Raw genomic sequence first — 57,459 nt, forward strand, 5'->3', positions numbered from 1 at the left:
TCCTCAAGGCCCTCGCAGAAGCTGCGGATGCCTTCGGGTTCCAGCGGCCAGGTCATGCCGACCTTGTAGACGCGGATGCCGATGTCCTCGCAGGTGCGGCGGTCGAGGCCCAGGTATTCCAGCGCCTGCAGCACGTCGAGGTAGCTCTTGCCGGTGGTGACGATGCCCAGACGTGCCTTGGGCGAATCGATGACGACCTTGTCGATGTGGTTGGCGCGGGCGAAGGCCTGCGCCGCGGCCACCGCGTAGCGGTGCAGGCGCATTTCCTGGTCGAGCGGTGGATCCGGCCAGCGGATGTTGAGTCCACCGGCGGGCAGCTCGAAATCGCTCGGAATCACGATGTCGAGCTGGTGCGGGTTGACGTTGACCGAGGCCGAGCTTTCGACCGTTTCGGCAATCGTCTTGAAGCCCACCCAGCGGCCGGTGAAGCGCGACATCGCCCAGCCGAGCAGGCCCATGTCGAGGATGTCCTGCACGCCGGCCGGGTTCAGCACCGGCATCATCGCCGACACAAATTCCAGCTCTGAACCATGCGGCAGGGTCGAGCTGCGGCAGGCATGGTCATCGGCGGCCAGCGCCAGCACGCCGCCGAACTTCGAGGTGCCGGCCGCATTGCCGTGCTTGAACACATCGCCGCAGCGGTCCACGCCCGGGCCCTTGCCGTACCACATCGAGAACACGCCGTCGTACTTCGCGCCCTCGAACAGGTTGGTCTGCTGGCTGCCCCAGACCATGGTCGCACCGAGGTCTTCGTTCAAGCCCGGGGTGAAGTGGATGGCCGAGGCGGCAAGGTGCTTCTTGGCCTTCCACAGTTCGAGGTCGAAGCCGCCCAGCGGGCTGCCACGGTAGCCCGAAATGAAGCCGGCGGTATGCAGGTTCTGCGCACGATCGCGCATCTGCTGCATCAGCGGCAGGCGCACCAGGGCCTGCACGCCGGAGAGGTAGATGCGCCCCGATTCGCGGGTGTACTTGTGCTCGAGGCTGTAGTCGAGGTCGATCCGCGGCGCGTCGAGCAAGACGGCCGGAATGGCGTTGGCAGTGGCGGACATCGGCTGTGACCGGGGCTGAGGAGACCACAAATTCTAACATTCGACCTTTGTCTGGCCCCGTATGCTCGACGCCAGTTGCCGAGGTCCGAGGGTTCTGGCACCCGGGCCGGCGACCTCATTCCAGTGATCAGGGACACTCTCGATGTTTGTGAAGACATACTGCGTGCCGCTCGCTTGGGCGCTGTGCCTGGGACTCGTGTTCGGCCTCCCGCAGGCCAGAGCGCAGGAACTGCCGCCGACCGATGCCAGCTACGTGGAGGTCGACCCGGCCGCGCAGCGAGTAGCGGCGATCAATGCCGAGGACAATGGCGCGCGCAGCGCGCTGGAGAGCCTGGTGCGCCGCGAGCCGCGCAACGCGCTGGCGCGCCTGCAGTACGCGCAGATGCTGCTCGATCGCGGCCTGCGCGCACGGGTGGCGCGCGAGCTCGACAGCGCGGAGCGCTTCAGCGAAGCCGGCAGCCCGCTGCGTCGCAGCGTGCACTTCAACGCCGGCTGGATCCTGTTCCGCATGGGCGACTTCGACGGCGCCCGCAGTCAGTGGCTGCAGGCCTGGCAGCAGCACGGCGGCCACCCCGACTGGGTGCCGGTCGCTTTCGCACTGGCGCTGTGGAGCCAGGGCGACCGCGACACCGCGCTGGCCTTCTTCAAGGCCGAGCTGGCGGCACGACCCGATCAATGGCAGAGCGCCGAAGCGTTCGACGCCCGCACCCGCGACATGAGCCCAGGCGAGCGCTTCGCCCTGCAGTCGATGCAGCAGGCCCTGGCTTCCGCGCGCTGAAATCCGACGATCCCTCGGCCCGGCGCGCGGCCTTGGTCGAATCGGTTCACCCCTTGGGCACCGCTATGCTGTTTGCCCCTAGCCTGCCTGCGCCGACATGGCCTTCGATGCCTTCCTGCTGATCGTGGTGATGCTGGTGGTCGGCATGCTGGCCGCCCGCAGCGGACTGTTCGCCGACAACGCGGCGGAAGTGCTGAACCGCTTCGTGCTCTACGTCTGCCTGCCGGCGGCGATCCTGCGCGCCGCGCCCAAGCTCGAGTTCAGCCCGGCCCTGCTCGGCCTCGTCGCCGTGCCCTGGATCGTGTTGCTGCTGAGCATCGCGCTGGTCCTGCTGGCCGCGCGCCTGCTGCGCTTCGGCGAAGCCGAGCGCGCCGTGCTGCTGCTGTGCGTGCCGCTAGGCAACACCAGCTATCTTGGCTACCCGCTGATCGAAGCCATGCTCGGCGAGTACGCGCTGCGCTACGCCGTGGTCTACGACCAGTTCGGCAGCTTCATGATCCTCTCGACCTGGGGCCTGTGGGTGCTGGCGCGCTACGGCGGCGATGCCAAGCCGCGACTGCGCGACATGGGCCTGCGGGTGCTGAAGTTCCCGCCCTTCATCGCCCTGGTGCTGGCGCTGACCCTGATGCCCGCGCAGCCGCCGCAGGCGATCGACGCCATCCTGCAGCGCTTGGCCGACGCCCTGCTGCCGGTGGTGGCGATGGCGGTCGGCCTGCAGGTGCGGCTGGCCCTGCCGCGTAATGAAGCCGTGCCGCTGGTGGTGGGCATCGCCTACAAGCTGGCGCTGATGCCCCTGCTGGTCTGGCTGCTGCTGCCGCTGCTGGGCTTGTCCGGCGACATGGCGCGGGCCGCCGTGCTCGAAACCGCGATGCCGCCGATGATCACCGCCGGCGCCCTGGCCATCTCGCACGGGCTGGCGCCGCGCCTGGCGGCCGCCTTCGTCGGCTATGGCATCGTGCTGTCGCTGCTTTCGCTGCCGCTCTGGCATAGGCTGCTCACCTGAGCGCATGCGAGGGGCTGGCCCGCCGGCAGTGGTCGATGCGGGTCCATCGAGCTTCCGATCCGCTTCGAGTCCCCTGCCCTTTGCCGGAGTCACTCCATGGCCATCGATCCGCAGCGTCTCTCTTCGCTCTATCCGCTGGACAGCCTTCGCCGCGACACGCTTGAACACCTCGCCGGCGAGGCCAGCCTCCTGCACTACGGCCCCGGCGAGCCGCTGTTCCGCGCCGGCGAGGTCGACGAGGACCTGGTTTACCTACTGAGCGGCGCGGTCGACGGCCAATACCCTGACGGCCGCAACAAACGCATCGAAGCCGACAGCCTGCAGGGTCGCTACCCGGTCGGCGAGGCACAGCCGCGCCGCTTCACCGCGGTCGCAGGCCACGAAGGCGCGGAAGTCGTGCGTCTGGAGCGCCGCGCCACCGAGAAGCTGCTGGCCTGGGACCAGCTCTGCCGGCACCGCAACGAGCAGGCGGACAGCGCGGAGGACAACGCCTGGGTCTATCGCCTGCTCGGCAGCCGCGCCTTCCAGAAGCTGCCAACCGGCAACATCGAACGCATGTTCGCGGCCTTTCGCGAAATCCGGGTGCCGGCCGGCGAGAACGTGATCGAGGAAGGCGCGCAGCCCGACTATTTCTACGTGATCAAGCACGGCAGCCTTTCGGTCGCGAAGACGCTCGACGGCCCAGCGGTGGTGGTCGCCTATCTGGTGCGCGGCGACTGCTTCGGCGAGGACGCCCTGCTGTCGAACTCACCGCGCAACGCCACCGTGCGAACGCTCGAGGACTGCCGCCTGATGCGACTGGCGCGCGCGGAATTCGAGGCCGTGCTGAAGCCACCGGCGGTCGACTGGGCGACGGTTGAAGAAGCCGCTGCGCTGACCCGCGCCGGCGCCAGCGTGGTCGACGTGCGTCTGCCCAGCGAATACCGTCAGCGCGCGCTGCGCGACGCCATCAACCTGCCGCTGGCCATGCTCCGCGAGGGCGCGGTCGAACGGCTGGATCGGCGCCGACCGGTGCTGGTCTACTGCAACACCGGCGAGCGCAGCGCGGCGGCGTGTTTCATCCTGACCCGCTTGGGCTATGACGTGCGTGCCCTGCAGGGCGGCTTGTCACGGGTGATGAAGAAGTCGGGCGCGTAAAGCCACAACGCTCCTGCCGGCAGCCGGCAGCCCAGCCAAGCGCAGGGAATTGTGGGCCAGCGACCGCCCTCCGCCCCGGCGCGCCCGGACGCGATCAGCGCCCGACGATAACTTCATCCGCCGGGCGTGCGGCGAACAGGCCGCAGCAGACCACGCCGACGATCTGGTTGATCTCGCGCTCCAGCCCGACCGGATCGACGATGCGCAGGTTGTGTACGTCGAGAATCCAGTTGCCGTTGTCGGTCACCACGCCCTCGCGCCAGACCGGTTGCCCACCGAGCGCCACCAGCTTGCGGCCGACGTGGCTGCGCGCCATCGGGATCACCTCGACCGGCAGCGGGAAGCGGCCGAGCACATCGACCTGCTTGCTGGAATCGATCACGCAGACGAATTTGGCGCTGGCCGCGGCGATGATCTTCTCGCGGGTGAGGGCGGCACCGCCGCCCTTGATGAGGCGCTTGTGCGGATCGCACTCGTCGGCGCCATCGACGTACAGCGACAGCGGGCCGACCGCGTTGAGATCCATCACCTCGATGCCCTGCGCGCGCAGCAGGGCGCTGCTCTGCTCCGAGCTCGACACCGCGCCGCGGATGCGCGACTTCATGCGGCCCAGACCTTCGATGAAGTAGCGCACGGTGGAGCCGGTGCCAACGCCGACGATGCTGTCGTCTTCGACGTGTTCAAGCGCGAGTTCAGCGGCCTTGCGTTTCTGTTCTTCGAGGGACATGGGTGGGAGTCCGGGATTGGGGATTCGGGATTGGGGATTCGCAGAAACGGGTTGCCGCAGGATTCGAGACCACGGCGCTGCAGATTGGCGAGCGGCAGCTCAGGCCTCGCCGGCGAGCTGCAGGATATGCGCCCACTGGGCGTCGGTGACCGGCAGGATCGACAGCCGGTTGCCGCGGCGAAGCAGGGCGAAGTCGCCCAGGGCTTCGGCCTCGCCGCGCAGCTGGTCGAGCGAGACCACGCGCTTGAATTTGCGCTCAAAAGCGACGTGGCGCAGCCACCAGCGCGGGTTGTCGGGCGCGCTCTTCGGATCGTGGTAGTCGCTGCCGGGCTGGAACTGGGTGGGGTCGGGCTCGGGTTCGCCAACGACCCTGGCGAGGCCGACCACGCCGGGCACCGGGCAGTTGGAGTGGTAGAACAGCACGCCATCACCCGGCTGCATGTCCTTCCACATGAAGTTGCGCGCCTGGTAGTTGCGCACGCCGGTCCAGGGTTCGCTCTTGACCTTCTTCAGGTCGTCGATCGAGAACTCTTCGGGTTCGGACTTCATCAGCCAATAGGCCATGCGCTGCATTCTCCGTCGAAAGGCTCAGGCCGCGGCGCGGCAGTCGATCAGCTCACGCTCGGTGGCGACGTAATCCAGCGCCACGTCCCACGGCTCGGCCGTGAAATCCTGCAGCTGCTGGAAGCTGTAGCCGACCCCGACCAGCTGCGGCGACGCCGGCCGCGGTTGGGCGTTGAGGAAGGCGAAGCTGCGGTCGTAGTAGCCGCCGCCCGCGCCCAGCCGCCCACCGCGGCGGTCGAAGCCGACCAGCGGCACCAGCACGCAGTGCATCTGCTCGGGCTCGAGCTGCGAAGCTCGCTCGAGATCAGGTTCGGGAATGCCATAGCGGTTGCTGCGCAGGGGATCCCCCGTTCGCCAGGGGGCGAAGCCGAGCGAGCCGTCCTCGCGCAGGCAGGGCAGGCAGTACACGAACGCGGGTTGCCCCATCAGCAGCGCATGCAGCGAGAGTTCGCCGTCCACCGCCCAGTAGCCGGCGACGTAGCCGGGCTGCGACAGCGCCGGCAGCTCGCGCAGGCGCTGCGGCAGGGCGAGTGCAGCGGCCATGCGCTCGGGCGCACCGAGCGCACGACGGCGCGCTCTCAGGTCGCGGCGCTGCGGGTCGCGGGTGTCGGGGCTGGTCATGCGCGTGGATGCGAGGCTGGCGCGTCGAAGGCAACGCTTGGGAGAGCGAAGCGCGCCGGTTCCGGGGAACGCGCGCATCAGGAAGGGAGATCCTCCACCGTGCCGTTGCGAAAACGAACGACCTTGATCCCAGGGATCAGGTGGGATTGCTCACAGGCCCTTGGGCTTTCCGCTGCGTGGCGGACTTGCACGCTGGGCCCGGTGTCGCGCTCCCGGGGTCGTTATTTAGGGTCAAGGCAATATGTAAGTTTCCGCTGGCGGCACGGCAGAGGACGCCGCGAGTGTAGCGCGCTGGCGCCGGGTCGGCGACGCTGCAGATGCGGCGGATACGTGAAAGCGGGCGGCAAGGCGAGTCGGCGTGACCGCTGACTGTGCCGGCGGCGCGCTCGGCTACGTCGATGGCTTCGGCGGCAGGCCGAGGGCGGCGCCCTGCATCAGCGCGTCGAGCCGGTGGTTGAGGTCGGTCAGGCTGCGCTCGAGTCGCGCGTCGCGTTCGCGCTGCGACTGGCGCAGCGCGTTCAGCTCGTGGGTGAGGTTCAGGGCCATCAGCACGGCGAGGCGGTCGACGGTCGCACTCGGGTGGCTGCGCCGCAGCTCGCGCAGCTGGCGATCGACCTGCTCGGCCGAGGCTACCAGGCCCGCGCGCTCCTCGGGCTTGCAGGCCACCAGAAATTCGCGGTCGAGCACACGCAGGTTGACGGGATCAGTCATCGGGCGATGCCTAGGCGCTCTGTTCCAGGGACTTCAGGCGCTGGATCATCGCCTCCACCCGCGCACGCGCCTGCTCGTTCTTCGACAGCAGGCTGGCCCGCTCTCCCAGCAGCTGCTGCTGCGACTGGCGCAGGTTCGCGTTCTCGCCGGACAGCTGCTGGACCAGCGCGGCCAGGCGCTCGACGCGCTCGGCCAGGGCCGCGAGCTGTTCGACGGGATCGGGGATGCTCATGGCCGGCGACGATAGGCGCGCGCAGGCTCAGCGGTCAATAGACAGGCGCAGGCCCGCGCTGGCGAGCAGCAGGGCCGGATCGTGGTGGTCGAGGAAGTTCGCGCAGTCGCTTTCCTCGATCGGTCGCGACAGCCAGTAGCCCTGGATCTCGTCGCAGCCCTGCTCGTGCAGGTACTGCAGCTGTTCGACGGTCTCGACGCCTTCGGCCACCACGTTCAGGCCCAGCGAGTGCGCCATGGTGATGATGGTGGCGGTAATCGCCTCGTCGTCGGGGTCGGTGGTGAGGTCGCCGACGAACTCCTTGTCGATCTTGAGCGTATCGATCGGCAGGCGCTTCAGATAGACCAGCGAAGAGTAGCCGGTGCCGAAATCGTCGATCGCCAGCAGCACGCCGAGCTTCTTCAGCTCATGCAGCACCGCGGTGGCCTGGGCGGCATTGGCCATGACCATGCTCTCGGTCACCTCCAGCTCGATCGAGGCCGGCGGCAGCGGATACTCGCGCAGCAGCTCGCGGATCAGCTCGACCACGTTGCCGCGCAGCAGCTGCAGCACCGAGACGTTGATCGACATGGCAAGCCCCTCGCGGCCGGTGGCACGCCAGCCGGACAGCACGCTGAAGGCCTCCCGCAGCACCCATTCGCCGATCGGCAGGATCAGGCCGGTTTCTTCGGCGACCGGGATGAATTCACCCGGGCTCATCTCGCCGAGCTCCTCGCTGCGCCAGCGCAGCAGGGCTTCGAAGCCGGCGACGCCACCGGAACCGAGGTCGAGCCGCGGCTGGAACACCAGGTAGAACTCGCGGCGGTCCAGCGCGCGCCGCAAGGCCGCCACCAGCGAAGCGCGGCGGCGGGCCTCGGCGTCCATCGCCTCGTTGTAGAAGCTGTAGGTATTGCGGCCGCGGTCCTTGGCCGCGTACATCGCGGTGTCGGCGAACTTCAGCAGGTCGGTGGGCACCAAGGCGTGGTCCGGGTACAGGCTGATGCCGATCGATGGGGTGATGATGACCTCGCTGCGGCCCTCGACCTCGAGCGGGGCCTCGAAGGCACCGATCACCCTCTCCGCGACGTCCTCGGCCGCGCCGCGATCCTCAAGGTCTTCGAGGATCACGGTGAACTCGTCACCGCCGAGGCGGGCGACGGTGTCCTGCGGCCGCACGGTGGCGAGCAGGCGCGCCGCCGCCGATTTCAGGATGCGGTCGCCGGCGGCGTGACCCATCGAGTCGTTGATGTCCTTGAAGCGGTCGAGATCCAGAAACAGCACCGCCACCCGCGTGCCCTGCCGGCGCGCGCGCACCACCGCCCGGGCCAGGCGTTCGGACAGCAGGCTGCGGTTGGGCAGGCCGGTCAGGGTGTCGTAATTGGCGAGGTAGCGGAGTTCCTGCTCGGCGCGCTTGCGGTCGGTGATGTCGCTGACCACCCAGACGTAATGGCTGCGCTCCCCCTGCGCATCGGTGACCGCGTTCACCTGCACCGCGGCGAGATACTCCTCGCCGTCGCGGCGGCGCTGCCACATCTCCCCGCTCCATTGCCCCGCTGCGGTGACCGTGCCGTTGACCTGTCGATAGAAGGCCTCGTCGTGCTGGCTGCTGTGCAGGAGGTCCACCGAGCGGCCGTTGACCTCGTCGGGGCCGTAGCCGGTGATTCGGCAGAAGGCCGGATTGACGCTGACGAAGTGCAGGTCGAGATCGCAGACAGCCACCGCCTCGCCCATGCTGCGGAGCACTTCCGAGGCAATGCGCCGCTCGTACTCGGCGGCGCGGCTCTCGGTGATGTCGCGCGCGGTGCCGGCCATTCGAACCGGAGTCCCGTTGGGATCGCGCTCGACCACCTTGCCACGCGAGCGCACCCAGACCCAGTCGCCATCGCCGCGGCGCACGCGGTGCTCGGACTCGAAGAACGCGGTGCGGCCGGCGATGTGCGCCTGCATGGTCTGCTGCAGGCGACGGATGTCTTCGGGATGCACCGCACGGGCGCGGAAATCCTCGGTGTCTAGCTCATTGTCGGCGCCCGGCCCGAGCAGCTGCTCGGCGCCGACGCGGTACAGCCGGTTGCCGCGGATGTCCCAGTCCCAGAACTCGTCGCCCGAGCCCCACAGGGACAGCTTCAGGCGCTCCTCGCGCTCGCGCAGCTCGCCCAGCAACTGGCGCTCGCGCGCCCGCTCCTGGCGCTGGGCGCGCAGCCACAGCGCCAGCAGGGCGATCGCCAGCAGCGCGTAGGCGATGAAGGCCGGCTGGCTGGCCCAGACCGGCGGCACGACCTCGATCTGCAGCACGGCCTCTTCGCGGCTGACCCGTCCGTCGCGGTTGCTGCCCTGCACCCGCAGGGTGTAGTGGCCTGCGGCGAGATTGGTGTAGGTCGCGGAGTTGAGGGTGCCGGCATCGGCCCAGTCCTCGTCGAAGCCCTCCAGCCGATAGCGGAAGTGGTTGCGCTCCGGGAAGCTGAAATCGAGCGCGGCGAACTCCACCCGCAGCACCTGTTCGGTCTGGGCAAGGCGCAGCTCGGCCGGCATGTCGAGCCCGGCCACCGGCTGCAGGCGGCGGCCGACGCCGATCGAGGTGAGGCGTACCGGCGCGTCATAGTTGCTCGGCGCGAAGCGCCGCGGATCGAGCAGGTTCAGGCCGCGCACGCCGCCGAAAGCCAGCCGGCCGTCACGCAGGGCGAGCGCGGCGGCGCCGTTGAACTCGAGGTCCTGCAGGCCGTCCTGCAGCTCGTAGCGGACCACATCGCCGGCATCCGGATCGAGCCGGGCCAGGCCGCTGTTGCCGCTCAGCCAGACCCGGCCCCTGGCATCCATCAGCGCGGCGTAGACGGTCGGCGTAGCGAGACCGCGCGCGGTTCCGTAGCGGGTCACCTGCAGCCCACCCTCCGGCAGCCAACGCAGCCGATTCAGGCCGCTGTGGGTGGACACCCACAGCAGGCCCTCGGGGTCCTGGAAGAGATGCCTGACCAGGTTGCCACTCAGGGTATTGGGGTCGGCCGGGTCGTGCAGCAGCCGCTGCACCTTGCCGCTGACGGGGTCGATGCGGTTCAGGCCTTCCAGGCTGCCCGCCCAGATCGCGCCTTCGCGGTCTTCCAGCACATAGGTGATCAGCGGATGGCTGAGGGTGGCGAGGTCGTCGGCAGCGTGGCGGTACCAGCGGTGTTCGCCGCTGTCGACGTCCCAGGCCAGCAGGCCGTCGCCGAAGGTGGCGATCCACAGGCGGCCATCGCGGGCCCGCAGCAGGTGGCGCAGGTCGGTGACCGCGCTGTCCTTGCCGGGTGGACGGGGCAGTTCGCGCAGCCGCGCGCTGCGCTTGACGGGGTCGTATTCGAAAAGCCCGCGGTCGGAGGACACCCAGAGCCCGCCTGCGCCGGCATCGGCGATTCCGAATACCCGGATCGAGCCGTCCTCGCCATTGCGCGGCAGGGCCGCGCGCAGGGCCGGGTAGTGGCTCTCGAACTCCATCCCCGGCGCAACCAGCCGGATCAGGCCACGGCCTTCGCTGCCGAGCCAGAGCTGGCCCTCGATGTCCTCGTGCAGGGTGCGGATGTTGTTGGCCAGCACCGGATCGAGCGCGCTGCGGGTCTCGCTGATCCGCGTGAACAGCGCCCCTTCCGGCCGGGTCGTGGCGACCCCGCGGGCTTCTCCGCCCACCCACAGCAGACCGGAACGAGAAATCATCAGTCGCGCAACGCGATCTTCGTGCAGGCTCTGCTCCAGATCGGGATCGTGGCGCAGGCTGAGGGTGTCTCCGCTGGCCGGGTCCAGCCGCAGCAGGCCGCTGTTGTGCAGGGCCAGCCAGAGCTGCTGCTCGGCATCGACCACGATCGCCCGTACGGGCATGCCGCGTCCCTGCAATGGCCAGACGCGCTGCGGCTCGCGCTCACCTCGGCGCCAGCGATACAGCCCGTCATCGCCCCCCACCCAGGCCCCGTCGGCGCCTTGCAGAGCCAGCGCATGCAGGCGCTGTCGCGGGCCGAGGCGACGCGGCAGGGTCGCGCCGGGTGCGAACAGGAACAGCCCCTCATGGGTCGCCGCCAGCACGCTGCCATCGGTCTGCAGGGCCAGACCGGCGAGGCGCAGGCTGCCTTCGATCTCACCCTCGAAGCTCAGCCGACGCTCGCGCTGGCCGGTGTCAGGATGGAACAGCTCCACGCCCTGGCCGGTACTGACCCAGAGGCCCACGCCGGGTTGGTGCAGCAGCCCGGTGACGCGGTCGCGGTGGCCCGTGCCGCCCTCGGAGCGGACCAGCAGGTGGCGCTCGATACGGCCGCTGGCGAGGTCGATGGAAGCGAGGAAGCGGGTGTTGGTGCCCACCCAGAGGCGCCCGGCATCGTCTTCGGCGAGCGCGGTGATGAAGCTTTCCGGCAGGCTGGTCGGATCGTCCGGGTCGTGCAGGAACAGCCGCAGGCTGTAGCCGTCGTAGCGGTGCAAGCCGCCTTCGGTGCCGATCCAGACGAAGCCGCGGCTGTCCTGCAGAAGGGCGTTGACGGTGTTCTGGGCCAGCCCGCTGCGGCTGTCGAGCACCCGGAAGTGGTAGTCCTGGCGCGCGGCCTGCGCAAACAGGGGAAACAGCAGGCACAGCAGAGCGACGAGGAGGCTCGGACTCCTGACCACGCTGCGTTTGGCGCTGTGCTCGCCCCGGCCCATGTCCGTCCCGTTCCTGGTTGCCGCCCCCTCGTCCCGCCCACCGCGACGATCCGGCCGCGGCGGCCGCCGGACCAGAGCGTCGGAGTGTAGGCAGCGGCGGCACGACCAACAAGCAAACGTGATGGCTTGCGCAGTCTGCGGCGCCAGTGTCGACCCGACATGCAGGGCCGATGCCAGACACAGCCGGCTGCGGCCCCGGCGAGGCCCCGCGCTACACTGCGGGGCCTTTTGCGTTGGTGCCTCGCCCCGTGCCCGAACCGTCCCTGCCCTCACTGCCCGAAGTGGATCGCGCCCTGTCGGAGGCCGCGATCGGTATCGACGCGGCCGAACTGCACGGTTCGATCTGCGGCCTGCTCTCCGCCGGTGGTCGTCTGGCTGGCGCCGACTGGCTTGATGCGCTGGCCGTGGAAGGCCCGCGTCAAGCGCCCGGCGGCGTGCTCGATCGGCTCCGCACGAGCACCCTGGCCCAGCTGGCCGACAGCGAGTACGGCTTCGAGCTGCTGCTGCCCGACGAGGACGCCGCGCTCGGCGACCGCATCGAAGCCCTTGGCGCCTGGTGCCGCGGCTTCCTCGGCGGCTTCGGGCTCGGCACCGCCTCGGCCGCGCGGCTGTCGGACGACGGCCGCGAGGCGCTGGAGGACCTCGCCCGGATCGCCCAGGCCGAACTCAGCTTCGAGGACGACGAGGACGACGCCAGCGCGCTGGAGGAGATCATCGAGTTCGTCCGCGTCGCCGTCCTGCTGCTGCACAGCGAGAACGGCGCCGATTCCGCCCAGTCCACCCTGCACTGAGCCCGCATCGACTCGCCATGGCCCCCCTGCGCGCCCCTGCCCCGATCCGCACCGCCGAGTACGTGCGCCGCCGCCGTCAGCTGATGCGGCTGGCCGGTGACGACGCCATTCTGATCCTGCCGGCCGCGGCCGAGCGCGTCCGCAACCGCGACAGCACCTATCCCTACCGGCAGGACAGCGACTTCTGGTACCTGACCGGCTTCAACGAGCCGGAGGCCGTGCTGGTGCTGATCCCCGGCCGCAGCCATGGGGAAGCCCTGCTGTTCTGCCGCGAGCGCGACGCCGAGCGCGAAGCCTGGGACGGGCCGCGCGCGGGGCCGGAGGGCGCGGTCGAGCAGTTCGGCTTCGACGATGCCTACCCCATCGGCGACATCGACGACATCCTGCCGGGCCTGATCGAAGGCCGCTCGCGGGTTTTCTACCACTTCGGCCGCGAGGTCGAGTTCGATCTCAAGCTGATCGGCTGGGTGAACCGCGTGCGCGCGCAGATCCGCCACGGCGCCGAGTCGCCGCACGAGTTCATGGAGCTGGGCCACCTGCTGCACGAGCAGCGGCTGTTCAAAAGCCCTGCCGAGCTGAAACTGATGCGACACAGCGCGGCGATCGCCGCTGAAGCGCACGTGCTCGCCATCCAGGCAACGCGGCCCGGCCTGTACGAATACGCGATCGAGGCCGAGCTGCTGCGCGGATTCCGTCGCCACGGCGCGGTGCCGAGCTACGAGCCCATCGTCGGCGGCGGGGCCAATGCCTGCGTGCTGCATTACCGGGCGAACAAGGCCGCGCTCAAGCCCGGCGAGCTGCTGCTGATCGACGCCGGCGCCGAGTACGAGGGCTATGCCTCGGACATCACCCGCACCTTCCCGATCTCGGAGACCTACAGCCGCGAGCAGCGGGCGCTGTACGAGCTCGTGCTCGCCGCCCAGCAGGCGGCGATCGCGGCGGTGAAGCCGGGCCAGCGCTGGATCGATCCGCACGAGGCCGCCGTCGAGGTGCTGACGGAGGGCCTGCTCTCGCTGGGCCTGCTGCGCGGCACGCTGAAACAGTGCATCGCCGACGAGAGCTACCGCCGCTTCTACATGCACAAGACCGGCCACTGGCTGGGCCTCGACGTGCACGATGTCGGCGACTACCGGATCGGCGGTGAATACCGCCTGCTCGAAGCCGGCATGGTGCTGACCATCGAGCCTGGCCTGTACATCGCGCCCGGCACGAAGGGCGTGGCGGCCAAATGGCAGGGCATCGGCATCCGCATCGAGGACGATGTGGTCGTCACCGCCGAGGGGCACGAGGTGCTGACTGGCGGGGTGCCCAAGGACATTGACGCGATCGAGGCGCTGAAAGCGCGCGCGGCCTGAGCGCTGCCGCGAGCGCCGCGCTGTCCTCTGCTTCTTGGGCCCGGCTCAGGCCGTGGCCAGGCCGCTGTTCTCGCGCTGCGCCGCACGACTGGGAAACGCGTGGCGCAGGATGCGCCAGAGCACCTGGGCGAACTGCCGCGGCATCGAGCCGGTGTTGTAGTGCTGGCCGTAGCGGGCGCACAGCGCGCGCACTTCGACCGCGATCTGCGCATAGCGGTTGGCCGGCAGCTCCGGGAACAGGTGGTGCTCGATCTGGTGGCTGAGGTTGCCGGTCATGAGATCCAGCAGGCGGCCGCCGCGCAGGTTGGAGCTGCCGTGCAGCTGGCGCAGGTACCACTGGCCGCGCGATTCGTGGCGCAGCACGTCTTTCGGAAAGGTGATCGCATCGGCGGTGAAGTGGCCGCAGAAGATCACCACCCAGGTCCAGACGTTGCGGATCAGGTTGGAGACGATCGCACCCAGCAGCACCGGCAGGAAGAAGGGCCCGGCCAGCAGCGGCAGCACCAGGTAATCGCGGACGATCTGCCGGCGCATCTTCTTCGCCGCCGGCTGCCACTTGGCGCGCAGCTCGGCCTTGCTCATGCGGCCCTTGAAGTAGCGGCCGAGGTGCAGGTTCTGCACGGCGATGCCCCATTCGAACAGCAGGGCGAACACCACCGCGATCAGGGGCTGGAACAGATAGAAGGGCTTCCAGCGCTGCTCGGGGAACAGGCGCAGCAGGCCGTAGCCGAGGTCCTCGTCCATGCCGCGCACATTGGTGTAGGTGTGGTGGCGGTAGTTGTGGGTCTCGCGCCAGTTGTCCGAGGTGCCGGCGATGTCCCACTCGTAGCGGCGGCCATCCAGCACCGGATCGCGCAGCCAGTCGTACTGGCCGTGGATCACGTTGTGGGCCAGCTCCATGTTTTCGAGGATCTTGGAGAGCGCCAGCAGCAGCACGCCGAGGCCGCAGAGCGGCCACAGCAGGGCCGGCAGCCACAGGCCGCTGACGATGGCGCCCAGCACCAGCAGGGCGCGGCCGGCGAAGCCGGTATAGCGCACGGCGGCGTACACGCGGCGGATGTGGCGCGCGTCGGCCTCGCCAAGCTGGGCGCGAATACGCTCGCGCAGGGTGTCGAGTTCGGCGGCGAAGGCTTCGGTCTGGGCGGCGTCGAGCACGCGGCTGTGCGGTGAGTACTGCATTACAGGTCCAGGACAAGGCCCGCGGCGGCGGCGTGCACGCACAGGCGGATGGGAGTGGAAGGTTCGTCACGCAGGCTGCCGTTCTGCAGATCACGGGTGGCACCGGCCACGCGGTCACAGCTGCAGGTGTTGCAGATACCGCGACGGCAGCCGAAGGCCGGCGTCTGCCCGGCTTCTTCGAGCGCCTGCAGCAGCGGGCGGTCGGTGGGCAGGTCCAGCGCGAGCCCGCTGCGCTTGAGCCGCACGCGGACGGCGCCTGCATCCGAGTCGATGGGAATGGCCGCGGTGAAGCCCTCGGCCTGGAAGTCGCGCGCGGACGCACACAGTTCGCGCGCTCGCGCGATGAAGCCGTCGGGGCCGCAGGCCAGCACTTCACTCGCGGCAAGTTCAGGCGCAAGTGTCTGCAGCTGCGCGGCGTTGATGCGTGCTGCGGGCGCTTCGGGGTCGCGGGTCAGCAGGAATGCGACGCGCAGGTTCGGATGCTTGTTGGCGAGCTGCAGCAGTTCCTCGCTGAAGCACAACTCCTCGCGGGTCTGCGCCCAGTACAGCAGGGTGATCGCGCGCGTCTCGCCCTTCGCCAGCGCCTCCAGCAGCAGGGCGCGCAGCGGGGTGATGCCGCTGCCGGCGGCCAACAGCAGCGCCTCGGCGCCGGCAGTGGTCGGCAGGCGCAGACCACCATAGGGCGCGGACAGCTCCAGCACGGCGCCCACCTTCGTCATGCGCGCCAGCACCGGGCTGACCAGGCCGCTTTCGACCTCAACCACGGTGATCTCGATGGCGCCATCGGCGCGCGGCGGCGCTGACAGGCTGTAGCTGCGGCGATGGCGCACGCCCGCGATTTCGACGATGACGTCCAGATGCTGGCCGGCCAGCGCGCCGGGCCAGTGGCGGTTGGGTCTCAGCACCAGCGTGGTCGCCCGCGAGGACGCGGCGCGGAGCTCGATCACGCGGGCAAGGATGCGTTCGGCCGACCACGTGCGATCGATGTGCCGCGCCCAGAAGTCGAAGACCGCGGGCTGCAGCCAGTGGCGGGGATTCAGACGCGCGAGCGGCTTGAGCCGGCTGCGGGTACGTTCGCGACCCGCTTCGGAAGCTGCCGACACCGTGGGCGCATGACCGAGGCCAGCGTCGTGCTCCGCAGGGCCAAGGCCCACCCTCTGGCCTGCAAGGGCGTCAGGGAGGCGCGAGGCGAAGGTGTCGGAACCGCGCGCGGGGCGGGTTTCGGGCAGCAGGGCGGTGGCGGTGGGCTCGGGCATGCGCTGCACTATACGCATATATGCACGCGTGTGCAGATACTCGTCCTTAAATGCAGGCGGCTAAGATGGCGCCCTGCCCCCAGCCGGAGTGCGTCTTGCCTCCTTCCGCGTCACGCCCGGCCGACCATACGCCGGGGCGCAAGCCCAGCATCGCCCGCGAGGACCTGATCGCCGCCGCCCTGCGGCTGATCGGCCCGCATCGCAGCGTCTCGACGTTGAGCCTGCGCGAGGTCGCGCGCGAGGCCGACATCGCGCCGAACAGCTTCTACCGCCATTTCCGCGACATCGATGAACTCGCGGTGGCGCTCATCGAACTCAGCGGCGAGGCCCTGCGCCGCATCGTCGGCAATGCGCGCAAGCGCGCCGGCGACGCCAGCAGCATCGTGCGCAGTTCAATCGAGGTGTTCATCGAGCAGGTGCGCGCCGACGACCGCCTGCTGCACGTGCTGCTGCGCGAGGGCACGGCCGGCACCGACGCCTTCAAGGCCGCGGTGGATCGCGAACTGGGCTTCTTCGAGGACGAACTGCACTCGGACCTCGTGCGCATCAACGCGGCGCAGGGCAAGCGCCTGCATCAACCCCGGGCAGTCGCGCGCGCCATCACTCGGCTGGTGTTCGCGATGGGGGCCACCGCCATCGACGCGCCGCGCGAGCGCGACGCCGAACTGATCGCGGAGCTGAGCCTGATGGTGCGGATGATTCTGGCCGGCGCGCGCAGCCTGGCCGAGCGCGAAGACGCCTGAGCCTCCGCCTCGCCGCCACCGCGACGGCCGCCGCCACGCGCAGGTTCAGGCCCGCCGCCCGCCGACCTCAGACACGAGGTGGGTGCAATGCGCCAGGGCGCACAGCCGCGGCAGGTCCAGCAGCTGCACCTTGCGGCCGGCGATGCGGATCAGGCCGTCCTCCTGCAGGCGGCCAAAGCTGCGGCTGACGGTTTCGATGACGATGCCCAGATAGCTGGCGATCTCGGCCCGGCTCATGGGCAGGGTGAAGCGCTTGCCGTCGAGGCCCTGGGCCTGCAGGCGCCCGGTCAGGTTGACCAGGAACATGGCCAGCCGCTCCAAGGCCTGTGGCCGACTGAGGATGGACAGGTGGTCCTGGTCGTACTCGACCGTGTGCCCCATCAGGCGCAGCAGCCCATGCTGCAGGCCGGGCACCTCGCGGGCCGCCGTTTCCAGCTGGGCCATGTTCAGCTCGCAGACTTCCGAGGATTCCAACGCCACCGCCTGGCAGCGATGCCGCCCGCTGCCGAGCGCGTCGAGGCCGATCAGCTCGCCGGGCAGATGGAAACCGATGACCTGCTCGTTGCCGTCCTCGTCGATGGCCACCGATTTCAGGCTGCCCTGCCGCAGCACGAACAGCGCGCCCAGGTTCTCACCCAGATGAAACAGGGTCTCGCCCGCCGGCAGCAGGCGATGGCGCCCGTGCAGGGCATGGAGTCCATCGATCTGCTCCGGCCTCAAGCCGATCGGCCCGGCCAGCTGGCGAACAAGCAGTGCGCCACAGTCCTCGCGCAGGCGCAGGGGAAGGAGGCGTGAGGGTGCCGCGGGAATGGAGGTCTGGTGCATGCATGGCCTCAAAGGACCGCAACCGCCGCGACCGGCTGCGGGACAGGATTGCAGAGGCAGATGCCCGTGAAAACCCCGGGCAGTCCAGACTGCAGACCACTCGCTGCATTGGTATCTCAAACGACTCGACCGGCGCAGCTGCAACGGCCTCGATTCGCGCACGCCCAGCCCCTTGCCCCATACGCCCAGGTACGCGTTTGCTGCTCTGCAACAGAGGGCCCGCGGGCGGCGCCATCGGTTAACATGCGCCGGTTTCGTCCGCGTCCGCGCGACGAGGGTCGTGCCGTGCGGCGCCGCACTGCAGACCACACGCATACCACTCGAACACCACCGCGCACAGCCGCAGCCTTCGGAGGGCCGCCATGAATGTTCTGCAGGATCTGATCGACACCGATCTCGACCCCACCGAAACCCAGGAATGGGTCGAAGCGCTGTCGGCGGTCATCGCAGCCGATGGCGGTGACCGCGCCCACTACCTGCTGGAGCGCATGGTCGAGCAGACCCGCCGCGCCGGCGCCCACCTGCCCTTCAGCCCGACCACCGAGTACGTCAACACCATCCCCGCCCACCTGGAGCCGAAGAGCCCCGGCGACGCCGCCCTGGAATGGCGGATCCGCTCGATCATCCGCTGGAACGCGATGGCCATGGTGGTGCGCGCCAACCGCAAGCCGGGCGAGCTCGGCGGCCACATCGCCAGCTTCGCCTCCTCGGCCACCCTGTACGACGTCGGCTTCAACCACTTCTGGCGCGCACCCAGCGCCGACCACCCCGGCGACCTGATTGGGGTGCAGGGCCATTCCTCGCCGGGCGTCTACGCCCGCGCCTTCCTTGAAGGCCGCATCAGCGAGAGCCAGCTCGACCACTTCCGCATGGAAGTCGACGGCAAGGGCATCAGCTCCTATCCGCACCCCTGGCTGATGCCGGACTTCTGGCAGCTGCCCACCGTGTCCATGGGCCTGGGCCCGATCAGCGCGATTTACCAGGCGCGCTTCTGGAAGTACCTCGAAGGCCGCGGCCTGATGCCGAAGACCGACCGCAAGGTGTGGTGCTTCCTCGGCGACGGCGAATGCGACGAGCCCGAGAGCCTGGGCGCGATCGCGCTGGCCGGCCGCGAAGGCCTGGACAACCTGATCTTCGTCATCAACTGCAACCTGCAGCGCCTGGACGGCCCGGTGCGCGGCAACGGCAAGATCATCCAGGAGCTGGAGGGCAGCTTCCGCGGCGCCAACTGGAACGTGATCAAGCTGGTCTGGGGCAGCTACTGGGATCCGCTGCTGGCCCGCGACAGCACCGGCAAGCTGCGTCAGCTGATGATGGAAACCGTCGACGGCGAGTACCAGAACTGCAAGGCCTTCGGCGGCAAGTACACGCGCGACAACTTCTTCGGCAAGCACCCGGAAACCGCGGCCCTGGTGGCCAACCTGAGCGACGAGGACATCTGGCGCCTGAACCGCGGCGGCCACGATCCGCACAAGGTCTACGCCGCCTACGACGCCGCCATGAAGACCCAGGGCATGCCGACGGTCATCCTGGCCAAGACGGTCAAGGGCTACGGCATGGGCAAGGCCGGTGAATCACTCAACCCGACCCACCAGACCAAGAAGCTCGACGACGAGGCGGTGCGCGCGTTCCGTGACCGCTTCAAGATCCCGGTGCCCGACGACAAGCTGGCCGAGGTGCCCTTCTACCATCCGGGCCCCGACTCACCCGAAGTGCAGTACCTGAAGGCGCGTCGCGCAGCGCTGGGCGGCCCGCTGCCGCAGCGCCGGCAGAAAGCCAGCGAATCGCTGAAGGTTCCGGAACTGAACGCCTTCGAGCGCCTGTTGAAGGCCAGCGGCGACCGCGAGATCAGCACCACGATGGCCTTCGTGCAGGCCTTCAACATCATCCTGCGCGACAAACAGGTCGGCCCGCGCTGCGTGCCGATCGTCGCCGACGAGGCCCGCACCTTCGGCATGGAGGGTCTGTTCCGGCAGATCGGCATCTATGCGCCGCACGGCCAGAAATACAAGCCGGTCGACGCCGACCAGCTGATGTACTACCGCGAAGACGCCGCCGGCCAGGTGCTGGAGGAAGGCATCACCGAGGCCGGTGCGTTCTCGAGCTGGATGGCGGCCGCCACCAGCTACAGCACCAACAACCTGCAGATGCTGCCGTTCTACATCTACTACTCGATGTTCGGCTTCCAGCGCATCGGCGACTCCGCCTGGCAGGCCGCCGACATGCGTTCGCGCGGCTTCCTGCTGGGCGCCACCGCGGGCCGCACCACGCTCAACGGCGAGGGCCTGCAGCACGAAGACGGCCACAGCCATCTGCTGGCGGGTGCGATCCCGAACTGCCGTCCGTACGATCCGACCTTCGGCTACGAAGTCGCGGTGATCCTGCAGCACGGCATGCGCCGCATGATCGAGGAGCAGGTCGACGAGTACTACTACCTGACCCTGATGAACGAGAACTACGCGCACCCGGAAATGCCGGCCGGCGCGGAGGACGGGATCATCCGCGGCATGTATCTGCTGCGGGAAGCCGAGAATGGCAAGGCCAAGAGCAAGAGCAAGAAGCCGCATGTGCAGTTGCTCGGTTCCGGCACGATCCTGCGCGAGGTGATGGCGGCCGCCGAGCTGCTGGAGAAGGAATTCGGCGTCAGCGCCGACATCTGGAGCTGCCCGAGCTTCACCGAGCTGCGTCGCGACGGCTTCGACGCCGAGCGCCACAACCGCCTGAACCCGGAGAAGCCGCCGCGCAAGGCCTACGTGACCCAGCTGCTGGAAGGCCGCGCGGGCCCGGCGATCGCCGCCACCGACTACGTGCGCGGCTTCGCCGACCAGATCCGCGCGTTTGTTCCGATGCGCTACACCGTGCTCGGCACCGACGGCTTCGGCCGCTCGGACACCCGCGCCAACCTGCGCCGCTTCTTCGAAGTCGACCGCTTCCACATCGCCCACGCGGCAATCTGCGCGCTGGCCGAGGAGGGCGTGATGAACGCCAAGGACGTGGCGCGGGCGATCAAGGAGTTCGGCATCCAGGCCGACAAGCCCAATCCCAGTCACGTCTGAGCACGATCAACGCGGTTCGAAACGACATGGGGGGCACCGCGAGGTGCCCCCCATGTCGTTTTGCCGACGACCACCCGCCACGGTGGACGCGGAGCCAATAGGGCATCCCGGGCCACTGTGAATCCGGCTGATCGAGCGCCGCGACCGTCCGGCCGTGCGGCTGCCGCATCCCGAGGGCCATTGCCGAACCCGAGAGGCCTGCCCAACCCCAAATGGAGCCGGACAGGAGACCGCGGAGTCAGGATGGGTCGAGTCGAATCGGGACTGGATGGACAGTCGCAGATCCGGGGCAAGCCCTGGCGGCCAAGGCGTCGGCCAATGCCGCGCCCTTCGATCATGACCCAGGGAAGGTCTGAACAACTCCATCCGGGGGTTGTTCAGACCTCATGAGTCCGGCACATCTCCGTACTCACTCACGCTGAACCAAGCGCTTGCGTGCCTGATTAGCGGAAGCACCATCGCTGGCGCGCGGAAGGCTCTGAGGAATCAGAGCTTCCCTAGACCGGATATCCGGGAATCGGCGGCGCCCAGGGGCTTGTCGGATCGATAGGCTGCCCCGGTCGATAGACCTCGAAGGGGCCATACCACGGAGCTCCTTCCCAGCCTCCGGCCACATTCATCATGTCCTCGGTGCTCAAGCTCTTCATTTGACCTCCGATGGGACTCGCAGCATCACAGCTGCGAGAAGTCAGGGTAGGGGTTCGGCCACGGACCGGGAATCGGCGACGGCGTCGGGAACGGCCACGGAAGCGGGTTGGGAAAAGGGAACGGATCCGGATACGGATACGGGTTCGGCCAGGGATACACGGTGCCGCCGCTGACGGCGGCGATGGCTTCGAGATCGAGCGTCTTCATTGCAGTTCCTCTGTTGATGGCCTTGCTCCATGCTCGCTTGACGAGTACGGCCGCGAAGGCGGGTTGGCGCAGGCTGCGTGCGCGCCAGGTCACGATGAAACGGTCTGGCTCAGTGCTGCTGCTGCGGCGGCAGCGGATGCCAGGGGGCGTGGATCGGCCCTGGCGCAGGCGGCGTCCAAGGCAGCTCGCACGGATAGGGCAACGGCACAGGCGTGGCTTGGGGCAGGCTGAGCCCACCGCCAATGCGTGCGGTTTCGTTCTTCAACAAAGCTTTCATTCGAACGCCTATCAGTAGAAGACGGGCGGACGCACCGGCTCGACCGGCAGGTACTCGAACGGCGGCGGAAGTGCCTCAGCCCTTACCACTGGTCCGCCGTCGCCGAGTCCGGTCAGGGTCGGCTGGAAACGGCCTTCGGCTTGGTCCCCGCCGCCAACGGCATCGGTTTCATGGGTCTTCAGGTCTTGCATGACGTGTCTCCTTGAATCTGGTTGGGAAGCGCTGCACCGCTTGGAGAGCGAACAGTTCGATCAGGCTCTCGAAGCACAAACTCGCAGCGACAGGAGCCTGTCGATCACTGTTCATTTCACGAATCACACGCATTGAAGCCTCGGACAGGCGCAACAGCCCATCCGACGTCGCACGGCGGCTCGCTCTGCGCCTGCCTTCGACGGGTGTCCAGGCAACCTGCAGCACCGCGGGCAGCGCGAGCGTCAGCGCCCTGATCCGTCGCGACTCCGGATCCCGAGTGAAGGGGTATCTCTTCCATATGGGCCCACCTCATGAGCACTCCTCTGTTCCGCCACGAAGCCATCGAGAGCCAGCGCAGCAACTGGATGGGTTCGATCGCACTGGCACAGCCACCGGCCTTGCGCCTGCTGGCGGTCGGCGCAGCCTTCGTTGGCCTTGGCTTGCTGGCCCTGCTTGTGTTCGGCAACTACAGCAGCAAAGCCAGAGTCAGCGGCCAGCTGGTGCCCGATCGAGGGCTGATCACGGTGACGGCCCCCAACGCGGGCGTGGTCGTCGAGCGGCGTGTGCAGGAGGGCGACCGCGTACGCGCGGGCGACGTCATCGCCATCGTCTCGGGCGAACGCGTCAGCCGCAGCGGCGGCACCCAGAGCGAGATCGGTGAACAGCTGGCGACCCGGCAGCGCAGCCTGCGGCGCGACCTGGAGCAGTTGAAGCGACTGCACGAAGAGCAGCTGGCCGGCGCACAATCCAGACTTTCGGCCGCGCGTGCGCAGCGCGAACAGTTGGGGGCCGCGCTGCAGACCCAGAGCGAACGCGCACGACTCGCAAGTGAGACCCTCGCGCGCTTCGAAGAATTGGCCGCGCGCGGCTTCGTCTCCAAGCTGCAAGTGCAACAGTCACGTGAAGCCATGCTTGAACAACAGGCCCAGACACAGTCCATGGGTCAGCAGCGCCTGGCACTGGCTCGCGAGATAGCGGCACTGGAGCAGGAGCTGACCGAACTGCCGCTGCGCGCGGCGACCCAGCAGGGCGCGATCGAGCGCGAGCTCGCCATGGTCGGACAGGAGTCCGCCGAGAATGCGGCGCGCCTCGACCAAGTGATCAAGGCGCCCGCCGACGGCGTGATCGGAGCGCTGCTCGTCCTGCCCGGCCAGAGCCTGCGCGCAGGACAGGTGGTTGCGAATCTCGTCCCGGACGGCTCGCGCCTTCAAGCCCACGTCTACGCGCCCAGTCGCGCCATCGGTTTTCTTGCGGAAGGGCACGAGGTCCAGCTGCGCTACCCCGCCTTCCCGTATCAGAAGTTCGGTCACCAGCACGGCCGCATCCTGCAGATCTCGCGCAATGCGCTCAGTCCGGCCGAGCTCGATGCCATGGGGCTGTCCACCAGCCAGGACGTGATGTACCGGATCATTGTCGAGCTCGATTCCGAGCATGTGCGCGCCTACGGCCGTGATGAGCCCCTGCGCCCGGGGATGGTGCTGGAAGCGGACGTACTGCTTGAGCGGCGGCGTCTGTACGAGTGGGTGCTGGAGCCGCTGTTTGCCGCGGCAGCGAAGGTCTAGGGCAACGCAGAAGAACGCAACGCTGTCGCGCGCAATGGAGGGCGCGCTTGCGGATCGAGCACGCGATGCTTGATCCGGCGCAAGCGAGTCCGGACCTGTGCCGGACTCGCGACCACTGATCAAAGCCAGTAGGGACTTGATCAGTATTGCCCCAAGAGCCCATGCACCGTCCTCGCACGAGGACCCCATGCCATTCCGGCCCCGCCGCTGCGCAGTGTGACGCCGCGACGGCGCAAGCGTTCGCTCGCGATCGGCGAGGTGCCAACGTCGATGGTCAATGAGGCCCGGCACAGAGCCGGCGGCGGCTGGGCGCAGCGGCTCCGCAAGGAAAGGCTGGCGCCTGGGTTTCGGCCGGGTGTTGAGGCAGCCCCCCCGGCAAGCGCCATGGCAGCGCGGGCCTCCAGCTTGCGATCAGCGGCTCGCGACGCGACTTCGTATGCACCTCAACCGCGCCGCTGCAAGCGGTGAACGCTCCTCCACCCGGGCACCCACGCGGTTGCATCAATCGGATCCGCCAGCGCCGCGCTGGGCCGCGAGTCGTCAACCTGCTGCGTTGCGTACTGTCCTGTGCGTCGTTGAGCGCCAGCCACGGCGGGTCTCTCGCCTGAGAGAGAGTCCGGCACCTCTGCCGCGGGCTTGGAACTCAAACGCGGTAGCCCAGCGGCATCCGCGCGGTCATGTCGCCAAGCAATGCGCAGGACAGGTCGCCAGGCCACCGTGGATGCCGGCTTGAATGTTGCCGCTGGCGCCTTGGCCTGGCCACCTCTCTGGCGATGCGGCGCAGCGGCGCGCGGACTACGCCGGCGAGATGCGGTGCGGCGCATGCGCAACAGCACGCGAGCCGCCTATCTTCGGCGAGATGCAGCCGTGCACTGGTATTCGCGCCAGCGTGCATCTCGGCCGATATCCGCGCGCTCATTCGCGGCTCTGCGATGGCAGGGGCGTCTTGCGTATGCGCGGACGAACTCCAGCGCCCGGCGCAGCCGGAGGCGGCGGGGCAGAGTGACGCGCCTTCGCAGGCACAAGAGGTCTTGTGGCGCCGCCCACGCCAATCAACGCGAAAAGGCCCTCGGTGGAACCGAGAGCCTTGATTCCGCCTGCAAGCGAGCCATCGCGACGATGATGGCGTCGACTGCAAATTGTCTATGCGGTAGAACGCGCGGGTTGATCGCTGACGCTACGCCTTGTTTGCGAGTCCATCCTTGGTCTTGGCCAGAGGAGCCTCCGCAAAGACGGCCAGAAGGAAGCCTGCAACGCAGACGGCCCAGAAGCCAGCGATTGGCCACCAGTAGCTGGCAACCCACCACACCAGGAATGCCGACACCAGGGCGCGAACCACGATGGCTGCAAGGCGCTGTCCCTTGGATACATGAGGCATGGACACCTCCCTGGCCAGGCCGGGCCGCGAGGCCCGACCCGACGCAGTGGATCAGCAGAAGATCAGCGAGCCAATCAGCGCATGACCGCCGGCAGAAATGGCGCCGGCAGCAGCACCGATCGGGCCGCCCAGAAGAAAGCCGACGCCCGCGCCGACCATGGCAGCGCCAGCAACCGTGTTGACGTGGCACTCGTTGCCGCCACCGACCTGTTCCAGCTGGATGTTCGAGAGGGTCTGCATGATGTGTACTCCTTGGAATGTTGGGATGGGTTGGATCAATTGATGGCCTGGAGCAGCATGCCGGCGCCGCAGCCGATCACCGCACCGGCGGCCGCGCCGGGAAGGTTTCCGATCAGCCCGCCGATGAAGCTGCCGGCGCCTGCGCCGGTCACGCAGGCCTGGGCGTAGGAACCGCCAGAGACGGCGGCAATGTCGCTGAAGCTCAGCTCACGGGTGTTCAAGTGGGTTGCGCTATGCATGTTGTTTCCTTTTCACGGCTGTTCATTGATAAAACGACATTGAGGGGAGTCCGTGTGCTTCTCGTCGCCCCCCAGGCATCTACTCGCGTCTGCAACGGCCGATCGATCAAACGCTGCTGCCCACCCCGCATCGGTCACGGTGCGCAGGCGTCCCAGCGCCGCGAGAGGCTGCTTTGAGCGGCGAAGCTGCCGCGTTCCGAGTAGAGGGGAGAGTTCCCCGCCGGCCACCCGCCATGACTGATGCATCCCCGATCCTGGGCCGCTCCCGCCTCCGCCCCATCCTGCAAACCGAGGCCGCAGAATGCGGCCTCGCCTGCCTGGCGATGGTGGCGGGCTACCACGGACTCGCTACCGACCTTCCGACCCTGCGTCAGCAACACTCGCTGTCACTGAAGGGCGCGAACCTGGTGCGGCTGATCGACATCGCGGGTCGCATGGGTCTGAATGCGCGCGCGCTGCGGCTGGAGCTCGACGAGCTTGGACAGCTGAAAGCGCCCTGCGTGCTGCATTGGGACCTGAACCACTTCGTGGTGCTCAAGTCGGTCGACTCCAAGCGGGTGGTGATCCTCGATCCCGCGCACGGCGAGCGCACGCTGAGCCTCAAGGAGGCTTCGCGCCACTTCACCGGCGTCGCGCTGGAGCTTCAGCCCGGCGCCGACTTCCGCGCCGGCGAAGCGCGCCAGCGGGTGACGCTGCGCCAGCTGCTCGGCCAGGTGTCCGGCCTCAAGCGCGCGCTGGTCACGATTCTCGCGCTGGCGCTGGTGCTCGAGCTGTTCGTACTGGTCATGCCCTTCCATATGCAGTGGATGATCGACCACGCGCTGGTGACCTCCGACCGCAGCCTGGTCACCGTGCTGGGCGTGGCCTTCCTGATGCTGATCGCTTTCCAGGCCGCGGTCTCGGCGGCACGCAGCTGGGCGGTGGGCTACCTCGGCATCCATCTCAACCTGCAGTGGACCGCCAACGTATTCGCGCACCTCTTGCGGCTTCCCATCGACTACTTCGAAAAGCGCCATCTGGGTGACGTGGTCTCTCGCTTTGGCTCGCTGCAGGCCATCCAGCGGGCACTCACCACCAGCTTCATCGAAGCCCTGCTCGATGGCCTGCTTGGCGCGGTCACCCTCGTCGTCATGTGGCTGTATGCGCCCCTGCTGGCGGCCGTCGCGGTCGGCGCGGTGCTGCTCTACCTGGGGCTCAGGCTGGCCCTGTATGCGCCGCTGCGCGAGGCCACCGAGCAGCAGATCGTCTGCGGCGCGAAGGCGCAGAGCCACCTGCTGGAGTCGGTGCGCGGGGTCCAGACCATCAAGCTCGCGGATCGCGCCGCCGACCGTCGCGGTCGCTACTTCAATCTCAATGTCGACACCGCCAATCGCGAGTTCTCGATCGTGCGCCTGGGCGTAGGGTTCGGCGCGGCCAACCGCCTGTTGTTCGGCGCAGAACGCATCGTGGTGATCTGGCTGGGCGCACTCGCAGTGCTTGACGCACAGTTCTCGGTCGGGATGCTGGTGGCCTTCCTCGCCTACAAGGACCAGTTCACGTCGCGCACCTCGGCCCTGATCGAAAAGCTCTTCGAGCTGCGCATGCTTCGCCTGCATGGCGAGCGCCTCGCCGACATCGCGCTGACCGCGCCCGAACCGGACGAGGCCGAACTGCGCCAGTTCACGGGCCCTGAGCTTCGAGCCACGCTGTCGGTGCGGAACCTGAGCTACCGCTATGCCGAGGGCGAGCCCTGGGTGGTCAAGGACCTCGATCTGGAAATCGAGGAAGGCGAATCGGTGGCCGTGATCGGCGCCTCGGGCTGCGGCAAGACGACCCTGCTCAAGCTCATGCTCGGCCTGCTGAAGCCGGTGCAGGGCGAAGTGCTGGTGGATGGCCAGCCCTTGCAGCGCATCGGAATGCGGCGCTATCGCGGCATGCTCGGCGCGGTGATGCAGGAGGACCAGTTGTTCGCGGGCTCGCTGGCCGACAACATCGCCCTGTTCGATCCCGAAGTCGATCAGCAGCGCGTGGAATCCGCGGCGCGCATGGCCGCGGTGCATGAAGACATCGCCGCCATGCCGATGGGCTACAACACACTGATCGGTGACATGGGCACATCGCTTTCAGGCGGCCAGAAGCAGCGCGTGCTGCTGGCGCGCGCCCTGTATCGCCAGCCCAGGCTGCTGTTCCTCGACGAGGCCACCAGCCACCTCGACGTCGAGCGCGAGCGCCTCGTCAACGATGCGGTGAAGCAGATGCAAGTCACCCGCATCATCATCGCCCACCGTCCGGAGACCATTCACAGCGCAGACCGCGTGGTGGTGATGCACGGTGGCCGCATCGTCCAGACGTTCCGCCCACGCGATCTGCTGCGGCCGGCTGAGGCCGGCCAGCACCCGCTCTCGCAGGGGTCACAGCAGGCCGCAGCGGCTCCGGCCGCGACCGCCCTCGCCAGTTGAGGCCAGCCAACCGGCTTCCCGGCCGGGGCAACCTGACCGCCGCCGCTTGCGTTCCCGCTGCTGACGTCCGGTCTTGCGTCACGCCCGTTGCCGGGCTGCATACGGGTCGCGGACGCCTCGACCCGAGCACCTCACAGGTTGAGTTTGCTGAAGAGCCCGGCGCCCCACGCTTATTGGTTACGCTGCTGCAACCACGATCGGCGGGCGCACGTGCAGTGCGTGTCCTCGCCCTATGCGCGGGGCCAGTGGCAGCCACCGTTTGCTAGGCAGTGCGGATCACGCGACGCGACTGATCCAAGCGCTTCGATGGGAGCGCGCTGGTCAACGGGCAAGCCAATCCCCCTCTACGGGGAGCGGAGAAACCTTGGCGGACGCGGCCGGGCCGTCGACGAGCCGCAACCTGATGCCCAAACGGCACAAGCGCGCTTGCCTCGTGGCGGACAAGTCCTGCCGAACTATGTCTGACCGCGCAGCACCGGGCGCGGCAACGGCCCCGTCAATCTGCGCGTCGGAGTCCCGTGCTCGCACGCGGGGCGCTGCGGCTGTGGAAGTCGACGATGCCGCCGCGCAGAGGACGCGAACGGTGGGCAGGCGCGGCAGTCGGGCGCAGCGTCCTGCGACACCTGCCTGGTGCTGTCCTGCCGCATCGCCGATCCGGAGCGGCTCGCATCTGTCCAGGCGGCCCGCCGCATCCGCACCGACGCGCACTCGAATCGCAGCCGCTGAAACGCAAAAGCCCCGGACGCAAGGTCCGGGGCTGCCACGAAGATCTGCTGAACGCTGTGGACACCTGTTTGAGGGCAGCAGGCTCCGAAGGGGGCTCGTCTCGTCCCTTCCAGGACGACGCTCGTACTGCCGATTGCTCTTCCGGACCTGCGGAACGCGCGCCCTGCAGAGGGCCGCGCGGACCGCATTACTCAGTGCACAACCGGACGCCGGCGCACGCGAGGGGACGTTCAGCGCTGCTGCATCTCGGGCCCACTGCCTTCGGCGCTGGCAGCCTTGCCGCCCTCGGGCCTGCGGGCGCCCACGTCGAAATGCAGCTCAAGGCCGCGGCTCCGCCACAGCTGCAGGCGGGTGTTGGCGTCCAGCGTGGGCAGACCGACTTCGACGCTCTGCTGGCCGCTGGACACCTTCAACTGCGGTCCGTTCAGTTCGTCGATGCGCCAGTCGACCAGTACGCTGCTGCGACCCTGTGCGAGCGGCAGGCGCGCCAGCGGACGGCTCTCGCCAAGGGCGCGCACCAGCAGCTCGAAGCCGCCATGGCCATCACGTTCGATCTGCAGCGAAACGCCGCTGCGCTTGCCGTCCATCGCCTGCAGCTCGAGCACCGGCAGGCTGCTGCCGACACCGTAGCCAAGTGCCTGGGAGTCCAGCGCCAGACGCAGGCTGCGACCGGAATCGCGAGGGTCATGCAAGGCGAACTCGACGGGCAGCGGCAGACTCAGCGCAGGCAGTGATTTCAGCATCATCTCGTGGTCTTCGTAACCGCCGCCACGCGGCATCGGCGTCCAGCTGCTGAGGCAATGCCAGTTGCCCGTGGCCAGGTAGGAGGTACACAGGCCCTCGTCCAGGTTGTCGCCCCACAGCGCGCAGCCGATCGGCGGGTAGAAGTGAGCGGGCCGATCACAGCGCCAGTCCTCACGGACTTCGGCATGGGCCACCGACACCGTTGCCAGGCTGAGCATCACGAGGGTGGAAGGCTGGAGGGACAGGTTCGACACGGCGGATCTCCGATGGCTGGACGGGATGGCAACACGATCACGGCTTCTACGGCCGTGCTTGTCTACTCGCAGCCGGCAGGGCCGATCGATCAGGGTGACGACACGCCCGATGCAAGCACGCGTCGGGCGCGCAGGCAGGCGTCAGTCCCCTTCGCTTCGCTGGCCACGCAGGCGTCCGCCACTATGCGGCGGAGCAGTTCGCGCACCGGTGCTGGCGCCTGCTCCAGCATCGGCCTGGGCACGGCCATGAGGATGCGGAGTGCCTCATCGGCCCGGCCCCTCTGCAGCAGCGAATCCGCCATTCCCGCACGGAAAAAAGCCAAGGTCTGGCCCGACTCGCCGAAGACACGCAGCCCGGTCGCCAAGACTTCCTCAAACAGCTGGTCGGAGCGCGGATCCATCGGTGCGCTGCGCGCCAGCGACAGCGCCAGGTTGTACTGCGCGCGCAGGGTGGTGCCGTGCTCCGGGCCAAGTTGGCTGCGATACAGCTCTACGGCTTCCTCGAGCACCGGAACCGCCCTCGCCGAATCGCCAGTGCTGTCCAGGGCATTGGCCAAGGTATTGAGCGCTGCGGCATACACCGGCACCTCGCGCCCGTAGGCCCTCACGATGTCGTCAACAGCGCGTTGCGCCTCGGAAATCGCAGCATCGACGCGCCCCAGGCGGCGCAAGACCTCGACGCGCCGCAGACGAGCGCGCGTCAGGTTCGGATGTCCCGGGGAGTGCAGGACGGATTGTTCGGCCAGTAGCGCGTCCAGGGTCGCCAGGGAGGCTTCGTCCCGACCCTGCAGGCGCTGCAGGTAGGCGAGTTCAAGCTTGGCGTGGAAGGTCCAGACGGAGTCGTTGCCGGCCGCCAGCGCGGCACGGAAGTCGGCCTCGGCCTCTGCATAGCGTCGCTCGTACACGGCCAGGGTACCGCGCACCACATGCAGTTCCGCGGTTTGGGGGCCGCCTGCCTCCACATAGTCATGCAGCGCCGCATGGGCGGCCTGCAGGCGGTCGCCGAGCGTGTCCGCACGCGCCTTGAGCAGCCGCAACGCCTGCGCTTCCGCGGGCGTGGCGATGCCCGTGGCCAGCGCCTGCGCGGCGAGGCCTGCGGCGTTCTCCGACAGGCCGAGACCGAGCTCGACGTCCGCGATGACTCCGGCCAGGCTCGCGTAGAGCTCGGGCTGGACCGTGCGCAGACTGTCGAGATCGGCACGTGCCGCCGCCATCACCTGGCGTGCCGACAGGTCGGCGCCCGCACTGCGTGCAGGGTCGGCGGCGTAGAACGCGGCCTTGAGGAAGTCGATGGCCTGCTCCGCGCGATCGCGTTCGCGGCGCACCTCCATCGTCTGCTGCAGGATCACCGCACCGAGAACAAGGGCGGCAATACAGCCCGCCGCCACGCCGGCCACGGCATAGCGATGGCGGCCCAGAAACTTGCGCAGGCGATACCAGTGCTGTCCGCCGCGTGCGCTGACCGGGCGCTGTTCAAGATAGGCGGAGATATCGGCATCGAAGTGCTCCAGCGTGGCGTAGCGTTCACCGACGCCCTTGCGGAGCGCGCGCTCCACGATGGCGTCGAGATCCCCGCGCAGGCTGCGGACAAGCGACTGAGGCCGCACGTGCCCGCGCGCGAGCGCGACCACCGACGCCGCCTGGCTGGCACGCCGGCTCGGAGCCTCGGGCGGCGTATGCAGGATCAAGCGCTCGATCTGACCCGGGCTCAGGCCTTCGAAGTCGAAGGGCGGGCTGCCGCACAGCAGCTCGTAAAGCAGCACGCCGAGTGCATAGACGTCGCAGCCGACCGTGACGGGTTCGCCCCGCCACTGCTCGGGCGCCGCATGCGAAAGCGTGAAGTAGCGCTCAGCCGTGCCGGTGACCTGGTCACCAGCGGCGTCCAGCGGCTTGGCGATGCCAAAGTCGAGCAGCTTGGCCTGACCCGCGGCATCGACCAGGATGTTCGAAGGCTTCAAGTCGCGGTGGACGATCAGATTGCGGTGAGCGTGCGAACAGGCGGCGAGCACCTGCCGGAACAGGCGCAGGCGGGCATCGAGGTCCAGTCCGCGGACATCGCAGTGGCGGGTAATCGGTTCCCCGCGCACGCGCTCCATCGCCACCCAGGGCGTGCCATCTTCGGCGCTGCCGGCATCGAGCAGGCGACAGATGCCGGGGTGATCCAGCGCCGCGAGCATGCGTCGTTCGCTGGAGAAGCGGCGCAGCAGCGCAGGATTGACCATCTGCCGGCTGACCAGCTTGACCGCGACTTCCTGCTCGAACTCGCCATCGGTGCGGCGGGCGGCGTGGACACGCCCCATGCCTCCGCGTCCGATCTCCTCTCCCAGCAGGTAGCGGCCCAGGGTCTGACCGCTGTAGTCGCGCTCTTCGAAGGGGTCGTCGAAGTCACCGGTGAGGCGCTCAAGGGCGGACACGGTATGCGCGTCACGCAGACGCAAATCGCGCGCGATCAGCCGCTCAAGCTCGACGCGCAGCGCAGTGTCGGAACCCGTCTGCGAAGCGATGTAGCGCTCGCGCTCGCCCCGCGGCATGTCCACCGCGATGTTGAACAGCTGCAGCAACCGCTTCAGGCGATCCGGATCTCGCGTGCTCGAACTCAAGGCGACCTCGTCAACGCGGGGCGTCCGGGATGTCGAGGCGCTCCGCCAGCCAGGTGCGAGCAAAGCGCCATTGGCGGCCAACGGTGGCGGTTGAGGAGCCCATGACCGTTGCGATCTGCTCGACTGCAAGCCCGGAGAACAGGCGCAGCTCAACCACCCTGGCGCAGTCGGGGTCAGACTCCGCGAGCTCGGTCAGCGCCTGGTCCACAGCCAGCCAGTCGACCATGTCCGGCTGCATCGGCAGCTCGCCCAGGGCGACGTCCTCCAACTGCACGAAGGGCAAACCACCGCCGCGCTTCTCGGCGCTGCGCTCGCGCAGGTAGTCGACCACCACGCGGCGAATCACGGTCGCGGCAATCGCGAAGAAGTGGTCGCGATTCTTCCAATCCACGACCTTCTGCGGCGCCAGCCGTTCGTAGGCCTCGTGGGCCAGCTCGGTGGCACTCAGGGTCAGGACGCGCGAGTTGCGTCGCACCTGGGCACGCGCCATGTCGCGCAGCACCGGGTAGATGCTGCGCACAAGGCGATCTTCGGCAGACCGGTCGCCACGGTGCCAGTCGGCCAGCAGGGCGGTGATGGCAGCCTCACGCCCGGGAGGTAGTTCTTCAGCCACGGCCGCCACAAGTTCAGGCGATTCGGAGTGCAAGACTAGCATCGTGGCGATCCTCCCAGTGTCGACGCCCAAGCCCATGCGGTTGGTTCGGCGGGCTCACCAGGTCTACTCGCAGCCGCGGCAGGCGATCGATCAATCCACCAGTACAGCCCCATGCCGGCGGGGCATCAGGGCCACTTCGCAGTCGGGAATTCTGCGGATGGCTCAGTCAGCCACGGGGCTCGCCTCGACCTCGAAGCCATCGGCAAAGACGGCCTTGCCCTGCCCGGTCAGCGATTCCATCCGGAGTTCACCGATGGCACCGACGGTCAGCGCATGGTTGTGCGAGCGGACCACGCCGCCGGCCTGCAGTCGTGTGACGGTCTCGACGCCCAGCGTCGGGGCGGCGGTATGGCGCAGCCGCAGGCTGAGTGCCGCCGGGCTGCCGCCGCTGTTGGCCCAGAGCAGACGGGGGCTGGTTTCATCCGGGCTGTCGACGTCGACTCCCCCGACTTCAAGCGTGCCGGCCCGCACGCGCAGCGGCACGCGCACGAAGTCGCTGACGCCCGGCAGGCTCAGCGCGCCGCTGTCGACCATCGCTCCCGGCGCCACGCCTTCGAAGCGCAGGGTGGGCGGCAGACTCGGCAGCAGGTCGAGTGCCGGCAGGGCATCCAAGGTCAGCACCCAGCGGTTGGAGAACAGTCCGCCGATCTCGGTGATGCCGGTGCCGAAGCCGAGCAGCTGGGCGCTGTCGGGCAGATAGGCCAGGGCCGAGAGGCTGTGATCGCGGGCGCTGGACGCAAAGCGCCCGAAAAAGCCGCCGCTGAAGCCGACCCCCTGCGGATAGACCGCCACCAGCGCACCGCTGACGCTGGCGTCGGTGTAGCTGCCCACGGCGACGGCACCGGCATTCGGCAGCAGCTGCACGTCGCGAACGGTGTGGAAGTTGTCGAGCTCCTCCGAGGCCGAGGCCATCAGCTGGCCGTTGCCATCGAACTGCCAGAGGTAGGGCGCGTTGCTGCCCCCGGCGGTGCTGAAGCCGCCGACCAGGATCACCCCCTCGGGCGAGACATCGGCCGCGCTGCCGACGGTGCGCAGGCCGGTGTTGCTGGCGCGGCGATGGGCGTAGAGCCGTGGCTCGCCGCCGTTGAAGTCAGGATCGACGCTGCCGTCGGCGCGCAGGCGCCGCATCAGCAGCTCGCTCTGGCCGGTCAGGAAGTTGCTGGCGGTGCCGACCAGCTGGATGCGTCCGTCGGCCAGCAGGCCGATCCCGCTGAAGGCGGGTTCCGGCAGGAAGGTCTGGAACTGGTTGGGGCTGGGCAGCCCGGGCTGACGGAAGAAGCCGTCGGAGGCGAAGCTGGTATCGAGGCTGCCGTTCGGGTCCAGACGCAGCGCCACCGCCAGCCGCTCACCGCCGCCGTTCAGCGACGGCTGACTGCCGGCCATCAGGATCCGACCATCGGCCTGCAGGGCCAGCGTGTGGGCCTCGTCGGCGCCGAGCGTCGGATCGAAGACGAAGGGCGTGAAGCCCGGCGCGGGGTCGCCGTCGGCATCCAGCTTGACCACACGCGTGAAGCTGTCGCTCGGCGAGTCCGGGTTGGCCAGGGTGTAGGCCAGCAGCACGCCGCCGTCCGGCAGGGCCAGCAGGCTGCGCGCACCGAGATTGATGGCGGCGCCGTGCTGCAGGCTGAAGTTGAAGCTCGGGTCGGGGCTGCCATTGGCCGCGACGCGGCGCGCCAGCAGGTATACGGGGGCGACCTCGCCGCGCTGGATGGCGGTTCCCGCCACCGTATAGCTGCCATCGGCGTGCACGGCCAGCGCCGCACCCAACGCATTGTTGGCCTCGCCGAAAGGGCTCAGGTACTGCACGCCCTCGGGATCGAACTGGGCCTGCGCAGTCGCCGGCAGCAGCGCGGCCAGCGGCAGCGACGAAAGGGTCAGGCGAAGCAGGACGCGCAGCGCGAGGTTCATGCGGGGCTCGGCGCGAAGGGGAGGATGTGCGGGATACGCAGTCCAAACGGCAATCCCGACATCCGCTCAGGGGCTCTCCCTTGCCCCTGCGACATCGTGTCCCATCGACCATTCACGCCGCCGACGCTAGGCTCGCGCGCATCGCCCTGTGGATGCCCGCCATGCTGCTTCGCGCCCTCGCCTGTTCCCTGCTGCTCTCCGCCCTGCTGCCAGCGGCGCCTGCTGTCGCCACTGAGGCGTCGACGCTGCACCTCGACGGCGCCTGGGTGCGGCCGATGCCGCCCGGCGCGCGCGTCGGCGGCGGCTATGTCGAGATCCACAACGCGGGCGACACAACACGCCGTCTGCTCGGCGCGGAAAGCCCGCGGGCGTCGAGCATGGAAATCCACACCATGACCGAGGTCGAGGGTGTGATGCGCATGCGCCGCCTGCCCGACGGCATCGAGATTCCCGCCGGGGCCACGGTCACACTGAAGCCGGGCGCCGAGCACCTGATGTTCTTCAACCCGGAGCCGGCCTTCGCAGAAGGCGAGCGGATTCCGGTCACCCTGCGCTTCGACGGCGAAGAATCCATCACCGTCGAGTTCGAAGTGGCGGATCGCAGCGGCAAGCCGGCCGGCGCGCACGCCCAGCACTGACGGCAGCTCAGGCGCCGCCCGAAGCGGCGCTTCGGCGATTTCCCGCGCGAAGACCTGAAGCGCCGCGCGGCCTGCGCCCCTCAGCGGAAGCCGTAGACCAGGCCGATGAAGGCCCGACGCTCGCTGCCGCGATCGACCAGCGGGCTGTCGGTGATCTCCGAGGGCAGATCGTCGAAGGACACGCGCGCGAACAGGCTCCACTGGCCGCCCAGCGGCGCCAGCGCGTTCACCGCGATCCGCGGCACCAGCGCCGAGTCGGCGCGATAGGCCGGCCGCAGCGCGGTGGCCTCGTCGGCGCGCACCCCGAAGTAGTAGTCGACCAGATCCTCGCTCTGCCAGCGCAGGCCGAACTCGGGCTGCACGCGGAAGGGCCCCTGGCCGAAGTCGCCGCGCCACATCAGGTCCAGCTCCTGGCCGCCGCTGCGGTTGAGCGCGTCGGTGAACGCCGCGAACTCGATGCGGCCCGGGCCGAGCGCGCGGCTGGCCGAGGCACCGAGCTCCAGCGAGCGCTCGCGCTCGGCCATGCCGGCGAAGACCGGCGAATCCTCGGCCTCGAAGCCGTCGAGGCGGGCGCGGGCAATCAGCTCGACCTGGATGTCGGCGCCAGGGTCGAGCTTCCAGCCAAGATTGAGCCCGCGGAAGTACAGCCGCTCGCCCTCGTACTGCACGAAAGGCACAAGGATGTTGTCGCTGTCGGCCTGGCGATAGGGCGTGTCGCGAACGATGCCCATGACCCCAGCACTCCAGGTCGGCGGGCCGCGCCGATCGTTCTGGGCCTGCGCATCAGGAGAGGGCAACGCAAGCAGGGCAAGCAGGCCGAGCGAAGCCAGCGGGCTGGCAAAGGACATGGGCAGGCGCCGGACAGTGAAGGAGATGCGGAGCCTGAGGGGGCCGGCGGCAAGGCGGCGTCAAGCTTGCCTGCGGAGCGCATGTGGGCGGGCGGATCGCAGCCAGCGCAGGACCCCCACCTGTCGCCCTGCCCAGTGCGCCAGCGGTGCACCCTGCGCGGACCCTCGGTTCGCCCGAATCAGGGGCATGGCGTCAATGGTCTTCCTGTGGTGCGCGTGCTGGGCGCCGGCCGCCGCGTGACTTCCCTCAAGGCATTGCCCGCTCCAGCCACGCAAGAAACGCCGGGCCTCGATCAGGTCGGGGCGGCACATCGCGCGCTCGGGCTTCAGCCCACCCGCTCCCGCAGGTGCAGGATGTTGCCCTCGGGGTCGCAGACATTGCGCACGCGCAGGCCGGGGCCGGGCCAGATCGGGCCGTGGAGGCGCCCCCCGCAGGTTTCGACCTCGCGCTCGGCCTCGGCCAGGCTGGGCACGGTGAAGAAGGGCTTGATGGCCTGGGTCTCGCGCGGCTCGGGCGGTGATGCAATCACCACCTGCGCGGCGACCTGCGGCGGCAGGGCGTGCAGCAGGAGCTGCGCGTCGGCGCCGCTCAGCACCCGATGCATCTCATCGGCATGCACTTCGCGCAGGCCCAGCACGCGCTGGTAGAACTCCGACATGCGCTCAAGCTGCTTGGCGTAGATCAGCACGCCGGTATTCGATGTCATGGTCGTTGCACTCGCGCCGGTGGGGGGGCTGCGCGGCGCGACTCAGCGCGTCGCCCGCTCCAGCCGCGTCAGCCAGGCCAGGGCCTCGGCCGCATCCGCGCCGCACATCGCGGGCTCGGGCTTCAGGGCCGAGCACACCGCCGGCCGCTCGGGCTGCCCGAAGATCCGGCAGCGGTTCTTCTCATCAAGCTGCACGCAGCGCACGCCCGCGGGCTTGCCCTGCGGCATGCCGGGGATCGGGCTGCTGATGCTGGGCGCGATGCAGCAGGCACCGCAGCCGGCCCGGCAGGCGATCACCGGCAGGGCCTCTGCGGCATCGGCTCAGTCCGCCGTGTGCAGTTCATTGGCGCGGGCACGCAGGGCGGCATAGACCTCGTCGGTCTGCGGACGCACGCCGTGCCAGCGCAGGAAGCTCTCCGCCGCCTGTTCGATCAGCATGCCGAGGCCGTCGACCGCGTGCTCGCAGCCGCCGGCGCGGGCCCAGGACAGGAACGGAATCGCCGCCTCGCCATAGCTGAGGTCCACGCACAGCGCGCGCGGCGCCAGCAGGCTGAAGGGCAGGTCGAGGCTGCCGCCGAGTCGCCCCGCCGAGGTGGCATTGATGATGAGTTCAAAGCTGCCCTGCTCGCCCATGTCCTGCCAGTAGCGGGTCTTGACGCGGTCGGGTTCGCCAAGGATGTCGGCCAGCTTGTCGGCGCGCTCCGGGCTGCGGTTGACGATCATCAGCTCGGCCACGCCCGCTTCGATCAACGCGGGGGCGACGCCGCGCGCCGCACCACCGGCGCCGATCATCAGGCAGCGGCGTCCACGCAGGTCGAGGCGCTCGCGCTCGGTGAGGTCGCGGATCAGGCCGGCGCCGTCGGTGTTGTCGCCCAGCCAGCCGTCGCCCTGGCGGATCAGGGTGTTCACCGCGCCGGCGTGGAAGGCGTACTCGCTCACTTCCTTGCACAGGGCATAGGCGGCCTCCTTGTGCGGCAGGGTGATGTTGGCGCCGCGGCCACCGGCGGCAGCGAAGGCAGCGATCGCGGTCGCGAAGTCCTCCGGGCTGGCCTCGATGGCGCGGTAGTCGAGGTCGATCCCGCACTGCTTGCCGAACTCGGCGTGGATGAAAGGCGACAGCGAATGGCTGATCGGCTGGCCGAAGACGGCGAAGTGCTGGGTCATGGCAGGCTCCTCGATGCGGATGCGGATGCGGATGCGGGGTCAGGGCTTGGACTCTAGCAGTTTGCACTGCGCCCCCCGGCGGGCGCGCGCGTGCCGCAAAGTCGGATCGGTCGCTTGCCTGCGGCGCGCGACTCAGCGCGGGTCTTCAGTCACCGCCCGGGCTGCGCGCAGGCTCAGGCGCGAACGGGTGAGCGGGCACGCGAGCGAGCAGGGCACAGCTCACGATGGGCCAGGGCCCAGGCGATGCGCGCAGTCAGCGCGCGGCGTCCAGCGCGTAGCAGGTGAGGATGGCATCGGCGCCGGCGCGCTCGATCCGGCGCGGACGCGCTATGGCATCCTCCGGGCTTTCGCGTATCCGGGGTTGATCGATGCCGTTGAGCTGGAACGAGATCAAGGACCGCGCCCTGCGCTTCTCGCGCGACTGGGCGCAGGAGTCGTCGGAGGACGCCGAGGCCAAGAGCTTCTGGGACGGCTTCTTCCACATCTTCGGCATCAGCCGCCGCCGCGTCGCCACCTTCGAGCGCAAGGTCAAGAAGCTCGACGGCCGCGACGGCTACATCGACCTGCTCTGGCGTGGCGTGCTGCTGATCGAGCACAAGTCGCGCGGCAAGGACCTCGACCGCGCCCATGCCCAGGCCCGCGATTACTTCGCAGGCCTCAGCGAAGCCGAGCTGCCGCGCTGGCTGCTGGTCTCCGACTTTGCCCGCTTCCGCCTCTACGACCTCGAAAGCGCCGAGCCGCCGGTGGAGTTCGCCATCGGCGAGCTGCACAAGCATGTGCGCCGCTTCGGCTTCATCGCCGGCTACCAGGCGCGCAGCTACCAGGAGGAAGACCCGGTCAACGTGCAGGCCGCCGAGCGCATGGGCCGCCTGCACGATGCGCTGAAGGCCTCGGGCTACGAGGGCCACGCGCTCGAAGTGCTGCTGGTGCGCCTGCTGTTCTGCCTGTTCGCCGACGACACCGGCATCTTCGAGCGCAATGCCTTTACCGAGCTCCTGAACCAGCGCACCGGCGAGGACGGCGCCGACCTCGGCCAGTGGCTGACCCAGCTGTTCCAGGTGCTCAACACCTCGCGCGAGCGCCGGCAGCGCAACCTCGACGAGCAGCTGGCCGAGTTCCCCTACGTCAACGGCCGCCTGTTCGACGAGTTCCTGCCGATCCCGGCGTTTGATGCGCGCATGCGCGCCACCCTGCTGGAGGCCACCACGCTGGACTGGAGCCGCATCAGCCCGGCCATCTTCGGCTCCATGTTCCAGTCGGTGATGGACGCCAAGGCCCGCCGCAACCTGGGCGCGCACTACACCAGCGAGAAGAACATCCTGAAGCTGATCGGCCCATTGTTCCTCGATGAGCTGAAGGCAGAGCTGGAAAGGATCGGCGGCAACACCGCGCGGCTCAAGAGCTTCCATATCAAGCTGGCCAACCTGCGCTTTCTCGACCCGGCCTGCGGCTGCGGCAATTTCCTGGTCATCGCCTACCGCGAGCTGCGCCTGCTGGAGCTGGAGGTGCTGAAGCGCCTGTATGCGGTGCAGGACAGCCTGCTGACCCGCGTCTCCGAGCACGTCGCGGTGGACGTGGACCAGTTTTACGGCATCGAGATCGAAGAGTTCCCCGCGCAGATCGCACAGGTCGCGCTGTGGCTGATGGACCACCAGATGAACACCCGCGTCGGCGAGCAGTTCGGCGAATACTTCGCCCGCCTGCCGCTGGTGAAGTCGGCCACCATCGTGCATGGCAACGCGCTGCGCATCGACTGGAACTCGGTGGTGCCGAAGGAGAGGCTGAGCTACATCCTGGGGAATCCGCCGTTCTCAGGCGCGATGGTGATGGACGACACCGCGCGCTCGGCCTTCGCGGAGGCGTTCTCTGATCTGCCCGGGGCTGGCGTGCTGGACTTCGTGGCTGCGTGGTACTGGCTGGCTGCCAAGTACATCCAGGACACCCGGATCGAGGTTGGCTTTGTGTCGACCAACTCGATCTGCCAGGGCGAGCAGGTGGGCCTGCTATGGCGGCCCCTGTTGGAGCGCTGGAAAGTGCAGATCAACTTCGCGCACCGGACCTTCAAGTGGTCGAATGAGGCGCGCGGCACGGCCGCTGTTCACTGCGTCATCGTCGGCTTTGGCCTTCTGCCTCGACACGAGAAGACGATATTCGACTATGCGACGCTGGATTCGGAGCCACTCGCATCAAAGGCGACAAACATCAATCCCTATCTGTTCGATGGAGCCAACGTCCTTCTCGAAAATCGCCGACACCCACTCTGCGGGGTGCCAGATCTCAGATTCGGAAGCATGCCGCGTGATGGTGGGAACCTGATCCTCTCGGAAGAGGAGTATCACCACCTCGTCGAAGCAGAGCCTGATTCGGCCCGCTGGCTGCGACCGTACGTAGGGGCTGAGCAATACATCAGCGGGCGATGGAGATGGTGCATCTGGCTGGATGGTGTCGAGCCCTCTGCTTATCGTGGATCGCGCGCAGTAATGGCAAGAGTTGAGCTCACTCGGCAGTTCAGGCAGGCCAGTAAGGCAAGCTCAACGCGTAACTTTGCAGCTACTCCTGGAGTTTTTTGCCAGATCGCGCAACCAACTGCGGACTACTTGCTCGTGCCAGCGATCACGACGCAACGACGTCGGTATGTTCCGTTGGGCTTCATGCCACGCGAGGTGATCGCGAACAACAAGCTGTATGTGGCCCAAGGGGCCACAAAGTTACATCTGGGCGTTCTTTCGTCGGAGATGCACATGGCATGGATGCGCTACACCTGTGGGCGCATGAAAAGCGATTTCAGCTACTCGCGCGACATCGTCTACAACAACTTCCCCTGGCCCGAACCGCTGGACGACAAGGCGCGCAGCGCCATCGAAGCCGCCGCCCAGGCTGTGCTCGATGCCCGCGCCGCCTTTCCCGACAGTACGCTGGCCGACCTCTACGACCCGCTGTCGATGCCGCCGGCCCTGGTGAAAGCCCACCAGCAGCTCGACCGCGCTGTCGATGCCGCCTACACCGCGGTCGAGAAGGCCGCCGGCCGCAAGGCGCCCAAACTCGGCACTGACGCCGAACGCGTCGCCTTCCTGTTCGAACGCTACCAGGCCCTGACCAGCCTGCTGCCAGCCGAGAAGCCGAAGCGCGGGCGCGCCAAGGCTAGGGCTTCACAGGTGGACGGCGCGGCGTGAGCGCAAGCGCTGGCAACCCCTGGCGAGCACTGCCAGTCGCGGCACCCTTCGTTCCGGCCTGCGATGCGCCTTGGCTGCCGCTGCTGCAGTCGCCTGTGGCGGAAGGCGACGAGGAGAGCGCGAGCGCGGCGCTGGCTCTCGATCTACAGCCCGAGCCCTTCTTCGGTCCACACGAGGCGCCGGTGGTGGTGCTGCTGTTGAACCCGGGTTTGAGCGAGGACGATGCCCGCCATCATTTGCGCGGTGAGTTCACCCTCGCGCTGCGGGCGCATGTGCAAAGCGAGCGCGGCGCACCGCACTTCCACCTGCTGGACCCGAGCCACGGCCCCGGCCATCGCTGGTGGCTGCGCCAGGTCGGGCCCGTGCTCAAGGCGTCCGGCTGCAGCGTCGAACAGCTGGCCGCGCGCCTGCTGTGCATCGAGTTCTTCCCCTACCACTCGCGCTCCTTCGCCCACGCCCATCTGCGCCTGCCCTCGCAGCGCTTCAGCTTCGCGCTGCTGCAGCGGGCGATCCGCCGCGGTGCGCTGGTGCTGTGCATGCGCGGCTATCGCCACTGGTGCGGCGCGGTGCCGGAGCTTGCGAGCTATGCGGGCCTGCTGCGACCGAAGAACCCGCGCTCGGCGTCCTTGAGCGCGGGCAATCTTGGGGCGGAGGGCTTCGCGAGGGTGCTAAGCGCGCTCGACGTCGGCCTTGCTGGCACGCTAGCGCGGGGGGTCTGAATGGAGGGCGCCGAGCAGGTGTTCGCGCCGATGGCTCAAACAGTTTCTGTCATCCGGGCGCCCGACCTCGGGCCGCCCTGCGCTTGAGGCGAAGATGCGAAGGACAACGTGCGTTCGAGCAGTGTGCCGCTCATGGTGGGCCAGGGCCCACCCTATGGATGTGGGGCTTCACGCGGCCGGCGCGCGCTGGCTGGGGCCGCGGCGCGAGGGTAGGTCCGCCATGAGCAGTGCACAGCCCGCGGCGGGCCAGGGCCCACCCTAGGCGCTCAGCTCCCGCGCAGCCAGCGCGCGGCGTCCAGCGCGTAGTAGGTGAGGATGGCGTCGGCGCCGGCGCGCTTGATCGACAGCAGCGACTCCAGCGCCACCGCGCGCTCGTCGAGCCAGCCGTTCTGGGCGGCGGCCTTGACCATCGCGTACTCGCCGCTGACCTGGTAGACGAAGGTCGGCGCGCCGAAGCGGTCCTTCACCCGCCGCACGATGTCGAGGTAGGGCAGGCCCGGCTTGACCATCACCATGTCGGCGCCCTCGTCGAGATCGAGGCCGACCTCGCGCAGGGCTTCGTCGGAGTTGGCCGGGTCCATCTGGTAGGTGTACTTGTTGCCCTTGCCGAGGTTGCCGGCCGAGCCGACGGCGTCGCGGAAGGGGCCGTAGAAGCTGCTGGCGTACTTGGCCGAATACGCGAGGATGCGGGTGTGGATGTGGCCCGCCGCTTCCAGCGCGGAACGAATCGCGCCGATGCGGCCGTCCATCATGTCCGACGGCGCGACCACGTCGGCGCCGGCCTCGGCGTGGCTCAGCGCCTGCTTGACCAGGGCTTCGACGGTCTCGTCGTTGACGACGTAGCCGCTGGCGTCGATCAGGCCGTCCTGGCCGTGAGTGGTGAAGGGGTCCAGGGCGACATCGGTGATCACGCCGAGACCCGGATGCCGCGCCTTCAGGGCGCGCACCGCGCGCTGGGCCAGACCCTGCGGGTTCCAGGCCTCGGCCGCGTCCAGCGACTTGGCTTCGGGTGGCGTCACCGGGAACAGGGCCAGCGCCGGAATGCCGAGTTCGACCGCTTCATCGGCGAGCTTCAGCAGCAGATCGATCGACAGCCGCTCCACACCCGGCATCGAGCCGACCGGCTCGCGCAGGTTCTCGCCCTCGCGCACGAACACCGGCAGGATCAGGTCGTCCGCGCTCAGGCGATGTTCGCGCATCAGCCGGCGCGAGAAATCGTCGCGGCGCATGCGGCGGGGGCGGGTGTGCGGGTAGGCCATGGCGGGCTCCGGTCGATTCGGGAAAGGCGCGCAGTGTAAGGCTGAGCCTGTCTGCGCTCGTTGATCGCGATCGCCTGGCCGTATCCTGCGCGGCGATGACCGTCGACGCCCTGCCCCTGCCTGCTCAACGCTCCGCCCTGGCCTCGCCGCCCGTGCGGCGCCTGCTGTGGCTGCTTGGCGTGCTTGCCGTGCTCGGCTTGGTTGGCCCGCTGATCACCGGCAGCGAGGCGGCCTGGAAGCCCGACTGGGAGGCGCTGTCCGAGCCGCCTTCGTGGCAGCACTGGCTGGGCACCGATGCCATCGGCCGCGACGTGCTGGCGCGCAGTCTGATGGGCCTGCGCATGTCGCTGCTGATCGGCGTGTGCGCGACTTTCGTCGCCCTGCTGATCGGGCTCGCCTACGGCGCCTGGGCCGGGCTCAGCGGCGGCCGCAGCGAGCGCCTTATGATGCGCGCGCTGGACGTGCTCTCCGCCCTGCCCTTCCTGCTGCTGGTGATCCTGCTGCTGGCCCTGTTCGAGCGCTCGCTGTGGCTGCTGCTCGCCGCCATCGCCGGGCAGGCCTGGATCGATCTGGCGCGGGTGATGCGCGCCGAAGCTGCACGCCTGCGCGACAGCGGTTTCGTGCTGGCCGCGCGCGCCGCCGGCGCCGGGCGTCTCGACCTGCTGCGCCGGCATGTGATTCCCAACCTGCTGCCGCTGGCCCTCGTCTATGCCGGCCTGATCGCCGCCAACGTGGTGCTGATCGAGAGCTTTCTCGGCTTTCTGGGGCTCGGCCTCAGCGAGCCTTGGGCGGGGCTGGGCGCGCTGCTGGGCGAAGGCGCGCAGGAGCTCGACACCGCGCCCTGGGTGCTGATGGGTCCGGCCCTGCTGCTCTGCGCGCTGCTGCTGACCTTCCAGCGCCTGGGTGAAGCGCTGCGCGATGCGCTGGATCCGCGGCTGGTCGACGCTGCCCCGCAGGCGTCCGCTTCGGGCGAGTCCCGCATCGAGCCCAGCGCCGATGCGAAGCTCCACACGAGCGACGCAGACACCGCGATCGCCGTCGAGGATCTCACCATCACCCTGCCCGACGGCCGCGCGATCGGCCCGCTGTCCTTCGCGCTGGCGCGCGGCGCCTGCCTCGGCCTGATCGGCGGCTCGGGTTCGGGCAAGAGTCTGTCGGCGCTGGCGCTGACCGGGCTGCTGCCGCGCGGACTGCGTGCGCAGGGGCGGCTGCAGCTGGGTGATCGCTGCATTGATCTGGCCGAACCGCTGCCGACGGGGCTGCGCGGGCGCGCGATCGGCATGGTCTTCCAGGACCCGCTGGCCAGCCTGCATCCGCTGCGCACGGTGGGCAGCCAGCTGCGCGAGAGCCTGCTCCAGCTGCGCGGCCTGCGTGGCGCGGCGCTGGAGTCAGCGGCGCGGGCGGCGCTGATCGAAGTCGGGCTGGGCGAGGGCGCGGCAGGGGACGCCGCCGAGCCTGGTGCTTCTGCGCACGCCTCCCACGAACCGACCGCGGGCAAGGCGTCGTCGCGCGAAGCGCACGGTCGGACAGTCGAGCGCTTCCTGCAAGCCCTACCCCGCCAGCTCAGCGGCGGCCAGCGACAGCGGGTGATGATCGCGCTGGCCCTGTGCGGGCAGCCGCAGCTCCTGATCTGCGACGAGGCCACCAGCGCGCTCGATCTGCTGAGCCAGCATGAGGTGCTGGAACTGCTGGAGCAGCTGCGCCGCGAGCGCGGCCTCGCCCTGCTGTTCATCGGCCACGATCTCGACGTGGTGGCGCGTCTGGCGGATCAGCTCTGCGTGCTGGAGCGCGGGTGCGTGGTCGAGCAGGGGCGGACGACCGACGTCCTCGCGAAGCCGCAGGCCGGCTATACGCAGCGCCTCCTGGCGGCGCGCGACGCCGGTGCTGCGCCTGAGCGCCACATCCGCGCACAGGGCAGCCCGGCGGCCGCCCACGCCGACGATCACCCGCGCACGCCGACGGCTGCGTCGGTGTCATCGCTCCCGCCCACCGTGGCCGAAGTGACTTCGCCCCTGCTGCGCCTGCGCGGATTCGGCCTGCGCTACCCGCGCGCCGAACGCGCCGCCGTGCGGGGCGTGGCGCTGGCGCTCGCGCGGGGCGAGTGCCTGGCCGTGCTCGGCGCCTCCGGCAGCGGCAAGAGCTCGCTGGTGCGCGGCCTGCTGCAGCTCACCGAGGCGCGCATCGAGGGCGAGGCCTGGCTGCAGGACGCGCCGCTGCACGCACTGCGCGGTGCTGCGCTGCGCCGGCTGCGCCCGCGTGCACAGATCGTCTTCCAGGACCCCTACAGCTCGCTCGATCCGCGCCAGCGCATCGCCGACCTACTGGCCGAGCCGCTGTCCCTGCATGGCCGGCGCTGCACGCGCGACCGACTGGTGCAGGCCCTGAACGAAGTCGGGTTGGAATCCGATGCGCTGGAGCGCTATCCACATGCCTTCTCCGGCGGCCAGCGCCAGCGCATCGCCATCGCCCGCGCGCTGATGCTTGAACCGGCGCTGCTGGTCTGCGACGAGGCGGTCAGCGCGCTCGATGCCATCAGCCGCCGCCAGGTGCTGGACTTGCTGCGCGACCTGCAGCGCGCGCGGGGCTTGAGCCTGCTGTTCATCACCCATGATCCAGGCGCGGCGGCCGCACTGGCCCAGCGCTGTGCGGTGATGTTCGCGGGCCGCGTGGTCGAAGTCGGGCCGACCGCGAGCCTGCTGTCGACACCTCGGCATGCGCACACGCAGGCCCTGATCGGCGCCTGGCGCGCCCTGCAGGCGCCCGGGCGGAGCAGCGCGGCCGTTACACTGGCGCCATGAGTTCCAAGCCTTCCTCCCTTTGGGCGCCGCGCCACTGGCCGGCCCAGCTCGGTGTCGCTGCGCTCAAGCTGGCGGCGCGCGTTCCGTGGTCCTGGCAGTTGCGCATCGGCCCGGTGTTCGGCCGCCTGCTGCGGTGGGTCGCGCGCGGCCGTCGCCGCGTGGCCGCACGCAATCTCGAACTGGTGTTTCCCGCGCTCGCACCCGCCGATCGCGCGCGACTCCTGCGCGAGCACTTCGCCGCGCTCGGCACCGGCGCGTTCGAATTCGCCCGCGCCTGGTTCGGCAGCGAGCAGCCCTGGCGGCAGGGCCTTGAGATCGAGGGCATCGAGCACCTGCAGGCGCTGGCCCGCGAGGGCCGCGGCGTACTGCTGGTGTCCGGCCACTTCACCACCCTGGAGGCCTGCGGGCGGCTCTTGACCGCGCACGTGCCGGTGGCCGGCATGTACCGCGCCCACGACGAGCCGGTGATGGAAGCCGCGGTACTGGCCGGGCGTCTGCGCTACGCCTGCGCGATGTTCAAGCGCGAGGAGCTGCGCGCGGCGATCCGCCATCTGAAGGGCGGCGGCATCCTCTGGTACGCGCCCGACCAGGACATGCTGGGCAAGGACACCGTCTTCGTGCCCTTCTTCGGTATCCCGGCGGCCAGCATCACCGCCACCCACCAGCTGGCGCGGCTGTCCGGTGCGGCCGTGGTGCCCTTCTTCCATCGTCGCGAGGGCGCGCGCTACGTGCTGCGCATCGGCCAGCCGCTGGCGGATTTCCCCAGCGCCGATGCCGCCGCCGACACCGCGCGGGTCAACGCCGCGGTCGAGGCCATGGTGCGCGAAGCGCCGGCGCAGTACCTGTGGGTGCACAAGCGCTACAAGCGCCGGCCGCCGGGCGAGCCGCCGGTGTATTGAGGCGACGGCACTCGCCACGCAGGCAGCGAGCGCCGGACGGCCGCAGCGAGCCAGCAAGCCAGCAAGGCGCTGTAGGTTGGGCCAAGCGCAGCGCGGCCCAACGCAGTGCGCGCCAGCGTTTCCGCGAGGTTCACCGCTGCTGCGCCGGAGGCGTTGAAACCGCCGACCGAGGCGAACCTCCAGCTCACGGTGGGTCAGGGCCCACCCTATTGCGGACGCGCTTCGTTGGGCCGCGTCCCACCCAGTTCCTCACGCGCCCGGGCGGGCCCTGGCCCACCACGAGTCCCACTCTCGCCCCGGTCTCCTCCCTCGCGGGCAGGCACCGCTCGCAGCATGGCCGAACACCTCAGCCGCGATCGCCTGCCGCCAGCGCGGCCCGCACCTTGTCCAGCTCCGCCTGCACGTCGGCGATGCCCGGGTGTTCGGGCGGCAGGCGCGCACGGCGCAGCTCGAGGGCGCGCTCCAGCTCGACCAGCGCCTCCGCCCACTGGCCCAGCGCCGCATGCGCCTTGCCGGCGCCGAAGTGGGTTTCCTCGACCACTGGATGCTCGGCCGGAAACACCCCCTGCGACAGCTCACGCGCGCGCAGGTGGCTCTGCAGCGAGCTCTGCGCATCGCCCGCGCTCAATTGGTAGTTGCCAAGGTTGGCCAGGGTCTGGATCGCGCGTGGATGGGTCTCGCCGAAGGCCGCCACGAAGCCCTCGTAGGCGCGCCGGTAGTAGGGGCCGGACTCTTCGACCTTGCCCTGCTGGCGCAGGGCGCCGGCGAGGTTGCTCGCGGTGTTCAGCGTCGCCAGGTGCTCGGGGCCGTACGCCGCCTCGCTCGCGGCCAGGTTCTGCCGCAGCACGGGTTCGGCTTCGGCGTAGCGTCGCTGCTGCAGCAGGAGCACGCCAAGACTGTTGCCGAGCCGCAAGGTGCGCGCGTGCGCTTCACCGAAGGCCGCGATATGGGCCTGCAGCAGCGGCCGCAGGAGGTTCTCGGCCTCTTCGGCACGCCCCATGTCGCTCAGCACCACCTGCTCGACATAGCCGGCCGTCAGGGGGTCGGGGTCGCCATCGGGCGTGGGCAGCATCGCCAGTTCGGCGCGCGCGGTGCGCACCGCCGCCAGGGCCTCGTCGAAACGGCCCTGGTCGCGCAAGGCCCAGGCCAGGCTCAGGCGCAGGTCCGGCGCGGCCAGCGCGTAGCGCGGATCGAAGCCGCCGACGGCGGCCAGCGCGGGCCGCAGGACGGCCTCGGCCTCCTTCGCCTCGCCGGTGATGGCAAGGGCATCGGCCAAGCGCGCCGCCAGGCGCAGGCGCGCGGGGTGCGAGGCGGGCAAACGCGATGTCGCCAGCGCATGCCCCTGACGCAGCAGTGCGATGCCGCGCTTGTGGTCGCCGACGTTGGCATAGGTGCTGCCGACCACGCCGAGCACCTCGGCCAACGCATCCGGGCGCGTGGCGAGCTGGTCCTCGGCGCGCTCGGCAGCGTCGTCGAGGATGCGGTTCAACAGGGTTCGGTCCAATCCGTCCGCGTACTGCGGATCGACGCCGGTCAGCACATCGGACATGAAGCCGCCCATCAGCCGCGCGTGCTCGGCTTCGCTGCGCGCTTCGCGCAGACCGTAGAGCGCAAAGCTGAGACCGGTCGCCAGCGCCAGCACAATGGCGAGCAGGGCCGAGGCAGCCAGCGCATGCCGGCGCAGGAACAGGCCGAAGCGGTAGCCACGCGCCTCCCCCATCACCGCCAGCGGACGCCGCTGCAGGTAGCGCTCCAGATCGAGCGCCAGGGCCTCGGCCGAGGCATAGCGCTCGGCCTGGCTCGGCGCCAGCGCGCAGCGCAGCACCTGCAGCAGTGGGCGCGGCAGCGCCGCCAACAGCGGTTCGGCGCGGCCGCGGCCAGTGGCAAGGGCGGCATCGAAACGCAGGCGCAGGCGCTGCGGATCGGCACTGTCCTCGCCCAGCGCGCCCAGTCGCGCCTCGGGCAGCAGCAGGCAGAGCAGGATCATGCCGAGCGCGTACACATCGGCGCGCGGATCGATGGCCTCGGCGGCGCCCTCGCGCTGCTCGGGGCTCATGAAGGCGCCGCTGCCGGCGGCCTCGTAGCTGTGCGCATCGCCCGGGCTGGTCGGGCCCGCATCCAACCCCAGCGCGATGCCGAAGTCGATCAGCTTGGGCTGGGGCTGGCCATCAACCTGCACCACCAGCACGTTGCCGGGCTTCAGGTCCCGATGCAGCACGCCACGGGCATGGGCATGCTGCACGCCGCGCGCGAGCGCGGCCACCAGGCGCAGGCGGGTCGGAAGATCCGGCTGGCGCTCGCGGTACCAGTCGAGCAGGGCTTCGCCGTCGATCCACTCCATCACCAGCCAGGGATGGCCTTCGGAGGTACGGCCGGCGTCGAAGACCTTGGCGATGGCCGGATGGTCCATGCGCGCCAGCGCCTGCCGCTCGACCTCGAAGTAGGCCTCGGACAGAGGGCCCAGCAGCTGCCGCTGCATCAGCTTCAGCGCCACCGGGCGACGCACCGGTTCGAGCTGCTCGGCCAGCCAGACCTCACCCATGCCACCGGCGCCGAGCGCACGCTGCAGCCGGTAGGCGCCGATGCGCAGTCCGGGCTGGGCGGCAGCGCCACCGGGCGGGGCCGGCGAAACGGCCACGGCCACGGTCGGCGCGTCCTCGTGTTCGCTGGATGGAATGCTCATGCGACCTCCGGCGCCCGAGTATGCCGCGCGCTGCGTGACAGCGCCCAGCGCACTCCGCCCGGATTCGGCCCGTCCCGCCGAGTCCCATTGCGGATCAAACGTCAGACGACGATCCGCCGTGGCCAGACAGACTGCGGGGGCGTGCGCCTGTGCTTCCGGCCCCTGGCGCAGTGCGGCAGCGTCGATGGAGAACGCATATGCGCCCGGTCGCGGACGCCGAGCGCCCGTAGCGCCCGGCTCAGCGCCCGCCGCCGCTGCGCCAGATCGACCAGATCAACCAGGCCCCGCAGGCGCCGGCGCCGAGAAAGCCGAGCAGGCCGAACAGCGGCAGGCCGAGCAGGGTCGGCCCGCCGGAGACGGTCATCACGATCGAGGAGCCGATGATCAGCGCGGCGGTGACGACGCCGATGCTGAGCCGGTTGGCGGAGTGCTCGACCTGTTCGCCGAAGCGCTTCAGGCGGTCGACATCGATGTGCACGTTGAAGCGCCCGCGCCGCGCGGTCTGCAGCAGCTGGCGCAGCTCGCGCGGCATCGCCTGCAGCAGGGCCAGCGCATCGCCGGCGGCGCGCCAGCCGCGACGCGCCATCGCTCTCGGGTGGTAGCGCTTCAACACCGAGCGTTTCAGGAAAGGCGCCGCCTCGGCGGCCATGTCGAAGCCGGGGTCGAGCATGCGACCCATGCCTTCGAGGGTGACGAAGACCTTGATGACGAGCGCGAGGTCGGCCGGCAGCACCAGATGGTGATCGCGCAGCAGGGCCATCACCTCGCCCAGCAGACGACCGAACTGCAGCTCGCCCAGCGGCACGCCGTGGTAGCTGTCGATCAGCGCGTCGATGTCCTCGGCCAACGCGTCTTCGTCGAGCTCACCCTCTTCGGCCCAGGCCAGCAGCACCTCGACCACGGCGGCGGTGTCGCGCGCGACCAGGCCCTGCATCAGCTCGATCAGCTGGGCGCGGCGGCCCTCGGACAGCCGACCGACCATGCCGAAATCGATCAGGGCAAGCCGATCACCGTGCAGCCAGAACACGTTGCCGGCATGCGGATCGGCGTGGAAGAAGCCGTCCTCGAACATCATCTTCAGCACCGCCTGCGCGCCAAGCCGGGCGACGGCGGCGCGATCAGCACCGGCGGCATCCAGCGCCGCGCCATCGCTCAGCGGCACCCCCTCGATGTAGTCCTGCACGTTGACGCGCGTAGAGGTCAGCGGCCAATGCACGCGCGGCACCACGATGCGCGGCTCCGCGGCAAAGCTGGCGGCGATGCGCTCGGAGTGGCGCGCCTCGGCGGCGAGATCCAACTCGCGGCGCAGCGAGGACTTCAGCTGGCGCACCAGCGCCAGCGGCTGGTAGCGCCGCCACTCCGGCCACTCCGACTCGACCATGCGGGCGACGCGCTCCAGCAGGCGGGTGTCGGCGGCGACCGTGGCTTCGATGTCGGGGCGGCGGATCTTCACCACCACCGCACGGCCCTCGGGCAGGCGCGCGCGATGCACCTGGGCGATCGAGGCCGCGGCCAGCGGCGTGGTGTCGAACTCGGCGAACACGGTCTCAACCCCGCCGCCGATGTCCTGCTCCAGCTGCGGACGCAGCAGGGCGAAGTCGACCGCCGGCACCTGGTTCTGCAACTTGCCGAACTCGGCGATCCAGTCCGGCCCGAACAGATCGACGCGGGTGGCCAGCACCTGGCCCAACTTGACGAAGCAGGGCCCGAGCTCCTCCAGCACGCAGCGGATGCGCTGCTCGGGCTTCAAGGCGACCAGCGCCTCCAGATTCTGCGTCGGCAGCACCCGGCCGACCCGCTCCAGCGCGCTCAGCATGCCGAGCCGCCGCGCGACATCGCCGAAGCCATGCCGCACCAGCACGCCCGCCACTTCGTGCAGGCGGCCAAGATCGCGGGCAGCGGTGAGGGTTTCCCAGAGCATGGGCGGGAGTGTAGTGGAGTGCGGACGAACGATTGGCCGCCGGGTTCGCTAGGATCCGGGCTTCGCATCCCAGCGCATCGACCCGGCTCATGCCTCCCACCGGCGAACCTCGCCTCTCGCAGCAACTGCCGATCTGGGCGCTGAGCCTGATCTCGACGCTGCCGCTCGTCGCGATCGCGGCAGGTCAGGTCGAAGCAAGCACTTCCGCCGCGATGCTCGCGCTGGCGCCCCATGTGTTCGCTCGGGTCATCGCGGGCTTTCTTCCGGAGTGGTTCGACGCCGGCGGACGACCGTTCCGGTTCGCGGGCGGACTCGCGCAGTTACTCAGCGCCCTCGCGCTGGCCGGCGTTCACTACGAATGGCTCGCTCCTGCGTGGCTCATTCCTTCAGTCGCCGCGCTCGCCGTGTCCATCGTGCTGCAGGTGATCGGATGCGCGGTCGACTTTCGCGGGGGCCGCGCGTGGCAGCGAAACGGCGCGCTCGCTCCGTCTGCGGCGACTGGCGAGCATCAAGGCTGAGATCCCGGACGGCGGCACGACATGGGGTGGTTGGAGGCGCAGGGGTGTCGGAACGCCGCCGCCGGTGCCGTATCGCCGCTGTCATCCCAGCGGACTCCAGCCATGCCTCGCACCCTTGCTGTCTTGCTGCTGGCGCTCGCCAGCCTGCCCGCCGCCGCGGACACCTTCAGCGTCTCCAACATCGGTGACGACGGCGCAGGCTCGCTGCGCGCGGCCATCGTGGCCGCCAATGCCGCGGGCAGCGCCGGTGCGCCGCACCGCATCGAGTTCACCGCGGCCTTTCCGCTGAACGGCGAGATCGAGCTGTTCACGGCGCTGCCGCGGATCAACGTGGTTGCCGAGATCGACGGCAACGGCCGCGCGCCGGTGCTGCGGCCCTTCGATACGACGCAGGACCTGCGCCTGCTGGCGAGCTCGCGTGCGTTGACCCTGCGCCGCTTCACCCTGCAGCAGGGTCGTGCCGACAGCGGCGGCTGCCTGGCCTCGGATGGCGCCGGCGCCGGCGCCAACCTGGTGCTGGACCGCATGCGCTTTGCCGGCTGTCTGTCCGTGCAGGGCGGGACCACCAGCGCCGTCGGCGGCGCCGTCTCGTGGACGCCCACGGCCAGCGTGGGCGTGTTCGAGAGCGTGTTCGAGGCCAACGGCGCCGCCAATACCGGCACGGGCACCGGCTCGGGCGGCGCGCTGTCGGTGACGGGTCCGCTGCTGGTGCAGTCCTCGCGCTTCGTTGACAACCTTGCCAATGGTCGCTTCACCAGCGGCGCCGCCATCCGCTGGACGGGTCTGACGGCCTCGACGCTGGAGATCCGCGACAGCGTCTTCATCGGCAACCTCGCCCTGCCCGAGAGCGGCGGAGCCGGCTTTGGCGGCGCGCTGGCGGTGGACTGCCCGAGCTGCAGCGTGAGCGTGGTGCGCAGCTACTTCGGCGGCAACCGCGCGGGCTTTGCCGGGGCGATTTTCGTCCGCGGCAACAACGGCGAGGGGGCCGCCGATACCGTGCTGGAGAACACCAGCTTCGTCGACAACCGCGCGCTGGGCGACGGCGGTGCCCTCGGTACCCAGGGCGCCCGTCTGAGCGGGCGGCACCTCAGCTTCTTCGGCAACGAGTCGCCGACCCTGGGTGCGCACCTGACGACCTCGTCCACGCAGCTGGTCGAGTGGAGCAACTCCGCGATGGCCCCCAAACGCGCCGGCTCCGGCAATGCCTGCGCCATCAGCAGCGCGGCCGCCAGCACCCTGGGTACCCTGCTGGCGGCCGGCGACAACAGCTGCAGCATCGGGCTCACGGGGGCGAGCGCGGGCGTGGACTTCCAGGTGGTCGGCGTTGACGAAGCCGCCGTCATGCCGGTGCTGGCCTTCGATCCCTCCAGCCCCGCCGTCGATGGCGCCAACGCCGCGCGCTGCCTGCCCACTGACGCGCGTGGGGTGACGCGGCCGCAGGACGGCAACGGCGACGGCAACGCCGCCTGCGATGTCGGCGCCTTCGAGCTGCAGGCGATCGAGCTGTTCGCCGACGGCTTCGAGGACTGAGAGCCTGTGTCGTGCGAGGCGCTGCCGTCAGCGATCTGCGGCGTCGATGCCTGCGGTGGGCCAGGGCCCACCCTATGAACGCTTGCGCAAGGTGGCGACTCGCGCAGGTTGGGTCCCGGCCCACCGCGGCTCGACGCTGGCCTCACCGAAGGCCTTCGAGGGCAGTGTCGAGCTTCGCAGGCACGTTCACGCCTGCAGCGCTAAGATCCCGTCCATGCTGCGCCGCCTGCTCACCCTGCTGCTGATGCTCTGTCTCGCCACCGGCGCGGCGGCGCGCGGCTGTCCGATGGCGCTGGCGATGCAGGCGCAGGCCGGCGCTGACGCCTCGGCGCACGCCGCCATGCCGGACTGCCCGCATGCCCGCGCGGCCTCAGCCGCGGCGCTTGACGCGGAAGACGCCGGCGGCAGCCAGGCCAGCGCCGGCAAGACCGGCTGCGATCACTGCAAGCAGTGCCGCGTACAGGTCCCGCCGGTCGAATTCCTGAGCCTGCAAGCACCGCTGCCGCCGGTCCATGCGCCGCGCAGTCAGCGCAGCCTGTCGCCCGCGCCCTTCAGCGCGCCAAACCTGCGGCCTCCGATCTCCGACAGCCCAGCGCCACACGCCTGAGCCGCCGGGCCGCGCCCGGCCCCTGTTGCTGGAGATCTCCCATGTCCGCTGTTTCCCACGCGTCGCAGCGCCGCTGCGCCCTGCTGCTGGCCCTGCCGCTTTGCCTGTCAGCCCTCAGCCTGCCCGCCCTGCCGATTGCCAGCGCGCAGGACGCGCGGCCCTCGTCCGAACCCGCACACGCCGATCACTCCGATCACTCCGATCACTCCGATCACTCGGATCACTCGGATCACTCGGATCACGCCTCGCCTGCGCAGACCGCGCAGGCGCATGCCGGGCATGGGGAGCATGCCGGCCACGATGGGCACGCGCACGCGAGTCCCGCCGAATCCACGCCCGCGCTGCCTGTCGCGCCCGCCGCCGAGTCCCTGCCCGGCACTGGGACGGCGGCGCCCTCGCTCTACGTCTGCCCCATGCACCCGCAGATCACCAGCGAGACGCCGGGCAGCTGCCCGATCTGCGGCATGGACCTGGTCGCGCGCAGCCGCAGTGCCGCGCAGGCGGCCCCGGTCATCGAAGTCGACGCCGGCCTGCGTCAGGCCCTGGGCATCCGCACCGCTGAGGTCGACCGCCGCGTGCTGTCGCCGCGGGTGCGCGCACCGGCCGAGGTGGTGGCCGACGAACACCGCATCCGCCATGTGCATACGCGCGTCTCCGGCTGGGTCGAGGACCTGCGCGTGCACGCGCTCGGCGAACGCGTGCGTGCGGGCCAGGTGCTGATGGAGATCTACGCGCCGGATCTGGTCGCCGCCCAGGAGGACTACCTGATCGCCTTGCGCTCGGGCGGCGTCGGCTCGCGCGCCCAGCGTGCGGCGGCCGAGCGCCTGCGCCGGCTGGGGGTCGACGACGGCTTCATCGATGCGCTCAGCGAACGCGGCAGTTCGCTGCAGCGGGTGCCGGTGCGCGCGCCCGCCGAGGGCGTGGTGACGATGCTCGACGTGCGCCACGGCATGTTCATCGAACCCTCGACCATCGCGCTGGAGATCACCGATCTCAGCGAGGTCTGGGTCAGCGTGGCGGTGTTCCCCGAGGAGCTGGAGCGTCTGGGCAGCGGCACGATCTACGCGGCGCTGAACCTGCCCAACCAGCCGGACCGGATGTGGCGCGGCGAGGTGAGCTATGTGTACCCGAGCCAGGACGCTGTCACTCGCACCGTGCAGCTGCGCGTGCCGGTGCCCAACCGTCGCGGCCTGCTGCGGGTGGGCCAGTACATGGAGGCGCGGCTGCGCGGCGAGGAAGGCGAGCCGGTGCTGACGGTGCCCAGCGAAGCGGTGATCCGCACCGCCGACGGCGAGCGCGTGGTGATCGCGGAGGACGAGGGCCGCTTCCGCGTGGCGCAGGTGCATTCGGGCCTGCGCGTCGACGGCCGCACCCAGATCCTGCACGGGCTGAAGGAAGGCGAGCGGGTGGTGGTCTCGGCGCAGTTCCTGCTCGACTCCGAAGCCGCGCTGCGCGCGGGCCTGCAGCGACTGGAGGCGGGTCATGCGCATTGAGATCTCGACGGGTTGTTGCCCCGGGGTTCGCCCAGGAAGCAGAACCCTCGCCCGAACAGGTGTCAGCATCGGCCCTCGCCCCCCGGCCCTTTGTAGGAGCCTGCTTGCAGGCGACCGCAGCCTGCGCCCTGCGCTTGCTCTGGGTGTCGCGAGCAAGCGCGCTCCTACAGACAGCAGGCAAGCGGCTTGGCCCTCGCCGCAGCGCGCTCTGCGAATCCCGAATCCCCAATCCCGAATCCCGGCTGCACGAATCCCCAATCCCCAATCCCCAATCCCGGCTCTTGGGGCCCAGCCATGATCGCCGCCCTCATCCGCGCCTCGCTGGCCAATCGCGGTCTGGTGCTGCTGCTCTCGCTGCTGCTGACCCTGGCCGCACTGCAGGCCACGCGCACCCTGCCGGTCGATGCGATTCCCGATCTGTCCGACGTGCAGGTCACCGTGCGCACGGAGTGGCCCGGGCAGTCGCCGCAGCTGGTCGAGGACCAGATCACCTATCCGCTGGCCTCGCGCCTGCTGGCCGTGCCGGGTGCCCGCCATGTGCGCGGCTTCTCGATGACGGGCGACTCCTTCGTCTACGTGCTGTTCGAGGACGGAACGGATCCCTACTGGGCCCGCTCGCGGGTGCTGGAGTACCTGAGCCAGGCCCGTGCCGAGCTGCCCGACAGCGTCGAGCCCGCCTTGGGCCCGGATGCCAGCGGCGTCGGCTGGGTCTACCAGTACGCGCTGGTCGACCGCAGCGGCGGCCATGACCTGTCCGAGCTGCGCGCGCTGCAGGACTGGTTCCTGAAGCTCGAACTGCAGGCCCTGCCCGGCGTCTCCGAGGTCGCCACGGTCGGCGGCATGGAGCGCCAGTACCAGGCCATCATCGATCCGCTGCGCCTGCGCCAGTACGGCCTGCAGATCAACGACGTGGCGGCGCGGATCCGTGCCGCGGGCGCGGAGCGCGGCGGCTCGCTGATCGAGGTTGGCGAAGGCGAGATCAGCCTGCGCGGCGTCGGCTTTCTGCGGAAGCTCGAAGACCTGGCGCAGGTGCCGCTGGGCCCGCTGATGGACGGCGTACCGGTGCTGCTCGGCGATGTCGCCGAGATCCGCTTCGGCGCCGGCCCGCGCCAGGGCATGGCCGAACTCGACGGCGAGGGCGAGGTGGTCGGCGGCATCGTGGTGATGCGCGACGGTGGCAACGCGCGTGAGGTCATCCAGGCGGTCGAAGCACGGCTCGAGGCGCTGAAACCCGGCCTTCCCGAGGGCGTGGAGATCGTCACCACCTACGACCGCTCGGCCCTGATCGAGCGCGCGGTGGATCACCTCTCGACCAAGCTGGTCGAGGAGATCCTGGTGGTCGGCCTGGTCTGTCTGCTCTTCCTCGGCCACTTCCGCTCGGCCCTGGTGCCGGCCCTGCTGCTGCCGCTGGGTGTTCTCGCAGCGCTGGCGATCATGCGGCTGCAGGGCATCAACGCCAACATCATGTCGCTGGGCGGCATCGCGATCGCCATCGGCGCCATGGTCGATGCGGCGATCGTGCTGGTCGAGAACGCGCACAAGCGCATCGAGCATTTCCGCGACGACAGCGGACGCGAGCCGGACGAGCCCGAGCGCCTGAAGCTGGTCGCCGAAGCCTGCGTCGAAGTCGGACCCGCGGTGTTCGTGTCGCTGCTGATCATCGCGCTCAGCTTCCTGCCGGTGTTCCTGCTCGAAGCCCAGGAAGGCCGCATGTTCGAACCGCTGGCCTGGACCAAGACCTGGGCCATGCTGGCCGCCGCCGTGCTGGCGGTGACGCT

General features: G+C 69.4%; 46 protein-coding genes and 1 other RNA gene (2 of these 47 running past the window's edge). 19 read left to right on the forward strand and 28 right to left on the reverse strand.

Annotated elements, in window-relative coordinates:
• Nucleotides 1-1,049 carry the 5' end (the start) of an indolepyruvate ferredoxin oxidoreductase family protein gene (locus tag BLP83_RS11335; protein ID WP_091242728.1) on the reverse strand. Its footprint begins 2,497 nt before the window's first position, so only the first 1,049 of its 3,546 coding nucleotides appear in the window; it begins with the start codon at nt 1,047-1,049; the stop codon falls past the left edge of the window.
• 142 nt (nt 1,050-1,191) lie between these two features.
• Here BLP83_RS11335 and BLP83_RS11340 point away from each other — a divergent pair, with 142 nt between their 5' ends.
• The 3 genes from BLP83_RS11340 (at nt 1,192) to BLP83_RS11350 (ending at nt 3,967) form a co-directional block, all read left to right on the forward strand.
• On the forward strand, nt 1,192-1,827 hold the full coding sequence (locus BLP83_RS11340; RefSeq protein ID WP_091242731.1) for a tetratricopeptide repeat protein: 636 nt from the start codon (nt 1,192-1,194) through the stop codon (nt 1,825-1,827).
• A gap of 97 nt (nt 1,828-1,924) precedes the next feature.
• The gene (locus tag BLP83_RS11345; RefSeq protein WP_091242734.1) at nt 1,925-2,830 is read left to right on the forward strand and encodes an AEC family transporter; all 906 of its coding nucleotides are present in this window, start codon (nt 1,925-1,927) and stop codon (nt 2,828-2,830) included.
• Between the two features lie 96 nt (nt 2,831-2,926).
• A complete protein-coding gene (locus tag BLP83_RS11350; protein ID WP_091242737.1) occupies nt 2,927-3,967 on the forward strand; it encodes a cyclic nucleotide-binding domain-containing protein in 1,041 nt (346 codons plus the stop codon).
• A gap of 94 nt (nt 3,968-4,061) precedes the next feature.
• On the opposite strand, the gene rpiA is transcribed toward BLP83_RS11350, so the two are convergent.
• The 7 genes from rpiA to BLP83_RS11385 form a co-directional block, all read right to left on the reverse strand.
• Complete coding sequence (gene rpiA / locus BLP83_RS11355; protein WP_091242739.1) at nt 4,062-4,694, reverse strand: ribose-5-phosphate isomerase RpiA; 633 nt, start codon at nt 4,692-4,694, stop codon at nt 4,062-4,064.
• 99 nt (nt 4,695-4,793) lie between these two features.
• The gene (locus BLP83_RS11360) at nt 4,794-5,267 is read right to left on the reverse strand and encodes an EVE domain-containing protein (protein ID WP_091242742.1); all 474 of its coding nucleotides are present in this window, start codon (nt 5,265-5,267) and stop codon (nt 4,794-4,796) included.
• A gap of 15 nt (nt 5,268-5,282) precedes the next feature.
• Nucleotides 5,283-5,879, reverse strand: coding sequence for a 5-formyltetrahydrofolate cyclo-ligase (locus tag BLP83_RS11365; protein ID WP_091242744.1), 597 nt, complete (start codon nt 5,877-5,879; stop codon nt 5,283-5,285).
• 87 nt (nt 5,880-5,966) lie between these two features.
• Nucleotides 5,967-6,154, reverse strand: a non-coding RNA gene (ssrS, locus tag BLP83_RS11370) — 6S RNA.
• 115 nt (nt 6,155-6,269) lie between these two features.
• Complete coding sequence (locus BLP83_RS11375) at nt 6,270-6,590, reverse strand: cell division protein ZapA (protein WP_091242746.1); 321 nt, start codon at nt 6,588-6,590, stop codon at nt 6,270-6,272.
• Between the two features lie 10 nt (nt 6,591-6,600).
• On the reverse strand, nt 6,601-6,822 hold the full coding sequence (locus tag BLP83_RS11380; protein WP_091242749.1) for a TIGR02449 family protein: 222 nt from the start codon (nt 6,820-6,822) through the stop codon (nt 6,601-6,603).
• 27 nt (nt 6,823-6,849) lie between these two features.
• Nucleotides 6,850-11,451, reverse strand: a complete 4,602-nt coding sequence (locus tag BLP83_RS11385) for an EAL domain-containing protein (RefSeq protein ID WP_091242751.1) — start codon at nt 11,449-11,451, stop codon at nt 6,850-6,852.
• A gap of 248 nt (nt 11,452-11,699) precedes the next feature.
• On the opposite strand from BLP83_RS11385, the gene BLP83_RS11390 reads away from it, so the two are divergent.
• The gene (locus tag BLP83_RS11390; RefSeq protein WP_245680027.1) at nt 11,700-12,242 is read left to right on the forward strand and encodes a UPF0149 family protein; all 543 of its coding nucleotides are present in this window, start codon (nt 11,700-11,702) and stop codon (nt 12,240-12,242) included.
• A 26-nt stretch (nt 12,243-12,268) separates the two neighbouring features.
• Nucleotides 12,269-13,597: an aminopeptidase P N-terminal domain-containing protein gene (locus tag BLP83_RS11395; RefSeq protein ID WP_425389009.1), complete on the forward strand. Its 1,329-nt coding sequence runs from the start codon at nt 12,269-12,271 to the stop codon at nt 13,595-13,597.
• 45 nt (nt 13,598-13,642) lie between these two features.
• Here BLP83_RS11395 and BLP83_RS11400 read toward each other — a convergent pair whose 3' ends face one another.
• Entirely contained in the window at nt 13,643-14,776 is a 1,134-nt protein-coding gene (locus BLP83_RS11400) for a fatty acid desaturase family protein (RefSeq protein WP_091242760.1), read from the reverse strand.
• Nucleotides 14,776-16,032 carry a flavin reductase family protein gene (locus BLP83_RS11405; protein ID WP_176764155.1) on the reverse strand — a complete coding sequence of 419 codons (1,257 nt, stop codon included), beginning with the start codon at nt 16,030-16,032 and terminating at the stop codon, nt 14,776-14,778. The genes BLP83_RS11400 and BLP83_RS11405 overlap by 1 nt, the downstream gene beginning before the upstream one ends.
• Before the next feature lie 65 nt (nt 16,033-16,097).
• Here BLP83_RS11405 and fabR point away from each other — a divergent pair, with 65 nt between their 5' ends.
• A complete protein-coding gene (gene fabR / locus BLP83_RS11410; RefSeq protein WP_091242763.1) occupies nt 16,098-16,775 on the forward strand; it encodes an HTH-type transcriptional repressor FabR in 678 nt (225 codons plus the stop codon).
• A gap of 45 nt (nt 16,776-16,820) precedes the next feature.
• Here fabR and BLP83_RS11415 read toward each other — a convergent pair whose 3' ends face one another.
• A complete protein-coding gene (locus tag BLP83_RS11415; protein WP_176764156.1) occupies nt 16,821-17,600 on the reverse strand; it encodes a helix-turn-helix domain-containing protein in 780 nt (259 codons plus the stop codon).
• Between the two features lie 362 nt (nt 17,601-17,962).
• Between BLP83_RS11415 and aceE the strand changes: the two genes are divergently transcribed.
• A complete protein-coding gene (aceE, locus tag BLP83_RS11420) occupies nt 17,963-20,656 on the forward strand; it encodes a pyruvate dehydrogenase (acetyl-transferring), homodimeric type (protein ID WP_091242768.1) in 2,694 nt (897 codons plus the stop codon).
• Between the two features lie 672 nt (nt 20,657-21,328).
• On the opposite strand, the gene BLP83_RS18710 is transcribed toward aceE, so the two are convergent.
• Both BLP83_RS18710 and BLP83_RS11430 read right to left on the reverse strand, forming a co-directional pair.
• Complete coding sequence (locus BLP83_RS18710; protein ID WP_176764157.1) at nt 21,329-21,511, reverse strand: hypothetical protein; 183 nt, start codon at nt 21,509-21,511, stop codon at nt 21,329-21,331.
• 288 nt (nt 21,512-21,799) lie between these two features.
• Nucleotides 21,800-21,979, reverse strand: coding sequence for a hypothetical protein (locus BLP83_RS11430; protein WP_091242770.1), 180 nt, complete (start codon nt 21,977-21,979; stop codon nt 21,800-21,802).
• A gap of 312 nt (nt 21,980-22,291) precedes the next feature.
• On the opposite strand from BLP83_RS11430, the gene BLP83_RS11435 reads away from it, so the two are divergent.
• Nucleotides 22,292-23,542, forward strand: coding sequence for an HlyD family secretion protein (locus BLP83_RS11435; RefSeq protein ID WP_091242772.1), 1,251 nt, complete (start codon nt 22,292-22,294; stop codon nt 23,540-23,542).
• 1,177 nt (nt 23,543-24,719) lie between these two features.
• Here the strand turns inward: BLP83_RS11435 and BLP83_RS18715 are convergent.
• From BLP83_RS18715 to BLP83_RS11445, 3 genes are read right to left on the reverse strand one after another with little or no spacing between them, the layout of a single operon-like run.
• Nucleotides 24,720-24,920 carry a hypothetical protein gene (locus BLP83_RS18715; protein ID WP_176764158.1) on the reverse strand — a complete coding sequence of 67 codons (201 nt, stop codon included), beginning with the start codon at nt 24,918-24,920 and terminating at the stop codon, nt 24,720-24,722.
• Nucleotides 24,921-24,971: 51 nt separating this feature from the next.
• Nucleotides 24,972-25,160: a Blp family class II bacteriocin gene (locus BLP83_RS11440; RefSeq protein WP_091242774.1), complete on the reverse strand. Its 189-nt coding sequence runs from the start codon at nt 25,158-25,160 to the stop codon at nt 24,972-24,974.
• A 35-nt stretch (nt 25,161-25,195) separates the two neighbouring features.
• Entirely contained in the window at nt 25,196-25,399 is a 204-nt protein-coding gene (locus tag BLP83_RS11445) for a Blp family class II bacteriocin (RefSeq protein ID WP_143006659.1), read from the reverse strand.
• 233 nt (nt 25,400-25,632) lie between these two features.
• Between BLP83_RS11445 and BLP83_RS11450 the strand changes: the two genes are divergently transcribed.
• On the forward strand, nt 25,633-27,837 hold the full coding sequence (locus tag BLP83_RS11450; RefSeq protein WP_091242779.1) for a peptidase domain-containing ABC transporter: 2,205 nt from the start codon (nt 25,633-25,635) through the stop codon (nt 27,835-27,837).
• 956 nt (nt 27,838-28,793) lie between these two features.
• Here BLP83_RS11450 and BLP83_RS11455 read toward each other — a convergent pair.
• The 4 genes from BLP83_RS11455 to BLP83_RS11470 all read right to left on the reverse strand — a co-directional run bounded on the left by BLP83_RS11455 (nt 28,794) and on the right by BLP83_RS11470 (nt 34,724).
• Nucleotides 28,794-29,561 carry a hypothetical protein gene (locus BLP83_RS11455; protein ID WP_091242781.1) on the reverse strand — a complete coding sequence of 256 codons (768 nt, stop codon included), beginning with the start codon at nt 29,559-29,561 and terminating at the stop codon, nt 28,794-28,796.
• Between the two features lie 89 nt (nt 29,562-29,650).
• Nucleotides 29,651-32,161 carry a serine/threonine-protein kinase gene (locus BLP83_RS11460; RefSeq protein WP_091242783.1) on the reverse strand — a complete coding sequence of 837 codons (2,511 nt, stop codon included), beginning with the start codon at nt 32,159-32,161 and terminating at the stop codon, nt 29,651-29,653.
• A 10-nt stretch (nt 32,162-32,171) separates the two neighbouring features.
• The gene (locus tag BLP83_RS11465) at nt 32,172-32,816 is read right to left on the reverse strand and encodes an ECF-type sigma factor (RefSeq protein WP_176764159.1); all 645 of its coding nucleotides are present in this window, start codon (nt 32,814-32,816) and stop codon (nt 32,172-32,174) included.
• A gap of 162 nt (nt 32,817-32,978) precedes the next feature.
• Nucleotides 32,979-34,724 (reverse strand): delta-60 repeat domain-containing protein, encoded by a 1,746-nt coding sequence (locus BLP83_RS11470; protein WP_091242786.1) that lies wholly within the window; start codon nt 34,722-34,724, stop codon nt 32,979-32,981.
• A 161-nt stretch (nt 34,725-34,885) separates the two neighbouring features.
• On the opposite strand from BLP83_RS11470, the gene BLP83_RS11475 reads away from it, so the two are divergent.
• Nucleotides 34,886-35,362, forward strand: a complete 477-nt coding sequence (locus BLP83_RS11475; protein WP_176764160.1) for a copper chaperone PCu(A)C — start codon at nt 34,886-34,888, stop codon at nt 35,360-35,362.
• A gap of 80 nt (nt 35,363-35,442) precedes the next feature.
• Here the strand turns inward: BLP83_RS11475 and BLP83_RS11480 are convergent, their stop codons facing one another.
• The 5 genes from BLP83_RS11480 to BLP83_RS18895 all read right to left on the reverse strand — a co-directional run bounded on the left by BLP83_RS11480 (nt 35,443) and on the right by BLP83_RS18895 (nt 38,475).
• Nucleotides 35,443-36,210 carry a MipA/OmpV family protein gene (locus tag BLP83_RS11480; RefSeq protein WP_091242790.1) on the reverse strand — a complete coding sequence of 256 codons (768 nt, stop codon included), beginning with the start codon at nt 36,208-36,210 and terminating at the stop codon, nt 35,443-35,445.
• Nucleotides 36,211-36,536: 326 nt separating this feature from the next.
• Nucleotides 36,537-36,917 (reverse strand): VOC family protein, encoded by a 381-nt coding sequence (locus BLP83_RS11485; protein WP_091242793.1) that lies wholly within the window; start codon nt 36,915-36,917, stop codon nt 36,537-36,539.
• Between the two features lie 42 nt (nt 36,918-36,959).
• Nucleotides 36,960-37,220 (reverse strand): YkgJ family cysteine cluster protein, encoded by a 261-nt coding sequence (locus BLP83_RS11490; RefSeq protein WP_218121245.1) that lies wholly within the window; start codon nt 37,218-37,220, stop codon nt 36,960-36,962.
• An 18-nt stretch (nt 37,221-37,238) separates the two neighbouring features.
• Complete coding sequence (gene aroE, locus BLP83_RS11495; protein WP_091242796.1) at nt 37,239-38,081, reverse strand: shikimate dehydrogenase; 843 nt, start codon at nt 38,079-38,081, stop codon at nt 37,239-37,241.
• Between the two features lie 253 nt (nt 38,082-38,334).
• On the reverse strand, nt 38,335-38,475 hold the full coding sequence (locus tag BLP83_RS18895) for a hypothetical protein (protein WP_218121241.1): 141 nt from the start codon (nt 38,473-38,475) through the stop codon (nt 38,335-38,337).
• Here BLP83_RS18895 and BLP83_RS11500 point away from each other — a divergent pair.
• Both BLP83_RS11500 and BLP83_RS11505 read left to right on the forward strand, forming a co-directional pair.
• Entirely contained in the window at nt 38,450-41,254 is a 2,805-nt protein-coding gene (locus BLP83_RS11500) for a class I SAM-dependent DNA methyltransferase (protein WP_091242797.1), read from the forward strand. The two genes, BLP83_RS18895 and BLP83_RS11500, sit on opposite strands and share 26 nt — an antisense overlap.
• A complete protein-coding gene (locus tag BLP83_RS11505; RefSeq protein ID WP_091242800.1) occupies nt 41,251-41,973 on the forward strand; it encodes a hypothetical protein in 723 nt (240 codons plus the stop codon). Before BLP83_RS11500 ends, BLP83_RS11505 begins: the two co-directional genes overlap by 4 nt.
• Before the next feature lie 266 nt (nt 41,974-42,239).
• Here the strand turns inward: BLP83_RS11505 and hemB are convergent, their stop codons facing one another.
• Nucleotides 42,240-43,232 carry a porphobilinogen synthase gene (gene hemB / locus BLP83_RS11510; protein WP_091242802.1) on the reverse strand — a complete coding sequence of 331 codons (993 nt, stop codon included), beginning with the start codon at nt 43,230-43,232 and terminating at the stop codon, nt 42,240-42,242.
• Between the two features lie 95 nt (nt 43,233-43,327).
• On the opposite strand from hemB, the gene BLP83_RS11515 reads away from it, so the two are divergent.
• Nucleotides 43,328-46,030 (forward strand): ABC transporter ATP-binding protein/permease, encoded by a 2,703-nt coding sequence (locus BLP83_RS11515; RefSeq protein ID WP_091242804.1) that lies wholly within the window; start codon nt 43,328-43,330, stop codon nt 46,028-46,030.
• On the forward strand, nt 46,027-46,929 hold the full coding sequence (gene lpxL, locus BLP83_RS11520; RefSeq protein ID WP_091242806.1) for an LpxL/LpxP family Kdo(2)-lipid IV(A) lauroyl/palmitoleoyl acyltransferase: 903 nt from the start codon (nt 46,027-46,029) through the stop codon (nt 46,927-46,929). The genes BLP83_RS11515 and lpxL overlap by 4 nt, the downstream gene beginning before the upstream one ends.
• Nucleotides 46,930-47,275: 346 nt before the next feature.
• On the opposite strand, the gene BLP83_RS11525 is transcribed toward lpxL, so the two are convergent.
• Nucleotides 47,276-49,612, reverse strand: coding sequence for a serine/threonine-protein kinase (locus BLP83_RS11525; RefSeq protein ID WP_091242809.1), 2,337 nt, complete (start codon nt 49,610-49,612; stop codon nt 47,276-47,278).
• A gap of 238 nt (nt 49,613-49,850) precedes the next feature.
• Nucleotides 49,851-51,533 carry an ABC1 kinase family protein gene (locus tag BLP83_RS11530; protein ID WP_091242811.1) on the reverse strand — a complete coding sequence of 561 codons (1,683 nt, stop codon included), beginning with the start codon at nt 51,531-51,533 and terminating at the stop codon, nt 49,851-49,853.
• 89 nt (nt 51,534-51,622) lie between these two features.
• Between BLP83_RS11530 and BLP83_RS11535 the strand changes: the two genes are divergently transcribed.
• The 5 genes from BLP83_RS11535 to BLP83_RS11555 all read left to right on the forward strand — a co-directional run.
• On the forward strand, nt 51,623-52,051 hold the full coding sequence (locus BLP83_RS11535; RefSeq protein ID WP_091242814.1) for a hypothetical protein: 429 nt from the start codon (nt 51,623-51,625) through the stop codon (nt 52,049-52,051).
• Between the two features lie 102 nt (nt 52,052-52,153).
• Complete coding sequence (locus BLP83_RS11540; protein ID WP_091242817.1) at nt 52,154-53,581, forward strand: choice-of-anchor Q domain-containing protein; 1,428 nt, start codon at nt 52,154-52,156, stop codon at nt 53,579-53,581.
• Between the two features lie 214 nt (nt 53,582-53,795).
• Complete coding sequence (locus tag BLP83_RS11545; protein WP_091242820.1) at nt 53,796-54,188, forward strand: hypothetical protein; 393 nt, start codon at nt 53,796-53,798, stop codon at nt 54,186-54,188.
• Nucleotides 54,189-54,229: 41 nt separating this feature from the next.
• Nucleotides 54,230-55,681 carry an efflux RND transporter periplasmic adaptor subunit gene (locus BLP83_RS11550; protein ID WP_091242821.1) on the forward strand — a complete coding sequence of 484 codons (1,452 nt, stop codon included), beginning with the start codon at nt 54,230-54,232 and terminating at the stop codon, nt 55,679-55,681.
• A 294-nt stretch (nt 55,682-55,975) separates the two neighbouring features.
• Nucleotides 55,976-57,459: the 5' end (the start) of an efflux RND transporter permease subunit gene (locus BLP83_RS11555; RefSeq protein WP_091242824.1), read on the forward strand. Its footprint extends 1,645 nt past the window's final position; only the first 1,484 of its 3,129 coding nucleotides appear in the window; the start codon lies at nt 55,976-55,978; its stop codon lies beyond the right edge, outside the window.

Source organism: Aquimonas voraii (assembly GCF_900101825.1).
Classification (GTDB): Bacteria; Pseudomonadota; Gammaproteobacteria; order Xanthomonadales; family Xanthomonadaceae; genus Aquimonas; species Aquimonas voraii.

Coding starts and splice junctions, on each gene's coding strand:
- BLP83_RS11340 (WP_091242731.1), top strand. CDS start 1,192: ATGTTTGTGAAGACATACTGCGTGCCGCTCGCTTGGGCGCTGTGCCTG.
- BLP83_RS11345 (WP_091242734.1), top strand. CDS start 1,925: ATGGCCTTCGATGCCTTCCTGCTGATCGTGGTGATGCTGGTGGTCGGC.
- BLP83_RS11350 (WP_091242737.1), top strand. CDS start 2,927: ATGGCCATCGATCCGCAGCGTCTCTCTTCGCTCTATCCGCTGGACAGC.
- rpiA (WP_091242739.1), bottom strand. CDS start 4,694: ATGTCCCTCGAAGAACAGAAACGCAAGGCCGCTGAACTCGCGCTTGAA.
- BLP83_RS11360 (WP_091242742.1), bottom strand. CDS start 5,267: ATGCAGCGCATGGCCTATTGGCTGATGAAGTCCGAACCCGAAGAGTTC.
- BLP83_RS11365 (WP_091242744.1), bottom strand. CDS start 5,879: ATGACCAGCCCCGACACCCGCGACCCGCAGCGCCGCGACCTGAGAGCG.
- BLP83_RS11375 (WP_091242746.1), bottom strand. CDS start 6,590: ATGACTGATCCCGTCAACCTGCGTGTGCTCGACCGCGAATTTCTGGTG.
- BLP83_RS11380 (WP_091242749.1), bottom strand. CDS start 6,822: ATGAGCATCCCCGATCCCGTCGAACAGCTCGCGGCCCTGGCCGAGCGC.
- BLP83_RS11385 (WP_091242751.1), bottom strand. CDS start 11,451: ATGGGCCGGGGCGAGCACAGCGCCAAACGCAGCGTGGTCAGGAGTCCG.
- BLP83_RS11400 (WP_091242760.1), bottom strand. CDS start 14,776: ATGCAGTACTCACCGCACAGCCGCGTGCTCGACGCCGCCCAGACCGAA.
- BLP83_RS11405 (WP_176764155.1), bottom strand. CDS start 16,032: ATGCCCGAGCCCACCGCCACCGCCCTGCTGCCCGAAACCCGCCCCGCG.
- fabR (WP_091242763.1), top strand. CDS start 16,098: ATGGCGCCCTGCCCCCAGCCGGAGTGCGTCTTGCCTCCTTCCGCGTCA.
- BLP83_RS11415 (WP_176764156.1), bottom strand. CDS start 17,600: ATGCACCAGACCTCCATTCCCGCGGCACCCTCACGCCTCCTTCCCCTG.
- aceE (WP_091242768.1), top strand. CDS start 17,963: ATGAATGTTCTGCAGGATCTGATCGACACCGATCTCGACCCCACCGAA.
- BLP83_RS18710 (WP_176764157.1), bottom strand. CDS start 21,511: ATGAAGACGCTCGATCTCGAAGCCATCGCCGCCGTCAGCGGCGGCACC.
- BLP83_RS11430 (WP_091242770.1), bottom strand. CDS start 21,979: ATGCAAGACCTGAAGACCCATGAAACCGATGCCGTTGGCGGCGGGGAC.
- BLP83_RS11435 (WP_091242772.1), top strand. CDS start 22,292: ATGAGCACTCCTCTGTTCCGCCACGAAGCCATCGAGAGCCAGCGCAGC.
- BLP83_RS18715 (WP_176764158.1), bottom strand. CDS start 24,920: ATGCCTCATGTATCCAAGGGACAGCGCCTTGCAGCCATCGTGGTTCGC.
- BLP83_RS11440 (WP_091242774.1), bottom strand. CDS start 25,160: ATGCAGACCCTCTCGAACATCCAGCTGGAACAGGTCGGTGGCGGCAAC.
- BLP83_RS11445 (WP_143006659.1), bottom strand. CDS start 25,399: ATGCATAGCGCAACCCACTTGAACACCCGTGAGCTGAGCTTCAGCGAC.
- BLP83_RS11450 (WP_091242779.1), top strand. CDS start 25,633: ATGACTGATGCATCCCCGATCCTGGGCCGCTCCCGCCTCCGCCCCATC.
- BLP83_RS11465 (WP_176764159.1), bottom strand. CDS start 32,816: ATGCTAGTCTTGCACTCCGAATCGCCTGAACTTGTGGCGGCCGTGGCT.
- BLP83_RS11470 (WP_091242786.1), bottom strand. CDS start 34,724: ATGAACCTCGCGCTGCGCGTCCTGCTTCGCCTGACCCTTTCGTCGCTG.
- BLP83_RS11475 (WP_176764160.1), top strand. CDS start 34,886: ATGCTGCTTCGCGCCCTCGCCTGTTCCCTGCTGCTCTCCGCCCTGCTG.
- BLP83_RS11480 (WP_091242790.1), bottom strand. CDS start 36,210: ATGTCCTTTGCCAGCCCGCTGGCTTCGCTCGGCCTGCTTGCCCTGCTT.
- BLP83_RS11485 (WP_091242793.1), bottom strand. CDS start 36,917: ATGACATCGAATACCGGCGTGCTGATCTACGCCAAGCAGCTTGAGCGC.
- aroE (WP_091242796.1), bottom strand. CDS start 38,081: ATGACCCAGCACTTCGCCGTCTTCGGCCAGCCGATCAGCCATTCGCTG.
- BLP83_RS11500 (WP_091242797.1), top strand. CDS start 38,450: ATGCCGTTGAGCTGGAACGAGATCAAGGACCGCGCCCTGCGCTTCTCG.
- hemB (WP_091242802.1), bottom strand. CDS start 43,232: ATGGCCTACCCGCACACCCGCCCCCGCCGCATGCGCCGCGACGATTTC.
- BLP83_RS11515 (WP_091242804.1), top strand. CDS start 43,328: ATGACCGTCGACGCCCTGCCCCTGCCTGCTCAACGCTCCGCCCTGGCC.
- lpxL (WP_091242806.1), top strand. CDS start 46,027: ATGAGTTCCAAGCCTTCCTCCCTTTGGGCGCCGCGCCACTGGCCGGCC.
- BLP83_RS11525 (WP_091242809.1), bottom strand. CDS start 49,612: ATGAGCATTCCATCCAGCGAACACGAGGACGCGCCGACCGTGGCCGTG.
- BLP83_RS11530 (WP_091242811.1), bottom strand. CDS start 51,533: ATGCTCTGGGAAACCCTCACCGCTGCCCGCGATCTTGGCCGCCTGCAC.
- BLP83_RS11535 (WP_091242814.1), top strand. CDS start 51,623: ATGCCTCCCACCGGCGAACCTCGCCTCTCGCAGCAACTGCCGATCTGG.
- BLP83_RS11540 (WP_091242817.1), top strand. CDS start 52,154: ATGCCTCGCACCCTTGCTGTCTTGCTGCTGGCGCTCGCCAGCCTGCCC.
- BLP83_RS11545 (WP_091242820.1), top strand. CDS start 53,796: ATGCTGCGCCGCCTGCTCACCCTGCTGCTGATGCTCTGTCTCGCCACC.
- BLP83_RS11550 (WP_091242821.1), top strand. CDS start 54,230: ATGTCCGCTGTTTCCCACGCGTCGCAGCGCCGCTGCGCCCTGCTGCTG.